This window comes from Tropicimonas sp. TH_r6 (genome assembly GCF_033101155.1).
Taxonomy (GTDB): domain Bacteria; phylum Pseudomonadota; class Alphaproteobacteria; order Rhodobacterales; family Rhodobacteraceae; genus Tropicimonas.
Genome location: NZ_JAWMPX010000032.1, coordinates 1 through 56,384, shown reverse-complemented (window position 1 = coordinate 56,384; position 56,384 = coordinate 1). Strand labels below are relative to the sequence as shown.

Here is a 56,384-nt window from a genome sequence, read left to right as displayed (position 1 = left end):
GCCCCGGCCGGGGTCGCGCGCCTCAGCTCGGCTGTTCCGGCATCGAGAGGGTCATGCATCGGGCGACGGCCGGGCGGCTGGGCCGCCCAGCTTGCGTCGGCTCTCAGCCCAGAACCGCGCGCACCGCCTCGGCCGCCTTGCTTGCGATCTCCTCGGCCTCGGTACGGCTCAGGCAGAGCGGCGGGGCGAAGCCAAGAATGTCGCCCTGCGGCATCGCCCGCGCGATCACACCACGTTCCAGAAGCGCCGCCGCCACACGCGGCCCGACCTTCTCGCTGGCATCGAAGAAACTGCGGCTGTCGCGGTCGGCGACGAATTCCAGCGCGGCAAGCATACCGTCGCCCCGGACCTCGCCGACATGGGCGTGCTCACCAAGCGCCTCCAGCAGGAGGCCACGCAGATATGCGCCGGTGGACCCGGCATTCTCGACCAGCCCGAGGCTGTCGATCAGCTTCAGGTTGGCCACGCCCGCCGCCGCCGAGATCGGGTGCGCCGAATAGGTCCAGCCATGACCGATCGGGCCGTTCTCGTCGGTCCCCTTCTCCAGCACGGACCACATATCTTCGGAAATGATCGACCCCGAGAGCGGCGCATAGGCCGAGGTCAGCCCCTTGGCGATGGTGATGATGTCCGGGCGGATTCCGTAATGGGGCGAGCCGAACATGGTGCCGAGACGCCCGAAGCCGGTCACGACCTCGTCGGCGATCAGCAGGATGTCGTGCTTCTTCAGGATCGGCTGGATGGCGTCCCAATAGCCCGTCGGCGGCGGCACGATCCCGCCCGTTCCGAGGATCGGCTCGCCAATGAAGGCGGCGATCGTGTCAGCGCCCTCGCGCTCGATCAGCGCCTCCAACTCGGCGGCACAATGGGCGACGAAACCCGCCTCATCCTGCGTGGCATCGGCGCGGCGGAAGTAATAGGGCGCTTCGGTGTGGAGCACCTGCGGCAGCGGCAGGTCGAACTTCTTGTGGAATAGCTCCAGCCCGGTCAGCGAGCCGGTCATCAGCCCGGAACCGTGATAGCCGCGCCAGCGGCTGATGATCTTCTTCTTCTCCGGCCGGCCGAGGATGTTGTTGTAATACCAGACCAGCTTGACATTGGTCTCGTTGGCATCCGAGCCGCCAAGGCCGAAATAAACCTTCGACATATGATCGGGCGCGCGGTCGAGGATCATCTTTGACAGCGTGATCGAGGCCTCGGTGCCATGCCCGACATAGGCGTGGTAATAGGCAAGCTCGCGCGCCTGTTCGGCAATCGCCTCGGCGATCTCCGTCCGTCCATAGCCGACATTCACGCAATACAGCCCGGCAAAGGCATCGAGCAGCCGATTGCCGTCCCGGTCCTCGATATGGCAGCCCGACCCGCCGGTCACGATCCGCGACGGCGTCTCGCCGCGCGCATGTTGGGCGAGATGGGTCGAGGGGTGGAAGAAATTCTCCCGGTCCCATTGGGACAACTGGTCATTCGTCAGCATGTCAAACCTCTTTGGTCCTGCCCGGCCCGGATCTGCTGGCTGCGGCCAGCGCCCGGGTGGCGGTTGCAATATCCTGTACGCCTGTTTCTGAGAGGCCACAGACGGTCGTATCGTTGGCAGTTCTCTGTCCAATGCCAGCCGCCCGCGTGGCACGCAACTCCCCCATGGTCTTGCACAGTCAGGTCCGGGTGCAGATGTGAAGATCGGCCGCAGCGCTCCGTTTGAGAACGCCCGTCTACTGTGCAATTCCCGGTGTCAGGCCGATTTGATGTCCGCACAGCCGGGCAAGCAGCGGCGACAGCCCTGAAGGGATCATACCCACCCTGCCGCGTAAAACGGCACGGGGGACGGTATTCTCCGACATATCCGGTCGCAAGGTGCGTCCCCGCATGTCTATGACTTGACAGCGGGAACACGCCTCCCGCTATTCTGGCCACCAGACCACGCTGCCCCTTCGACGGCCCCCCGCGACCCGGTGGTGCGGCTCTCCGCAACAGGATGAACAGGCTCCCGGAGCCCGGAACCGCACCAGCTCGCATCGTCAGGAGGAGCCTCCGCATGACCGCTCAAGACCTTCCCTTCAGCCGCGCCGAATATGCCCGCCGTCTGGAGAAGACCCGCGCCGCGATGTCCGCAGCCGGGCTCGACCTGCTTTTCGTCGAGGACCCGTCCAATATGGCCTGGCTGACCGGTTATGACGGCTGGTCCTTCTATGTCCATCAGGGCGTGCTGGTCTTTCACGACCGAGACCCGCTCTGGTGGGGGCGGCGCATGGATTCCAAGGGCGCGCTGCACACGGTCTGGATGGAGGCCGAGCATGTGCGCGCCTATGCCGACAAATACGTGCAGTCGACCGAGTTCCACCCGATGATGGATCTCGCCGAGATCATCCGCGAGGCGGGCCATGGACGCGGCCGGGTCGGCGTCGAGATGGAGAATTACTACTTCTCGGCCAAGGCCTACATCACGTTGCTGGCCGAGTTGCCGGAGGCGGAGCTGGTCGATGCAACCGCGCTCGTGAATTGGCAGCGCGGGGTGAAATCCGACGAAGAGATCGCCTTCATGCGCAAGGCTGGCGGCATCGCCGAGCGGGTGATGGATGGCGTGATCGAGCGGATCGAGCCGGGGATGCGCAAGAACGAACTGGTGGCGGAGATCCTGCGCGACCAGGTGCTGGGCAATGGCGAGGATTGGGGCGATTACCCGGCCATCGTGCCGCTGGTGCCGAGCGGGCCGGCGGCCTCGGCGGCGCATCTGACCTGGAACGGGGACCCCTTCCGCTCCAACGAAGCGACCTTCTTCGAGCTGGCCGGCTGCTATCGCCGCTACCACGTCCCGCTCTGCCGAACCGTCTCACTCGGCGCGCCGAGCGACGCACTCCTGCACGCCGAAGCGGCGCTGGTCGAGGGGCTGGAGGCCGGGCTGGACGCCGCGCGCGCGGGCAACCGGGCCTGCGACGTGGCCAATGCGCTGGCCGCCCCTCTGGAACGCGCCGGCATCGAGCGCGGCGCCCGCTGCGGCTACCCGATCGGGGTGAGCTACCCACCGGACTGGGGCGAGCGCACCATCTCTTTCCGCGCCGAGGACGAGACCCTCCTCGAGCCGGGCATGAGTTTCCACTTCATGCCGGGGATCTGGATGGAGAATTGGGGGCTGGAGATCACCGAGAGCATCCTGATCCGCCCCGAAGGCCCGGCCGAATGCTTCTGCGACCGACCACGCAAGCTCATCGTGAAGCCGTAGACATGGAGCGGCTCGCCAGCGCCATCGCGATCCTCGACGACCTGATCGCCTTTCCGACGGTCTCCTCGGAGTCCAACCTGGAGATGATCGTCCATCTCGCCTCGCTGCTCTCGGAGGCGGGCGCGCATGTCGACCTCTTCCATGACAGCACCGGGCTCAAGGCCAATCTCTTCGCCACGCTGGGCCCGGAGGGGCCGGGCGGGATCGTGTTGTCGGGCCATACCGATGTCGTCCCCGCCGAGGGGCCGGGCTGGAGCACGGACCCGTTCCGGCTGCGGCAGGAGGATGGCCGGCTCTACGGGCGCGGCAGCTGCGACATGAAAGGCTTCCTCGCCGCCACTCTCGCCTGCCTGCCCGATTTCACCGCCACCGAGCTGCGCCGCCCGCTGCATTTCGCCTTCACCCATGACGAGGAGGTGGGCTGCCTCGGCGCGCAACAGCTCGTCAGGGAGCTTCAGCACCGCGAGATCGCCCCCGCCATGGCGATCATCGGCGAGCCAACCGAGATGCGGATCATCGAGGGGCACAAGGGCTGCAACGAATACACCACCCGCTTCACCGGCACGCAGGGCCATGGCTCGGCGCCGGAGCTGGGCGTGAACGCTGCGGAATATGCCGCGCGGTTCGTGCACCACCTGCTGTCGCTGCGCGACGATCTGAGGGCGCGGGAGCCGTCGGAAAGCCGGTTCGATCCGCCCTGGAGCACGCTCAATATCGGCCAGATCCAGGCCGGCACGGCGCGCAACGTGCTGGCCGGATCGGCGGTCGTCGAATGGGAGACCCGGCCGGTCGTGGCCACCGATGCCGCCTTCATGCGCGACGCCGTGCGGATCTTCTGCGAGGAAGTTCTCCTGCCGGAGATGCGCCGCATCGCGCCCGATGCGTGTATCGAGACCGAGATCATCGGCGAGATCGCCGGGATGGTGCCAATGGCCGCGAACCCCGCGCGCGACCTCGTGGCGGCGCTGACCGGCGAGACGGAGGCCGAGCTTGTCGCCTTCGGCACCGAGGCGGGACTGTTTCAGGCGATGGGCCTGTCGGCGGTGATCTGCGGCCCCGGCTCCATCGCGCAAGCGCACCAGCCCGACGAGTTCCTCGAAGTACCGCAGCTCGCCCGCTGTCTCGACATGCTCTCGGGGCTGGCCCGCCGGTTGCAGAGCCGCTAGACCGGTCTCCTGATGCTGCGGATCTTTCCGATCTGGCTGCCAGGAGAGGAGAGAGCCTTGCGTCCGCCCCGTTGCCATATGCACAGGACATCCCGACCATGCCAGCGCCCGTAACCGGCCCCGTGCTCTTCCTGGACGAGATCCGGGACGGCCAGCTCCATCTCGCCGCGCTCTTTCTCGTGGAGGAAGGCCATCCTTGTCCGCCGATAGAGACCACGGACGGGGTCCACGCTCCCGAACCGCTGGCGGATTACGGCTCCGTCACGGCGCTGCGGGTGCGCTTCACCCTGCCCTGCGCACGGTCTGCGTCCTATCGCTGGAACGGCATCGACCACGACCTGGCCGGCCTGACGGGCGGCGATCTGCGGCTGGCCTATGTCTCCTGCAATGGCGAGGAGGTCGGCGATCTCGAACGCGCCGGCTCCGAGCGCAACATCATGTGGGCGCGGCTGAGCCACGAGCAGGACCGCGCGCCTTTCGCGCTGCTGCTGCATGGCGGCGACCAAGTCTATGCCGACGAGGTGACCAAGGGCCATCCGCTCAGCGAAGGCTGGCCGGAAAAGCTGCCCGTGGACCCGTCGCCCGAAGCGATGGCAGGGCTGCGGGCACATCTTCGGCTGGGCTTCATGGAGCGCTACAGGACGCTGTACAGCGCGCCCGAATTTGCCCGGCTGGCCGCGCGCGTGCCCTCGCTGATGCAATGGGACGATCACGATATCTGCGATGGCTGGGGCTCGCTGCCCGAGGAAACGCTGCAATCGCCCGTTGGGCGTGCCCTGTTCGAGACCGCGCGGGAGGCCTTTCTCGTATTCCAGCAGGCCGCGTGCGATGGCGACCTGCCAGCGCGGTTCACGGATCCGAAAGGGCAACATCTGGGCTGGTCGATCCAGAGCGAGGGGTTGCGCATTCTCGCGCCGGACCTGCGCTCCGAACGCACGCGCCACGCGATCATGGGCACGGGCAGCTGGGAGATGATGGAAGCGCAGGCAGAGATGCCCGCGCCGGGACGAACCCTGCTGATGTCCAGCGTACCGTTGCTCGGGCCGCGCCTGTCCATCCTCGAAAGCGTGATGCTGGCGATCCCCCGAATGCAGAAATACGAGGACGACCTGCGCGACCAGTGGCAGAGCCACGCCCATCGCGAAGAATGGATACGGATGCTCTCGCTTGTCTGCGGCATGGCCGAGGGCTCGGACCGGGATGTCACCGTGCTTTCAGGCGAGATCCACCTCGCCACGCGGGCGATGATGGATCTCGGTCCGCACGGAAAGTTGCACCAGCTCGTCGCCTCCGGCATCTCGCATCGCGCGCCGCCCCGGAGCTGGGCCTTGCTCCTCGGGCTTCTGGCGCGCGCGGGAGAAGACCCGCTGCCGGAGCACCCGATCCGGATCGCGCGCATCCCCGGACAGTCCGGGCGCTACGTGGCCGAGCGCAATTACCTCGTGCTGGAACGGGTGGGCAGCGCCTGGCAGGCGGTCTGGGAGTTCGAGACCAGCGGGCGCAGCGCGCCTCTGCCGCTCGACTAGGCTTCCGTGCCCGGGGTCTCGAGCTGCCGGCGCAACTCCCTGCGCAGCACCTTGCCGACCGAGTTACGTGGCAGGTCCGGGACGAAATGGATATGTTTCGGGATCTTGTAGTGGGTCAGGAAGCGGCGGCTATGGGCAAGGATGTCCTTGGCCGTAAGTGCCGCCGCCTCGGGCACGACGAAGAGGCAGACCGCCTCGCCGGTCTTCGTGTGCGGCATGCCGACCACAGCGCATTCGGCCACTTCCGGCATCTGGCTGATCACATTCTCGATCTCGTTCGGGGCCACGTTGAAGCCTGACACGACCACGAGATCCTTCTTGCGGTCGACGATCCGATAGGTCGCGTCCGCCGAGCGCACGACGACATCGCCGGATTTGAGCCAGCGATCCGGAGTCAGGGTCCGTTCGGTCTCTTCCCGGGCGTTCCAGTAGCCCTGCATGACCTGTGGGCCGCGCACCCAGAGCTCGCCGGGGTCCCCATCTGGCACATCGGCGCCGCTATCGTCGACCACGCGCAGCTCCGTCTCGGCGAAGGCGACACCGATCGAGCCCACGCGCTCCTGCCCGAGGATATTCCCGGTCACACCGGGAGAGGCTTCGGACATGCCATAGGATTCGCTGACAATACATCCGGTCAGCGCCTTCCACTTCGCCGCCGCGTCCTTGGTCAGCGCCGCACCGGCGGCCACGGTGATCTTCAGCTCCGAATAGTCCAGCCCGCGAAAGGCGTCGTGCCCCGTCAGCATGAGGAGCAACGCGTTGATCTGCAAGAAGCCATGCATCCGCTTTCCCCGCAGCGCCCGAACGAAGCCGTCGAGATCGCGCGGGTTGGGGATGAGCAAGGAATGGCAGCCCTTGCTCAGGAAGACGAGGTTATGCGCGGTGAAGGAGAAGATGTGATAGAGCGGCAGCGGCGCGACCCAGATGCTGCCCGGCGCGCCCACCGCCTCGCCGAGATGGGTCTGGACCTGGCCCATATTGGCCACGAGATTGCCATGGCTCAGGATCGCCGCCTTGGCCGGTCCGGTGGTCCCGGCGGTGTATTGGAGCACCGCGATATCCTCGCTGCCGCTGACGTGATCGGCACGCGGGGCGCGTTCCCCGCGCCGCAGCGCCTCCCGAAAGGAGACCTGCCGGGCAAAGCGATAGGGCGGCACCAGCTTCTTCACCCGCTTGACCACCGTGTTGATCAGGGTGCGGCGCAGCGGCGGATGCATGTCCCCGGCTTGCGTGACGATCACCAGCTCGACATCGGTTCCGGGCACGACCCCGGCCGCGACATGCGCCACATTGGCCAACACGACCAGCGCCTTCGCCCCGCTGTCGCGCAGCTGGTGCTCCAGCTCCGGCCCCGTGTAGAGCGGGTTCGTGTTCACGACGATTAAGCCGGCCCGCAGCGCGCCCAGCACGGCAATCGGGCTTTGCAGCAGGTTGGGCAGCTGGATCGCGATCCGATCCCCGGGCTCCAGCCCGGCCTGCCGCAGATAGGCGGCGAAATCAGCCGTCTTGCGCTCCAGGTCCGCGAAGCGCAGCTCGGCGCCGAGGGCCGAGAAGGCAATGCGCGGCCCGAACCGCCCGGTCGCGTGTTTCAACACGTCCGGCACGGAACGGAAACCATGCGGGTTCAGATCGGGCGTAATCTCGGTCAAGAGGTCGTCTCCCTCGGAGGGCTGGGGCGCGCTTCACCAAGCAAGACCGGGGCCAGCCTCGAGGAAAAAACGGTTGTCGCGAAATGCTCTGCGAACGCGGCAAATGTCAACGCGTTCCTGCGCCGTCGCTACGCTTCGCCCGAAGGCTCCGCAGGGGTGCCCGGCGGCTCGCCCCCCAGCGCTCGGCGCAGGCGCCGCGCCAGCCGGAACAGTGTTTCTGCGTCCTCGGCGCCAAGCGCATCGCGAATCCGGTCATCGACCGCGCACCAGACCGCCGATATCGCGTCCAGCTTCGCCAGCCCCTGCGGCGTCAGCTCCAGCACATTGCGTCGCCGCAGGGCCGGGTCCTGCCGACGGGTGATGAAGCCGGCCGCCAGAAGCCGGTCGGTCATCGTGCTCATGCCGGCTGGCGAAATGCCGACGGCAGCGGCAAGCTCGGTCTGGCTGACCGGCGCCATGTGCTTCATCGCCATCAACACCCGCGCCTGACGCGGATGAATGCCCAGAGGCGCCAGCAGCCGACGCTGCTCTTCCTCCACCAGACGGGCGGAATGCGCAATTCCGTGATGATCATGTTCTTTAGGTTGCATGGTAATTATTAATATATTAACGACCCATGGGAGCCAAGCAAAAACGCCTGGCCGACCAGGATCCCAAAGGCACATCCCCACACCCTGCCGAAGGACGACTTGATGAAACATCCCCATTGGAGCCGCGGCGCCCTGGCGCTCTTCCTCGCCTGTGCCGGCACCGCCTTCGCCGCCCCCTACCCGGTTCCCGATACCGGACAGACCGCGTGCTACGGCGCCACAAAGAAGATCCGCTGCCCGGCCCAGGGACAGGCCTTCTCCGGCCAGGACGCCCAGACCCGGGGCCGGCAGATGAGCTACACCGACAATGGAAACGGCACGGTAACAGACAATGTCACCGGCCTGATGTGGATGAAATCGCCTGACCTGAATGGCGACGGCAAGATCCGCGCCAATGACAAGCTGTCCTACAAAAAGGCCGTCTCCCTTGCCCGCACCGCCACGTTTGCCGGCCATGACGACTGGCGCCTGCCGACGATCAAGGAGCTCTACTCGCTAATGAATTTCAGCGGGATCGACCCGAGCGGCGTCAAGACCGCCAACAGCCGCCGCCTCTCCCCTTTCCTCGACGACACGGTGTTCGACTTCGCCTATGGCGACGTGAAATCCGGCGAGCGGTTCATCGACGCGCAGATGGCCTCGAGCGACCTCTATGTCGGCAAGACCAATCCCAACGAGCGGGCCGGCACGCTGTTCGGCGTCAACTTCGCCGATGGCCGGATCAAGGGCTACGGGCTGAAGCTGCATGGCCGCGACAAGACCTTTTATGTCATGCTGGTGCGCGGCCGGACGGGCTATGGCCGGAACGCCTTCTCCGACAATGGCAACGGCACCGTGACCGATGCCACCACCGGGCTGATGTGGAGCAAGGACGATTCCGTCAAACCGCTGAGCTGGCAGGAGGCGCTGGCCTGGGCTGATCAGGCGAATGCGCAGACCTATCTCGGCCATTCGGACTGGCGCCTACCCAATGTCAAGGAGCTACAGATCCTTGTGGATTACAAACGCTCCCCGTCGACCACGGGCAGCGCCGCGATCTCGCCGGTCTTCAAATCGACCGCGATCCGCAATGAGGCCGGCCAGACGGATTTCGGTGCCTACTGGTCCTCGACCACCCATGCCAATATGGGCCGCAAGCCGGGCATCGCCGCGGCCTATGTCAATTTCGGACGGGCGATGGGCTATATGCGCGGCCACTGGGTCGACGTGCATGGCGCTGGCGCTCAGCGTTCCGACCCGAAAGTCGGCAGTGCGGCCGACTATCCCGAGGGCCACGGTCCGCAAGGCGACGCCATCCGGGTGCGGAACTTCGCCCGCCTCGTGCGCGACGCAAGATGAGCAGGCATGCGCCGCCCGGCCTGTCCAGCGGCGCGCCGCTACCGGAACAATCTTGTTGCGACGCCCGAACTTCCGTTACGTTAGCGCCCAAGACAGGCGGCACGCAGAGCGAAACCGCCGACTGCGGTTGGTGTGTGGAATGGAGAGAGTAAAGATGAACCGGCGCATTTCAGGACTTGTCGTAACAGGCTGCATCGCCGCCGCCCCGGCCCTCACTCAGGAGGTCAGTTTCTCGACTGGCCCGGCGACCACCGTGATTGAGGGGCTGATCGAATGTGGTCGCGGCTCCCGCCCGAGCGCCGTCGGCGAGATCACCTCGGAGGATGGCACCCGTCGCATTCTCCCGGCCGAGACCCATTTCCAGACCGCCCCGAAGGCGGCCGATCTCTACAATGCCTGCGCCGGTTTCGAGCCCGCATCGCTGGCGGAGGTCGATCTCGACGGGCTCGAGAATTTCGATGCCGGCGGTTCCGAGGAATTCACGGCCCTGATCTTCGCCGACAACTATTTCGAGCTTTACGCGAACGGCACCCTGCTCGCCGTCGATGCCGTGCCCTTCACACCCTTCAACAGCAGCGTCATCCGCTTCCGGGCGGATCGCCCGGTGAGCCTCGCGGTGCTGGGCGTGGACTGGGAGGAAAACCTTGCCCTCGGCTCCGAGGCCGGACGCGGCTCGCCCTTTTCTCCGGGCGATGCCGGGATCGTCATGCAGATCCGGGACGCCGCTGGTGAAACAGTCGCCATCACCGATGCGAGCTGGCGTGCCCAGACCTTCTACACCAGCCCGATCACGGAACGCGCCTGCCTCGTGGCTGCGGGCCAGACCCGCGACAGCTCGGCCTGCAGCGCCAGCGCCGCCTCGGACGGGACCGGCTTCTCTGCCGCTTTCTGGGACATCCCCGAGGGTTGGATGCAGCCCGGATTCGACGACAGCGCCTGGCCCGCCGCCGTGACCTTTACCAACGAGACGGTCGGCGTGAACAACAAGCCCGCCTATACCAATTTCACCGAGATCTTCGACGCGCCCGGCGCGGATGCGCAATTCATCTGGTCCTCGAATCTCGTGCTCGACAACCTGGTGCTCCTGCGCAAGACCATCGACTGACCCCCCCCTCGTTTTCCCAGTGCAACCCCAATGACCTGAGTGGTATCCTCCATGTTCAACCCCCTGACACTTGCCGTCCTGACCGCAACCACGCTGGCCGCCGGCACAGCCCGGGCCGAAAATGTCGAGATCTACCTCACCGACATGCTGGACAATATCCAGGTCGGCTACTGCCTCGACATTGCGGGAGCCAAGGGTGCCTCGGCCGATCCCGCAGACGGGCTTCAGGGCCATACCTGCTACAGCCCCGGCGGCGAGCTTGGCGTCGACCAGATCTTCGAGACCGGGAAACTCGCCGATGGCATCCTCTATATGCCCGAATTCGACGTCTGCGCCCATGTCGCCTCGGCCGAAGCCGGGGCTGCCATCGCGCTGGCCGCCTGCGACGGCAGCGCGGCGCAAAGCTTCAGCTTCTCTGGCGAGGGCACGATCACACCGGCCTCCGCGTCGGATCTCTGCGTCACCGTCGGCGAGGACACCCGGTCCGGGCGCAGCGACGTAAACCAGATCAAGGCGCTCACGCTGGAAACCTGCGCGGCAGACAAGGCGGCCTACCAGAGCTGGAAGACGCGCAGCTCCGTCGAGTAACGCATTCGGATTATTGAAAAAGGCTGGCCGGGCCCGGACAGGTCCGGCGGCCTGCTCACGCGCTAGACATCCGTCGCGCGCTTGATGTCACCGGTATGCAGGACCGGAGACGCATCGAGATCCTCCGCGTCCAGCATCGCCGCAACGCGTTCGAGATTGGCCACCATCATCGCCTGTTCCCAATCCTCCAGCGCAGAGAAATTCCGCACGAAGCGCTGTTGCAGCGGGTCGGGCGCTTCGGCCAGTGTCTGGCGCCCCTTTGGCGTGATGTGGATATTGGTCTGCCGCCGGTCCAGCGCCGATTTCTCACGCAGCGCCATGCCGTCTCGCACCAGCTTGTCCACCAGCGACGTGACCGTTGCCTGCGAGACCCGCATCCGCTGCGCGATCTCCTTGGCGGTGACCTGACCGGTTTCGGCGATGATCTGCAGGGCGCGGAACTGCACCGCCGTGATCCCGGCAACCTGCTTGAGCTCGCGTCCGAACAGCTCCGTCGCGCGCAGAATGCGGCGCAGGGCAATAAGGCTGCTGTCGAGACGGTCCATGGCGCTCCCGGGTCCTAAGAATACCTAAGCATATTGAGGAGATCCCCGCGGTGCAATCTCGAGTTTACTTCGAAAAGTAAACCAAAACGGCCGCAAATAGCGACGGATTGTTAAGTAAATTTAACAAAAATGCGCAGTTTTCGGAGTTTTTTGCTTAGCCTGTTGAAATGATCGACCCAGTCATGTACTTCGCCAATCGAAGCAACAGGAGACTTTCGACCATGCAGCATCCCCGCGATCTCGTCCGCCCCTCCCTGCCCGCCCTGCGCAGACCACGGGCCGAAGACGGCGCCGCGATCTGGAAGCTCATTCGCGACTGCGCGCCGCTCGACGAGAACTCCATGTATTGCAACCTGCTCCAATGCGATCACTTCGCAGAGACCTGCGTGCTCGCGGAGCTCGATGGTGAGGCCGTCGGTTGGGTCTCGGCCTATGTGATGCCGAACGATCCCGAGACGCTCTTCGTCTGGCAGGTCGCCGTCTCCGAAACGATGCGCGGCGCCGGGCTCGGCGCGCTGATGCTGCAGGCCATCCTCGGCCGCGCGGCCTGTGACGGGGTGCGCCGGCTGCAGACCACGATCACCTGCGAGAACGAGGCCTCCTGGGCGCTCTTCCGCAAATTCGCGCGACTGCAGGACACAACGCTCAACGTACAGCCCTATTTCACCCAGGCGCTGCATTTCGAGAACCGTCAAAAGACGGAAAACCTCGTCACCATCCCGCTGGCGCAGCGCATGGCCAGGGCCGCCTGATGTGGCGCCCGGCCGCCCTCACCTCCCCCATTCCCGAATTTGAAAGAATTTCCATGACCCTGACATCCGCCACCGTCTCGCCGTTCAAACGACGTGAATCCGAAGCGCGCAGCTATTGCCGCGGCTTTGACGCCGTCTTCACCACCGCGCGCGGCTCCGAGCTCACCGATGACACGGGCCGCCGCTATGTCGACTTCCTCGCCGGTTGCTCCTCGCTGAATTACGGCCATAACGACCCGGACATGAAAGCCGCGCTGATGGACCATCTGGAAGCGGACGGCATCACCCACGGGCTCGACATGCATACCGACGCCAAGGGGGCTTTTATCGACGCCTTCGAGACCCATATCCTCGCGCCGCGCGGCATGCCCCACAAGCTGATGTTCACCGGCCCGACCGGCGCCAATGCCGTCGAGGCAGCACTCAAGCTGGCGCGCAAATCGACCGGCCGGCAGAATGTCATCGCCTTCACCAACGGCTTCCACGGCGTGACCCAGGGCGCTCTCGCCGCCACTGGCAACAGCTACCATCGTGGTGGCGCGGGCACGACGCTGAACAACGTCACTCGCCTGCCCTATGACGGTTATATGGGCGACGCTTTCGACACCGCGGACCTGCTTGAGGCGATGCTGGAGGACCGCTCCTCCGGACTCGACGCCCCGGCGGCGATCCTGCTGGAAGCGGTGCAGGGCGAAGGCGGGTTGAACGCCGCGCGTCCCGAGTGGCTGCGGCGCGTGGCCGAACTGGCCCGCGCGCATGGTGCCCTGCTCATCGTCGACGATATTCAGGCCGGCTGCGGTCGCACGGGCGGTTTCTTTTCCTTCGACGGGATGGGGATCAAGCCGGATATCGTGACGCTCGCCAAGTCGATCTCCGGTTATGGCCTGCCGATGGCGCTGGTGCTGGTGCGGCCTGACCATGACGTGATGGGCCCCGCCGAGCATAACGGCACCTTCCGTGGCAACACCCATGCCTTCGTCACCGCGCGGGTGGCGATCGAGAAATTCTGGGCCGATGACGCGCTGGAGCAGGATGCGATCCGTCGCGCCGGGCTGATCGAAGACGGGCTGCAAAACATCGCCGACATGGTCCCCGGCGCACGGCTGAAGGGGCGCGGCATGATGCGCGGCGTCGATGTCGGATCGGGCGAGCTTGCCGGCGAGATCTGCGCCCGCGCCTTCCAGAAAGGCCTGATCATCGAGACCGCAGGGCCGCGCGACGAGGTCGTCAAGATCCTCGCCCCGCTGACCACGCCGGATGCACTGCTGCGCAAGGGGCTCAACATCCTTGTCGATGCCGCGCGCGACGCGACGAGCAATATGCGGATCGCTGCGGAGTAACGGATATGATTATCAGGGATTTCAACGAGATCATCGAGAGCGAGCGGGACCGCGTCGTCTCGGATGCAAAATGGACCAGCGTGCGGATGCTGCTGGCAAGCGACGGGATGGGGTTTTCCTTCCACGTCACCTTCCTCGAAGCTGGCTCCGAGCATGAGTTCGAATACAAGAATCATTTCGAGAGCGTCTATTGCATGCAAGGGACCGGCTCGATCACGGATCTGGCCACCGGCGAGACCCACCCCATCAAGGCTGGCGTGATGTATGCGCTCGACAAGCATGACCGCCATATCCTGCGCGCGGAGGAGGAGCTGGTTATGGCCTGCTGTTTCAATCCGCCGGTGACCGGCACCGAGGTGCACCAGGCAGACGGTTCCTACGCCGCGCCTGAGCAAAAACCGGAGCTGGAAGAGGCCTGATCCATGACACATACGGTCGAAAAGATCGGCGGGACGTCCATGTCCCGCCTCGATGAGCTGCGCGAGACGCTCTTTCTCGAACATGGCACCCCGCGCTACGGGCGCATCTTCGTGGTCTCGGCCTTTGGCGGCATCACGAACCTTCTGCTGGAGCACAAGAAGACCGGCGAGTCCGGTGTCTATGCCCATTTCGCCAATGCCGATGACGACCATGGCTGGCATGACGCACTGACGCGGACCGGTGCGGCGATGGTCGCCGCGCATGAGGCGATCCTCGATGCGCCCGGCGATATCGAGCGCGCCACCGGTTTCGTGCAGGAGCGGATCGAGGGCGCCCGGAACTGCCTGATCGACTTGCAGCGTCTCTGCTCCTACGGGCATTTCCGGCTCAACGCGCATCTGCTTCAGATCCGCGAGTTGCTCTCCGGGCTGGGCGAAGCGCATTCGGCGCTGGTCGCCACGCTGATGCTGCAGCGCGCCGGGGTGAATGCGCGGCTTGTGGATCTTTCGGGCTGGCGCGACGATGCCGAACTGTCGCTGGAAGAGCGGATCAATGTCGCGATGGAAGGCGTTGACCCGGAACAGGAAATGCCCATCGTCACAGGCTATGCCCAGTGCAGCGAAGGCTTGATGCGCGAATTCGATCGCGGCTATTCCGAGGTCACCTTCTCGAAGCTGGCCGCGCTGTCCGGCGCGCGCGAGGCGATCATCCACAAGGAGTTCCACCTCTCCTCTGCCGACCCGAACCTGGTCGGCGCGGCGGCTGTGCGCAAGCTCGGGCACACCAATTACGACGTGGCCGACCAGATGGCCAATCTCGGCATGGAGGCGATCCACCCCTCCGCCGCCAAGACCCTGCGCCAGGCCGGCGTGCCGTTGCGCGTCGCCAACGCGTTCGAGCCGGAGGATGCCGGCACCATCATCGACGACCAGCCCGCCGAGAATGCGGCGGTCGAGATCGTGACCGGGCTGGACATCATCGCGCTGGAGCTGTTCGAGCCGGATATGGTCGGGGTGAAAGGCTATGACGCGGCGATCCTCGACGCGCTCACGCGCCACACTGTGCGCATCGTCTCGAAGCTTTCGAATGCGAACACGATCACCCACTATGTCGACGCTTCGCTCAAGTCGATCCGCCGGGTGGAGAGCGATCTTGCCGCGCTCTATCCGCAAGCCGAAATCTCGGTGCGCAAGCTGGCCCTCGTCTCGGTTGTCGGCCGGGACCTGAACGGGCTTCAGGTGCTGTCGCGCGGCTTGCAGGCCCTCGAGGCGGCCGAGATCGCCCCCCACGGCGCCTGCCAGGGCCCGCGCAATGTCGACACGCAGTTCATCCTCGACCGGACCGATCGCTCGGAGGCCATCCGCAGCCTGCACGCGGCCTTCGTCGAGGCGCAGGACGCGGGCTTCGCGCTGGTCGCCTGAACGCCGAACGCCGGCAAAAGACAAAAAAAATGCGCGCCCTCCTTTCCGGAGGGCGCGCATTTTTCGGTGCGGAAGCTCCCAGTCCCTACCCGTCCTCGGGCTCCGATATCAGCACATCACGCTCCGCCATCAACCCCTTCACGATGGCCACGCACATCAGCAGCAGCACGAGGCTGAAGGGCAGCCCGGTCGAGATCACCATCGCCTGCAGCGCCGACAACCCGCCGCCAAGCAGCAGCACGATCGCCACCGCGCCCTCGAAAGTACACCAGAAAACCCGCTGGCCCACCGGCGCGTCGACCTTGCCGCCAGCGGTGATCGTGTCGATCACCAAGCTGCCGGAATCCGACGAAGTTACGAAGAAGACGATCACCAGCACGATCCCGAGGGTCGAGGTGATTGCGGAGAGCGGCAGACCTTCCAGCATCGCGAAGAGCGAGATGGGCGGGTTGTAGCTGTCGATCACCTGCGCCTTGACCGCGCTGCCCGCCGGGTCTGACAGGACCTGATCGATTGCCGCGCCGCCGAAAACCGCCATCCAGAGCACGCAGACGAGGCTGGGGATGATCAGCACGCAGATCACGAATTCGCGCACCGTGCGGCCACGGCTGACCCGGGCGATGAACATGCCGACAAAGGGCGACCAACTCACCCACCACGCCCAGTAGAAGGAGGTCCAACCATCGAGGAAGCCGATATCCTCGCGCCCGACCGGGTTCGAGAGCGCGAAGATCTCGCGCGCATAGGTGCTCAGCCCGGCGAAGAAATCGGCGAGGATCACCCCTGTAGGTCCGACCAGCAGCACGAAGAGCAGCAGCAGCGCGGCCAGCACCATGTTGATCTCGGAGAGCACCTTCACGCCGCCATCAAGGCCACGCAGCACCGAGACCAGCGCCACGGCTGTGATGACGGTGATCAGGATGACCTGGACATTGATGCTGTTGGGAAGACCGAAGACATGCTCCAGCCCGGCATTGGCCTGCTGCGCGCCGAAGCCCAGAGAGGTCGCAAGGCCGAACAGCGTGGCGAAGACCGCGAGCGTGTCGATGATATGGCCGGTCCAGCCCCAGACGCGCTCGCCGAAGATCGGGTAGAAGGCGGAGCGGATGGTCAGGGGCAGGCCCTTGTTGAAGCTGAACAGCGCCAGCGCCAGCGCCACCACCGCGTAGATCGCCCAGGGGTGCAGGCCCCAGTGATAGATCGTCGCCGCGAGCCCCATGCGCTTGGCCGCCTCGACATTCTCCGGGATGATCGTACCATCCTCGGCGAAGGGAGACGGCACCCCGAGCGGCTCGGAGATGGCCATGTGATAGACCGGCTCGAGCACGCCGAAGAACATCAGGCCGATCCCCATACCGGCGGCAAACAGCATCGCGAACCAGCCAATATAGGTGTAGTCCGGCACCGCGTCCTTGCCGCCAAGCCGCACGCTGCCCCAGGGGCTGACGACCAGAAACAGGCAGAAGACGACAAAGAAATTGGCAGAGATGAGGAAGAACCAGTCGAAGGTGCTGGTCAACCAGGGTCGGAGCGCCCCGAAGGCGGCGGCGGCCTGCTCCTGGAAAACCAGCGCATAGAAGACGAAGGCGACGATGGTCAGCCCCGAGATCAGGAAGACCGGGTTGTGGACGTCGAAGCCGAAGGGCCCGAGCGAGCCTTCGACATTGTCCTGACCGATTTCGAAATCGGTCTCGATGATCTCCGTTTGGCCTTCCGGGTCGGGAATGCCCTGGTCTGTGGGGGCGTCGCTCATGCCTGATCTCCAGGTTGTTTGTGGTTCAGTTGCGTACGACCATCACGGTGGCCTTGGCGAGTTTGGCAATGGTACCGCCATCGGAGGGCAGAAGGTGATCCAGCACATTCGGGACATGCGCCTCCATCACGATGAGATCCGCCTCAAGCTCTTCCGTCGCGCGCAGCAAGCACGCGTCAAGCTCGACCCTCGGGTCATGGCTGATGATCGTATGATACCCGGTCGAAATTCCCGACCGGACAGCCTGGGCGGCGGCGAATTCCGCCAGGTTGCGCGTGTATTCCTCGGGCGTGTGACCGGTCGGGCCGGGGGCCGTGCCGGTCACCCCGGCATAGATGACCGGTATATCGAAATGGCGGGCAAGCTCGGCGGCACAGTCGAGCGACCGGCTCAGTTTGGCCTGATGGGCCAGGTCGACCGGAACCATGATCTTCGAGAACATCTTTTCCCCCTCGTGCTATGAGGCGCAGGCGCAAGACGCCTGTTGGCCGGCAGAAGCGCCCGACCGATTCAAGCCTAACAGCTTTGACGCGAAAAGCAAAAATACGACATGCACCCCGCCCCGGCTGCCCCGGCTTCCCCGCCCTGACCTGCTCTGCGTCGCGTCAGCTAACCGGCGGGTCCCGGACCCGGCCTGCGCCCCCCGTCTAGAAACGCGACGGGAATGCCCGGATATCCGCAAGGTTGAGCTCCCGGCTCGCGCGGCCGAAAAATCCCCGGCCAGCCCACCGCACACCTGCCGGGCCATTGATGCCCACCGCCCGTTCAGGGCCCGCAGCACCGGCGCCAGGTTCGTCAACGCGACGCATTCCGCCCGCCCCCGCCTTCCCTATACTCGCGTTCCGAAACGCATGGGCGCCCATTGTCGCCGGACCGCCCCCCTGCATATCGAGACGCCGCAGATCGGCGGCACCGGCTGAGGAACCGCACTCATGAGCAAGACCTATCGCATCGCCGCCATCCCGGGGGACGGCATCGGCAAGGAAGTCCTCCCCGTCGGGCAAAAGGTCATCGACCTGATCGCACCACGCCATGGCTTCAGCGTCGACTGGACCGGGTTCGACTGGTCCTGCGAGAGATATCACCAGACCGGACGCATGATGCCCGAGGACGGAATCGAGCAGATGAAGGCCTTCGACGCCATCTATCTGGGCGCGGTCGGCTATCCCGGCGTGCCGGATCACGTCTCTCTTTGGGGTCTGTTGATCCCGCTGCGCCGCGAGCTTGACCAATATGCCAATATCCGCCCCGTCCGCCTGTTGCGCGGGATCACGCCGCCGCTGGCGGGACGCGGCCCGGAGGATATCGACTTCATCGTCGTGCGGGAGAATGTCGAGGGCGAGTATTCCGAGATCGGCGGGCGGGTCTATCGCGGCACGGATCAGGAGGCCGCGGTGCAGGAGACCATCTTTACCCGCCGCGGTTGCGACCGGATCATGGACTATGCTTTCGAGCTGGCCTCGAAACGCGCGGCGAAACAGGTGACCTCGGCAACGAAATCCAACGGCATCATCCACACCATGCCCTTCTGGGACGAGCGCTTCGCCGCCGCCGCCGCGCGCCATGCCGGCATCGAGACCAACCAGTTCCATATCGACATCCTGACCGCGCATTTCGTGCTGCATCCGGACTGGTTCGACGTGGTCGTGGCCTCCAACCTCTTCGGCGATATCCTCTCCGATCTCGGCCCCGCCATCGCTGGCTCCATCGGCATCGCGCCTTCGGCCAATATCAACCCCGAGGGCACCTACCCCTCCATGTTCGAACCGGTCCATGGCTCGGCGCCCGATATCGCCGGCACCGGCGTGGCCAACCCGGTTGCCGCCGTCTGGAGCGCCGCGATGATGCTGGAGCACCTGGGCCAGCCGGAGGCCGCCATCGAGATCGAGCGCGCCATCGAGGTCTCGCTGGAACGGGAGGAGACCAGGACACGCGATCTGGGAGGCACCGCCGACACGGCGGCTTCCGAGGCTGCGATCCTTTCCGCGCTGACCTGAGAACGGGCCCGGCACCGCCGAACGGGCAGAACAACGCTGCGGCGCAGCGCCATGCGGCGTGTTGCGCCCTTCGCTTTCCGGTCCGAACGATGAATGATAGGCCCAAGCAAGCATACGAACCAAAAATGAGCGCCCATGCCCTATGACATCCTGACCCTTCGTCGATTTCTCCTGCAGGAATACCGGACACACGGGGTCGAGAAGGACCTCGTCTTCCTGCTGGAAGATATCGCCACCGCCTGTCGCGAGATCTCCTTCGCGACCCGCAACGGGGCGTTTTCCGGCCAGCTGGGCGCGACGGACTCCACCAATGTCCAGGGCGAGACGCAGAAGCAGCTCGATGTCTTCGCCAATGACCAGTTCATCAGCCATATCCGGAACTGTAGCCGCGTCGTCGCGCTGGTCTCCGAGGAGCTCGACGAGGTCATCTGGCTCAAGCGCACCGCAACGGCCGGCGATTACATCGTCTATTTCGACCCGCTGGACGGCTCCTCCAATCTCGACGTGAACCTGTCGGTCGGCTCGATCTTCTCCATCGCGCATCTGCCCGGACGGGTTCAGGTCGGCGACGACAAGGCGCTGCTGCGCGCCGGAACAGATCAGGTCTGCGCGGGCTACTCGATCTATGGCCCCGCCACATCGCTGGTGATCACGCTTGGCAATGGCGTGCATGAGTTTGCCAACCACCTCGGCACCGGCGAGTTCCGCGTCGTCTCGGCCAATATGCACGTGCCCGAGGACAGCAACGAATTCGCCATCAACTGCTCGCGCTATGCCGATTGGGATACGCCGGTGCGCACCTATGTCGAGGAATGCATCGCCGGGACAGAGGGTCCGCGCGGCAAGCGGTTCAACATGCGCTGGACCGGCTCGATGGTGGTCGATATCCACCGGATCCTGACCCGCGGCGGGGTGTTTCTTTACCCGGATGACCGGGACAACCGCGACAAGGGCGGCAAGCTGCGGCTGATGTATGAGGCCAACCCGATGGGCTTCCTGATCGAACAGGCCGGCGGGCTCGCTTCGACCGGGCGCGGACGGATCCTGGAAATCCCGCCGACATCGGTCCACCAGCGGGCCTCCGTCATCCTTGGCTCGAAAAACGAGGTCGAGCGGATCGAGGCGCATTACCGGGACTTCGACGCGGCGGGCGGTATCGAGGCCGAAAAGAAAGCCGCGGAAGCGGAGGCGAGCTAACCCTCGCCCGGCGGCGCCTTGGTAAATTCCGCCACCAGGCGCCGCAACCCGTCATCCTTCAACCGCAGGAGCGCCCCTTCAGGCGAGACCCAGAGGCGGCTGCGATGGCTTTCCTCCCAGTCGCGCATTTCGAGCTGCCGCGTGACCTTCATCGGATAGAGCGCGACGCGGCAGGTCGCGCCCCATTTCGCGATCTCGAAATGCCCGATGGGATCCGGCCCGATCTCGCCGAAAATCCCGGCCTCCTCCTCGGCCTCTTTTCCAGCCGAGGCGCGGGCGCTGTATCCAGGTTCGTGAATCCCCTTCGGCACGACCCAGTGATTGCGCTTGCTCGACCCGATCAGCAGGATCTCGATCCCATCCGCGCCCGGACGATAGGGCAGCACCGCCGACTGGCTGTAGTAATAGGCAGGCCGGTCGCGCCATTCGCGCTCAGTCGGACCATCGAAGGGGAATTTCTCCGGCAGGTCTTCCGGGCGAACGGTCTCCAGCAGTCGCGCGGAGCCCCTCGTCAGATCCGAAATGGCGTCCGGAAGCGCGAGGCGGAAGAGGCTTCCCGTTCCGGCCTCGGGCGCGCGTCTGCCAAACAGGGTCGCCAGAAGCGCGCGCATCGCCTTGCCATCCAACACCAGCATCACGCGGTCATCCTCGGTCGCACAGCCGCCCAGCAGGCCGGCAACGTCTTTCGCTGATCCCTTTCCGAGACTGGCCGCGCGCTCCAGCCCCCGCGCCCCGAGCCCGGCCGCCTTGAGCGCCTTTTGCGCCGTAACGAATGCGCGTTCCGAGGGCGCCGCGATGACCCGGCCGGGGAGATGCCCCTGCCCCGCGAGCCAGGTGCCGATGCGCTGCGCCTGACGCTTGCCGCCATCGCGCAGCGGGCGCGCGCGCTGCGGCCCATGCCAGTTCCGCACGCCCTTGCCGGACTGCAACAGCAGCAATTCCCGTGTCACGGTCCTATCTCCCGTTCAGGCGCATAAGAAGCGCTGTTCCATAAGACCTACCGCACGGGACCACACCCGACCATGGGGTCCTTGCTGGCACCGGTCGACACAGGCGCGTGCACCGGGAGGCGCGGACCGGTGCGGCGCACGCGACGCTCATCTCGCCCGAAACACGATTCGACATTGCGAGCCACCCGCCGCTCTGCCACCCTTGCCACACCGGGCGGCAAAAACTGTCATGAAACTGTCCCCTTGCCGCTCCATAACCATGTGAAACCGCCCATGACCCGCTTTCTCGACACCATTCGCCCAACCGTCCGGGCCGTGATCTTGCGGCAGGGAAAGCTCCTGGTGCAGGTGAAACAGAAACCCGGCATGCCCGTCACCCTGACGCTGCCGGGGGGCAAGCAGGAGCCGGGAGAGACGATGCAGGACGCCGTGACACGGGAATGCTTCGAGGAGGTTGGCGCCGAGGTCACGGTCGGACCGCTGCTGCACGTGGCCGAGGTCTTCAAACCGAAGGGAGAGGGCGTGAGCCACCGGGTCGAGATGCTCTTCGCCTGCGAGATCCCAGCCGATTACACCGCGCGCCTCGGCCCCCACCCCGACCGGTCGCAGATCGACACGATCTGGGCCTGTCCCACCGAGGAGGCCGGCCACTTCCGCCCCGCCTTCGCCCCGCACCTGACCGACCCGGACACGCCGCTCTACCTGGGGGTCTTCGATGGCTAAACTGCCGCGGGCGATCGAGGAGAACCTGCATTTCCTCTGCGCCGAGCTTGACGGGCAACTGGCCGGCCTTCAGGATTATTTCGAGGCGCCCGAGACCGGCACCGCGCAGAAGGTGATCCTGCGCGCGGGCTACACGGACAACCTGCGCGCGCGCGTGTTAGCCGCCAGCCGGCGGGGGCTTTCGGGAAAGAAGCTTGGCAATGGACAGCGGCTCGTGCTGCAGAGCGCGGACATGGCCGGGCGCAATCTCGACCTGATCGGCCGGCTGGCGCGGCGCAGCCTGCTCCATGCCGAGGATGTCCGGATCAAGGAGTTGCTGCGCCCCGACGCCTATCCCAAGGTTATCAAGCAGGTGCGCTCCGGCGTCTCCCTTGTCATGCCCGCGATCCGGGCCAGCGAGAGCGGACAGGCGATCCGGATCGGCCAGACCAAGGCCAAGCTGGACGATCTCTATGACCGCCTCTTCCAGACCTATACGCGCGACATGCGCAAATCCAAGCACACCGAAGACCTCGCCAACTGCCTGCTGGCCGCCAATGAAATCCGCCGCATGGGCGACGCGCTGCAGGGCGTGAGCGAGGCGCTGCTCTCGGCCAGCATCGGCCAGCCGGTGCAGTTCGAGCGCTATTTCACCCTGCGCAGCGTGCTCTCGGGCACGGATGTGCTGGAAGAGGATCTCGAACTGGAGCCAATGGCCGAGACCCGCTCCGGCAGCGCCATCTCGGCGGTACGCGCGCGCGACAGCGAGGAGGGTGCGGTGGATGCAGTCTTCAAGGATGGCGCGCTGGAGAAGGTCCGCGAAGAACGGGCCGGTGTGAAGAACTGGCACTCGGTCTATCCCGGCCTCGCGCCGAAGATCCTCTCCTACAAGAAGCGCGGCCAATCCGCGGCGTTGCTGATCGAACACCTGCCCGGCCACACATTCGAACATATCCTGCTCAACGAAGGCGATGCGCTGCTGCGCGACGCGCAGAAGGCGCTCAGCAAGACCCTGCGCGACATCTGGAAGAGCACGCGCACCGAGGATCCCGCCGAGATGGCCTCGATGCGTCAGCTCGCGCGGCGGATGGCGGATGTGCGTCGCATCCATCCGGAGTTCGGCCCCGGCAAGACGCGGATAGGCGGGCTGGAGATCGACGGTTTCGACAAGCTCGTCGCCCGGGCGGGCGCCCGAGAGGCCGCCCTGCCCGCTCCCTACTCGGTCCATATCCACGGCGATTTCAACCTCGACAACGTGATCTACGATCCGGTTGAAAAGCGCATCCGCTTCATCGACCTGCACCGCTCGCGCTACATGGACTACGTGCAGGATATCTCCGTCTTCATGGTGTCGACCTACCGCCTCCAGGTGCAGGATGGCCCCGTTCGGCAGCGCATCGCCGACCTGGCCTGCGATATTCACGCCATGGCGGCGAAATTCGCCCGTGCGCAGAAGGACGGAACCTTCGAATACCGCCTGTCGCTGGGGCTGGCCCGCTCCTTCGCCAGCTCGACGCGCTTCATCCATGACAAGGCGCATGCGCGACGCATGTTCCTGCGCGCCCGGTTCCTGCTCGAAACGGCGCTGGCCTGTCCGCCGGGGCGGGAGACGCGTTTCAAATTGCCCATCAGGGAGTTGTTCAGTGACTGAACCGAAGATCGGGGTCGTGGGGATCCCGGGGAAGTGGTCGACCGAGGCGCTGGCCGATGCCATCGAGGCGCGCACCGGCTTCCGGCTGGTGATCGATATGGGCCGCGTGGTGATGGACCTCGCCAGCGGCGTTTTGCTCTACGAGGGCACGGACCTGACCACGCTGGACGGGCTGGTGATCAAGAAGATCTCCGAGACCTATTCTCCGCATGTGTTGGACCGGCTGGAGATGCTGCGTCTGGCCGAGGCGAAAGGTGTGAAGGTCTTCTCCCGCCCCGAAGCGGTGCTGCGGCTGATCGACCGGCTGGCCTGCACGGTCTCGCTCGCCGCCGCTGGCATCCCGATGCCACAGACGCGGGTCACGGAGGACAAGGAAGCCGCGCTACAGGCCGCGCAGGATTTCGGCACCGCCGTCTTCAAGCCGCTCTACTCGACCAAGGCGCGCGGCATGACGCTGATCGCGGGTGATGATCCCGCCGCGCCAGCACAGATCGCCAGTTTCGCGGCCGAGCACCCGGTCATGTATATCCAGCAGAAGATCGACCTCTCCGGGCAGGATCTCGGCATGGTCTTTCTCAGCGGCAACTACATGTGCACCTATGCCCGCGTCTCGCAGAGTGACACCTGGAACACGACCATCCATTCGGGCGGAAAATATGCCGGTTTCGAACCGGAGCCGGAGCTGATCGATATGGCGCGCCGCGCGCAGGCGCCGTTCGGATTGGACTTCACCACCGTTGATGTCGCCCTGACCGGAGATGGGCCGATCGTCTTCGAGGTCTCTGCCTTTGGTGGCTTCCGGGGCGTGAAGGAGGGCTGCGGACTAGACGCCGCCGCCGCGCTGACCGAGCATGTGATCAAGCGGGTCGCCCCATGAGCCTGACCTGCGTGAAAGACGCCCTGAAGAAGCTTGATTTCTCTACTCTTTCCACGATCAAGCCGCTCTACCTCCAAGTCGGCCCTCTACGAGCGCGGATCGATTGCCTGGACCCACTGCGCGCCGAGCTGGAGACCTATTTCGAGGATGCCTTGGCTGGTCCCGGCCCCGTGGACAGCCATGTCGAGGTGCTGGACGGTCAGGCGCTCACCCCCGCGCCTGACTGGATCGACTGGGCGCGCGAGCCGGGCAAGACCGGCCGCAAGGACGCGATCTTCGACCTCGCGGACGGGCGGCTCGTGCACAAGGTCCGCACCGGCGTCACCTTCCTGCAATCGCCCGAGCGCGCCGTCGCCTTTGGCCCCTGCGCGACGCATCCCAACCAGGTTATCAATTTCGTCAACACGCAGTTCCTCAATATCTGTCAGCGTGGAGGCTGGCAGATCTGCCACGCGGCTGCGTTGACGAATGGCAGCACCGGGCTGGCCATTGCCGGGCTCTCGGGGGGCGGGAAATCGACCGCCGTGCTGCGAATGATGGAGCTGGACGGCACGGCGTATGTCTCCAATGACCGGCTGCTGCTGCGCGCCGGCCAGCCGCCCACAGCGCTTGGCATCCCGAAACTGCCGCGCATCAACCCCGGTACGATCCTGCACAATCCGCGGCTTGCGCCGATGCTGGGCGAGGCCCGCCGCGCCGAACTGGCCGCTCTGCCGCAAGATGCGCTTTGGAAACTGGAGGAGAAGCATGACCTCTCCATTTCCCGCATCTATGGCCCAGGTCGCGTGCAGTTCGAGACCGGACTGACCCATTTTTGGGTCCTCAACTGGTCCCGCGACAGCGAAGCTCCCACCAAGCTGCGCCGTGTGGAAATCGCCACCCGCCCGGACCTTCTCGGCGCGATCATGAAAAGCCCCGGCCCCTTCTACCGCAAATCCGATGGGAGTTTCCTGACCGACAGCGAGCACCCGGAACCGGCGGGTTACCTTGCCGCGCTTGTCGGCATCGAGATCTTCGAGGTGAGCGGCGGAATCGATTTCGGCGCGCTTTTCGCCGAAGGCCAGGCACTGTTCGGGGGCTGAGGATGGCGCATCATATCGCCCTGATCCGCCACGGCGCCTATCACCAACGCGCGAATGTCCCGAGCGCGCTTCAGCCCTTTCCGCTGACGAAGGGCGGCAAGACACAGGCACGTGCCTGTGGCGCCGAGATCGCGAAGATCCTCCGGGAAACCGGACTGGAGCTTGACCCTGTCCTATATTCCTCCTGCCAGCTCCGCGCCTGGCAGACAGCTAAAATAGCACGTGAAGTTCTTTCCGAAACCGGCTGTAAAATAACAAAAATTACCCAGAAACCAGCACTCTCCGAACGCGCCCTCGGCAGTGCCGCCAACCTGAGCGTGGCCGAGATCGAGGCTGTACTCACAGAGGATCCGCGCTTCGAGACACCGCCCGCGGGCTGGAAGTCCGACAGCGACTATTGCTTGCCCCTGCAAGGCGCAGAGAGCCTGATGCAAGCCGGTGCCCGGGTCGCGGAGCAGCTGCGCGGCATCGCCGAGACCGGGCGGGATGGCTGGCTGACCCTCGTCTTTGGTCATGGCGCGTCCTTCCGTCATGCCGCCCATCATCTCGGCCTGCTCGCCCGCGAGGAAATTGCACGGCTGAGCATGTATCACGCCCGGCCGTTACGCCTCTGTTACACGGACGACGGAAAATGGACCCGGTCGGGCGGGGCGTGGAAACAGCGCCGCCGCGACGAGACCGCCATGGACTAACAGCGAGCAAGGGCAACGTGACCACGCTTTCAAACTGGACCTCAACCGCCCCTCTGCCCCTGACATGCACCGATCCGACGGGTCCGCGCGAGATCGAGCCCTGGCCGGTCGCAGCCCTCCATTCCGGCGCCGGCACCGCCGCAGCGCTTGGCGATGTGATCGCCAGCCTGAAATCTGCTCGCGCCCATGGCCCCTGGCAATGGCCAGAGCGCCCGGTCGTCTTTCTCTCCGACACTCATGCCGATTTCGAGAGCTTCCTGCGCTCGCTCGCCACCGCCGGCGCGATCCATCGGCACGGGTCCGGCCCCCGCGATTTCCGCCTGACAGGTTTTGGCGAACGCGCACAGATCGTCATCGGCGGCGACTGCCTCGACAAGGGGCCGAGCAATCTCGACATGCTCGACGCGCTGGCAGCCTTGCTGGCGCTGAAGCCCGACACGCATCTTCTGGCTGGCAACCACGACCTGCGCCTGCGCCTCGCCATTCTCGGCATGACCGGCCCGCGCGGCCCCCTGACCGAGCATCTCTTCCTGCGCATGGGCCGCAAGCTCCTGCCGCTTCTGCGCGAGATCTGGGAGCGCGACTTGGCGGGCGGACCGGGCCTTGCCGGCATCCCCGACAACGCCGCCTGCCGCCGCCTCCTGATCCCCGGCGAGGACTGGTTCGAGACATTTCCCAGAGAGGCCGGCCGCTATCTCGCACCGTCTGCCATCGCCAAGGAAATCCGACGCCTGCGCGAGAAACGCCGCAGTTTCGAGGCTGATCTGGAGGCTGCCGGGCTGGCCCTTCGGCACGTCGTCGCAGCCGGGATTCGCTGCCGCAAGCTCTTCCTCGAACCGGAGGGCGAATATGGCTGGTTCTATGCCCGCATGGAGGCCGCCTGCCGCATCGGCTCGCTGCTCTTCGTTCATGCCGGGATCGATGACGAGATTTGCACACTGCTGGCACGCGAGGGTGTGGCAGCGGTCAATGCTCGCTATCGGCACGAGGAACAGGCCCATCCGCTCGGCTTCTATTTTGGCTCCGTGGCCAATCTCGCGCGCACCAAGTATCGCGAGAGCGACCGCCCGCTCAGCCCTGCCGGCGTGGCGGCCCTGCATGGGATCGGGGTGAAAATGGTCGTGCATGGCCATGTCAACAACCATGCGGGCCAGCGCCTGCTCGCCCGCGGTGGCCTGCTGCATCTTCAGGGTGATGTCACGCTCGACCGCGCTTCCCGCCTCCGCGAGGGCTTGCGGGGGATCGGCGCGGGTGCGACGCTGGTGCTGCCGAGCGGGGACGTGCTCGGGCTCAGCTCGGATTACCCGCGCGCCAAGCATTTCAACCCGGCCGGACGGCCCTGGGAGCACGCAGACGCATGAAGACAGACGGTGACTTTCGCCATGAATCGTTGCAATCGCGCAAGACGATCAAGGCTTTCCTCGAAGCCGTTACCAAGGGCGTCGGCAAGGGTCAGTTGACGCTGAGCGATGCGGAAAACGAAATCACGCTCGATCCCGACGGCCTGCTCACGTTGCGGGTGCGCGGCAGCCGCTCGGGCAGCGACTGCCGGCTGGACCTCCGAATCACATGGAGCGACGACAGCGCCACTCCGGAGGAGAAGTCCGCGCCGAAGGTCTCCTGAAGGCCTTTAGGCGGACTGAGCGAACCTTCGTGGCGGATACAACTCGCGGACCGGGAACCGTTCCGGCGCCTGCCCGCGGGATGGCGCTGGCATGGCGGCTTCGCCTTGCCTCCGTGCCCTTCAGCGATCCGCTCCCGGCTCTGTTCAGACCGCCGCCAAGAGCAGGATCTCCGCGAGCGCCTATTCCGACACCGCAGCCAGTAGCGCCGCATTGCCGCCCGACGCGGTCGTGTCCACGCAAAGATGACGCTCCAGGTGGAAGGCGGAGGCCGGCTCGGCGCCCGTCAGCAGCGGCAGGATCGGGCCGTCGCGCCCTGCCAGCGCCTGTCGCATCGCGCGCCCTGTCTCCGCGTCGCCCCACCACAGCACCGCGCCGAACCCGCCGAGCGCGCCAAGCGCATCCGGGGCCAGCGCGCCATTGACCGGCACAGCGCTGGCACCGGCGGCCCGGACCTGCATCGCTTGCTCGGCGACGGCGGCCGCGCCGGGGCCAAGGCACAGGACGGGTCCGCGCGGCAAGGTGGTCAGGCGATTCAACTCCCCCGTGGGCCCTGGAAGCTCCTCGCGGGAGAGCGGTGCCTCGGGCACTTGCGCGGCGCCGATCCCGGCCTGCACCTCTCCGGGCATTGCTGTTCCGCCGAACGCTTCAACAGCAATCTCGGGCGGCGCGCTTCGGGCGAATTTCGGCAGATAGTCGGGGCCACCCGCCTTCGGGCCTGTGCCGGAAAGCCCTTCACCGCCGAAAGGTTGCGATCCGACAACAGCGCCGATCTGGTTGCGGTTGACATAGAGATTGCCCGCCCGCACCCGGTCGACCACCGATTGCACCCGGTCGTCGATCCGGCTGTGCAGTCCGAAGGTCAGCCCGTAGCCGGTGGCATTGATCCGTTCGATGACATCGTCCAACTCGGAGGCCTTGAAGGTCGCGACATGCAGGACCGGCCCGAAGATCTCGCGCCCCAGATCGGTGATGTCGCCGACGCGGATCACGGCGGGAGCGCAGAACCGCCCGCCCGACGGCGCCTTCAGCCGGAAGATCAGCCGGCCCTCGGCTTCGGCCTTGGCCACATGGGCGTCGATCCCGGTCTGCGCCTCGGCGTCGATCACAGGGCCGATATCCGTGGCAAGCTCCCAGGGCTGTCCGAGACGCAGGCATTGCATCGCACCCGTGAGCATCTTCAGCAGCCCCTCCGCGATATCCTCCTGCACGTAAAGACAGCGCAGCGCCGAGCAGCGCTGGCCCGCACTCTGGAAGGCGGAGGCGAGGATGTCCCGCACGGCCTGTTCGGGCAGCGCCGTGGAATCGACGATCATCGCGTTGAGCCCGCCCGTCTCGGCGATTAGCGGCGCGCCGGGGGCAAGGCTCACTGCCATGGAGCGGTGGATGAGCTGGGCGGTGTCTGTGCCGCCGGTGAAACAGATGCCGTCGATGCGCGGATCGGCGGTCAGCGCGGCGCCGACTGTCTCGCCGCGTCCGGGCAGAAGCTGCAGCGCGCTGCCCGGAACACCCGCTTGATGCAGCAGGCGGATCGCCGCGGCGGCGATAAGCGGGGTCTGTTCGGCGGGCTTGGCGATGACAGCGTTGCCGGCCGCAAGCGCTGCCGAGAGCTGGCCGGTGAAGATGGCGAGCGGGAAGTTCCACGGGCTGATGCAGGCGAAGGTGCCGCGCGCAGGCTGGTTCAGGACATCGATCTGCGAGGCGTAATACCGCAGGAAATCAACCGCTTCGCGCAGCTCTCCCACGGCGTCCAACAGCGTCTTTCCGGCCTCTCGCGCGGCCAGAGCGAAGAACAGGCCGAAATTCTCCTCGTAAAGATTGGCCGCCCGGCGCAGCGTCGCCGCTCGTTCCAGCGGAGACGCGTCCCAGGCTTTGGCGGCAGCCAGGGCGGCCTCGATGGTGGCGGCATCCGCCTCCACGACCGTGCCAACCACGTCGTCCGGGTCGGCCGGGTTCAGGATCTCCAGCCCCTCGCCGGTATATTCCTGCCCGGCCACAATCGGACCGGCGACACAGCCTGTGGCGCGATGCGGATCACGGGCGGCGTCGATTGCGGCAAGATCGTCAGGGTCGGTGATGTCCCAGCCGCGGGCATTCTTGCGCCCCGTCCCGAAGATTTCAGCGGGCGGGATGACGGCGGTGGAGCGGGCCAGCGCGGCCTCCGCCTCGGCGAACGGGTCCCGCGCGACCACGGTTGCGGGCACCTCCTCATCGACGATCTGGTTCACGAAGGAGGAGTTGGCGCCGTTCTCCAACAGGCGCCGGACGAGATAGGCCAGCAGGTCGCGATGCGCGCCGACCGGGGCATAGATCCGGCAGGCTGTCCCGGCGCGGTCCTTCACGATCTGGTGCAACCGCTCGCCCATGCCATGCAGGCGCTGAAATTCATAGGTCTGTGTATCGGCGCCCATATGCAGGATCGCCTCGACGGAGTGGGCGTTGTGCGTGGCGAATTGCGGATAGACCCGATCCGTGGCGGCGAGCAGCTTGCGGGCGCAGGCAATGTAGCTCACATCGGAGAGCGGCTTGCGGGTAAAGACCGGGAAGCCTTCGAGCCCGAGCACTTGCGCGCGCTTGATCTCTGCATCCCAGTAAGCGCCCTTGACCAGCCGCAGCGTGAACCGGCGGTCCAGATCCTCGGCCAGCGCGACAACCCAGTCGATTGCGACCGTCGCGCGGGGTCCATAGGCCTGCACCACCGTGCCGAACCCGTCCCAGCCGGCAAGGCGCGGATCGCGCGCCACCGCTTCGAACACGTCGAGGGTCAGCTCCAGCCGGTCGGCCTCCTCGGCGTCGATATTGAGGCCCATATTGGCGTGTTTGCAGGCGAGCGCGAGATCCTTGATTCGCGGCACCAACTCGCGCATGACCCGCGCGCGCTGGCCGACCTCGAAGCGGGGGTGCAGGGCCGAGAGCTTGACCGAGATGCCGGGATTGGCACGGATGTCGTCGCCCTTCGCGGCCGGGGCGATGGCGGCAATGGCGTCCAGATAGGAGCGGTGATAGCGCAGCGCGTCGGCCTCGGTGCGCGCGGCCTCGCCGAGCATGTCATAGGAATAGGCATAGCCCTTGGCTTCCATCTTCGCAGCGCGTTTGAGCGCCGATCCGATGCTTTCGCCCAGCACGAACTGGTTGCCCATCTGTTTCATCGCCTGCCCGACGGCCGTTCGGATCACCGGCTCGCCCAACCGCCGCACAGCGCCACGCAGGACACCGGCCATCCCGGTCTGTTCGTCGTCAAGCACCTTGCCCGTCAGCAGCAGCGCCCATGTCGAGGCGTTGACCAGCGAGGAAGAGGAGGCGCCGATATGGGTGTTCCAGGCGGAGGGGGCGATCTTGTCCTCGATCAACGCGTCGATCGTGGCGGCGTCCGGGACGCGCAGCAGCGCCTCGGCAAGGCACATCAGCGCGATGCCCTCATCGGTCGAAAGACCGTATTGAGCGAGGAACATTTCCATCAGGCCCGGATCGTCCGAGTTGCGGATTGCCGCGACCAGCGTTGCGCCGGCGGCGCAGATCGCGGCGCGGTCCGCCTCGGAAAGGGCTGCCATCTCGGTCAGTTCGGCAAGCCGGGCGGTCTCATCGGGGAGAGTCAGGGCACGCAGGCGTGCGCGGGCGATTTTAAGCGTCTCGGTCATGTCGTTTGCCTGTCGGAGATGGGGAGTCTCTTTCAGTCTACAGAGTCATCTTCGGGCGAATTGGCCTTCTTTTCGTAAACAGCAGACGATATGACTGAAATTGTACTATCTTGCAGGAAAGTTGCCGTCCATGCCCAGAAACCCCGCGCCGCTCGACTCCTTCGACAAGGCCATTCTTGAGGCGCTCTCCACCGAAGGACGCCTTCCCGTGACCGACCTCGCGCGACGGATCGGCCTCTCGAAATCCCCTGTTCAGGCGCGCCTGAAGCGGCTGGAAGCGGAGGGGTACATTCTCGGCTACCAAGCGCTGCTGGACCCGATCCGGCTCGGCCGCGCCCATGTGGCCTTTGTCGAGCTGCGGCTGTCGGAGACCAGCGAGAAGGCGCTCTCGGAGTTCAACCGCGTGGTCAAGACAATCCCGGAAATCGAACAATGCCACATGATCGCGGGCAATTTCGACTACCTGCTGAAGGTGCGAACCGCCGATATTGGCAGCTACCGCCAAGTGCTCGCCGAACGGCTCTCGGCCCTGCCCCATGTCGCCTCGACCTCGACCTATGTCGCCATGGAGGCGGTCAAGGAAGGGCGTTTCTGACTCTGGCGACGGCAGCGGCCCCAACTGACGCCCGGCCCGACCCTGGTCTCACGCGGAGCAGCTCGCCCCACCCAGCACGCAAAACTTCGCGCAATGCGGATGGTTGAGCGCGACCTCGCCCTCCGCCTCCTCCAGCGTCTCGCCAAGCTCGAACCCCGGCTCATAGGCCAGCAGGGTACAGGCCAGCACAGCCGGCCGCTCTGCCCCGCGCCGCTTGACGACCATCCGCGACGAGGAACACATCACCGAGCTCGGCGACTTGTCGAGGATCCCCCAGCACGCCGTCGTGATCTCCGGCACCTCGGCCGCCATGTCCATCTCCGGAAAGAGAACCGTTTGCGCGGGCTCCGTCGCGTCGATCTCGAACCGATGCGCCGCGAAGAACTCCGCGAATCCAACCCGCGCCGCCGCATCGCTTTCGCCCCAGCAGGTCCGCCCGGCCACGGCCATGCGGAAACCGCCATCGCGCAGCCATTCCATGCCTTCCAGGGTGCGCGCGAAACTGCCCGCGCCGCGTTCCTCGTCATGCCGTGCGGCACTCCAGTGATCGACCGAGATCCGCAGTGTGAGCTTGTCACCATAGGCGTCGCGCAGGGACTCGAGCCCGGACCGGACCGAGGGCCGCATCATCGGCCGCATCGCGTTGGTCAGGATCAGAACCTCGTAGCCGCGCGCAAGACAGCGCCGCGCCATCTCGACCATCTCGGGGTTCATGAAGGGTTCGCCACCGGTGAATCCGATTTCGCGCACGCCCCAGGCGCGCGTCTCAAGTTGATCGAGATAGTCGCTCACCTCGTCGGCGCTGATATAAACCAGCGCGTCATTCTCTGGTGAGCTTTCGATATAGCAGTTCGCGCAGGTGATGTTGCACAACGTCCCGGTGTTGAACCACAGCGTCTGCGGATCGCTCAGCGCCACACGCGCTCGCGCGGCCCCGTCCGCCGTCACATGCGGATCGAGGAACTTCCCCACATTCGCCCTGCCATGATCCTTCATCCGTCTCTCCCGTACCACTCCCGGTTTCCCCAACTGCTAAACCCTGATAACAGGAACGAAAAGAGCGCATGCCAGCACTGACAGGGTTGTGAACCCCTTGGAATGGGGTCTTGTTTGCGCTAACGGTTCGTGTGTTCGAAGCGCAGCCTCGTTGGATCGCCCCGGGGCGCGCGTTGCAGGAGAGGCAAAATGGTAGCACGTATCATCCCGGTGGAGCCCTTCGACCTGGTGATTTTCGGCGGCACCGGCGATCTCGCCCGGCGCAAGATCCTGCCCGGTCTCTTCCGGCGGCTGGCCGATGGGCAGATGCCCTGGGAGGCCCGGTTGATCGGAGCGGCGCGGTCGGATGTGGATGATGACGGCTACCGGGCGATGGTGCTCGAAAGCCTTGAGGAGTTCTTGCCCTCCTCGGCACTCAAGCCGCGAATCGTGGAGCAGTTTCTCTCCATGCTCTCCTTTGTGCAGATCGATGCGACAGGCGACGATGGCTGGCCGGAGCTGAAGGAGAAGATGCGCGATGACGTGGTCCACGCCTTCTATTTCTCCGTCGCGCCCTCGCTGTTCGGTCCAATTGCGGAGCGGCTGAAGGAGCGGGGCATTGCCGATGGGCAGGCGCGGATCGTGGTCGAGAAGCCTTTCGGGCATGATCTGGACAGCGCCCGCGCGCTCAATGAGAGCCTCGCCGCCCATTTCGACGAGGCGCAGATCTACCGGATCGACCATTATCTCGGCAAGGAGACGGTACAGAACCTGATGGCCGTGCGCTTCGGCAACATGCTGTTCGAGCCGCTCTGGAACAGCCAGTATGTCGACCATATCCAGATCACCGTGGCCGAAACGGTCGGCGTCGGCGGGCGGGGCGAGTATTATGACGGCATCGGCGCGATGCGGGACATGGTGCAGAACCACCTGTTGCAGCTCGTCTGCCTGATCGCGATGGAGCCGCCCTCGCGCTACGATCATGACGCGGTGCGCGACGAGAAACTCAAGGTGATCCGCGCGCTGGAGCCGATGGAGCCGGACGACATCGTGCGCGGACAGTATTCCGCCGGTTCGGGCGGTCCGTCCTACCTCGAAGATGTGGGCGATCCGCGCTCGCGGACCGAGTGTTTCCTCGCCATGCGCCTCAGCGTGTCGAACTGGCGATGGGCCGGCACGCCCTTCTATATCCGCACGGGCAAGCGGCTGAAGGCGCGGGCGTCTGAAATCGCCATTGTCTTCAAGGACGCGCCGCATTCGATCTTCGATGTGCCGCGCGGCCGGCATTCGAACATCCTGTCGATCCGGCTGCAGCCCAATGAGGGCATGCAGCTTGGCGTGACGATCAAGGAGCCCGGCCCCGGCGGCATGCGGCTGATCGACGTGCCGCTGGACATGACCTTCGCCGAGGCGCTCGGCGAGGAGCACAGCGCCATACCAGATGCCTATGAACGGCTGATCATGGACGTGATCCGTGGCAACCAGACCCTCTTCATGCGTGGTGACGAGGTCGAGGCCGCCTGGGCCTGGACCGATCCGGTCATTGCAGGATGGGAAGCGCGCGGGCATATTCCATCGCCATACGACCAGGGCTCTTCGGGGCCAGACGACGCGCTGATGCTGCTGCATCGCGACGGCAGAAGATGGAGGGAGATCCGCCCATGAATTTCGTCGAGTACCCTGACCGGGAGCTGATGATGATCGGCCTGGCCGACAGGCTGTCCAGCGAGCTGAAGAACACGCTGCTGACACAGCCGCGGGCGACCTTCTGCGTGCCCGGCGGCACGACGCCGGGGCCGGTCTTCGACTCGCTTTCGGCTTCCGCGCTGGACTGGAGCCGGGTCAATATCGTTCCGACCGATGAACGCTGGGTGACCGAGGACGCGCCGCGCTCCAACACGCGGCTGCTGAAGGACCGGCTGCTGGTGAACAATGCCGAGGCCGCCTATCTGCAGCGCATCCGCGGCGAGACCGACACGCCGGAGGAGGCCGTTGACGCGATGATCGCAGAGGTTCGCCTCGTGCTGCCGATCACCGTTCTGCTGCTGGGGATGGGCAATGACTATCATATTGCCTCGCTCTTCCCCGATGCCGACCGTATCGAGGAGGCGATTGCCCCGAACGCCCCGGTGCTGATGGCGATGCGCACCCCCACGGCGCCCGAGCCGCGCGTCACCCTGACCGCGCCGGCGCTCCAGAACGCGCTGCACACGCATATCCTCATCACCGGCCCCGAGAAGCGGGCGGCGCTGGAGCGGGCGCGCAACTTGTCGCCTCGTGAAGCGCCGGTGAAGCTCGTATTGAATGACGCAACCGTTCATTGGGCAGAATAGAGGTCCCACGATGTGGAATGAGCTGAAAGCCTATCGGGCCGGCATTGAAAACCGGTCCATTCTCTCGTTGTTCGACGCCGATTCCGGGCGCGCGGGCACGTTTTCCGCCAGCTTCGGCGACATGCTCTTCGATTTCTCGAAGACCAATATCGATGCGACAGCCCTTGGCCTGCTGGTCAAGCTCGCCGAAGGGGCCGATCTCGCCGCCAAGCGCGACGCGATGTTCGCCGGCGCGACGATCAACGAGACCGAGGGGCGCGCCGTGCTGCACACTGCGCTGCGCAATCTCGATGGCGCCCCGGTTGTGGTCGATGGGCAGGATGTGATGCCCGAGGTTCTGGCCACGCTGGACCGCATGGAGGCCTTCTGCGAACAGGTTCGCTCCGGGCTCTTCACCGGCCAGGGCGGCAAGATCACCGATGTGGTCAATATCGGCATTGGCGGCTCCGATCTCGGCCCCGTCATGGCGATGCAGGCACTCATGCCTTACGCGGACGGCCCGAACTGCCATTTCGTCTCCAATGTGGACGGGGCGCATGTGGCCAACGTGCTGCGGCCGCTGAACCCGGAAACCACGCTGGTGATCGTCGCCTCCAAGACCTTCACCACCATCGAGACCATGACCAACGCGCAGACCGCGCGGGCCTGGATGAGCGAAGAGGTCTCCGACCCGGCGGCGCAATTCGCAGCCCTCTCCTCGGCCACGGACAAGACCGGCGCCTTCGGCATCGACGCCTCCCGCGTCTTCGGCTTCGAGGACTGGGTCGGCGGGCGCTACTCGATGTGGGGCCCGATTGGCCTCTCTGTCATGCTTGCCATTGGAGGCCCCGCCTTCCGCGCCTTCCTGCGTGGCGCGCAATCGATGGACACCCATTTCAAGGCGGCACCGCTGGCCGAGAACCTGCCGGTCCTGCTGGCGCTGGTCGGCATCTGGCACCACCAGGTCTGCGGCTACCCGTCCCGCGCCGTGCTTCCCTATGAGCAGCGCCTGCTGCGCCTGCCGGCCTATCTCCAGCAGCTCGAAATGGAGAGCAATGGCAAGCGCGTCTCGATGGATGGCGCCGATCTCGAAGAGGTCTCCGGCCCCATCGTCTGGGGCGAACCCGGCACCAATGGTCAGCACGCCTTTTACCAGCTGATCCACCAGGGCACGGGCGTCGTGCCGTGCGAGTTCATGGTCGGCGCGCAAGGGCATGAGGCGGATCTCGCCCATATGCACCGCCTGCTGGTCGCCAATTGCCTTGCGCAATCCGAGGCGCTGATGCGCGGCCGCTCGCTCGAAGAAGCGACCGCGATCATGGCGGCCAAGGGGCTCGAAGGTGCGGAACTGGACCGTCAGGCACGCCACCGCGTCTTCCCCGGCAACCGGCCGTCCACGACCTTGGTCTACCCGCTGCTGACCCCGGAAGTGCTCGGCCAGATCGTGGCGCTTTACGAGCACCGCGTCTTTGTCGAGGGTGTCATCCTCGGCATCAACAGCTTCGATCAATGGGGCGTCGAGCTTGGCAAGGAACTGGCCACCGCGCTTGGCCCGGTCGTTGCCGGCGAGAAGAGCGCCGAGGGCAAAGACGGCTCCACCGCACAGCTCGTCGAGGTGATCCGCAAGCATGGCGGCTGAACTCGGCTGACCACGGTTTTTCAAGACATCAGAGCCCCCCGCCCGAAGTCGTGGCGGGGGGCTTTTTCGTCCGTCGGACATTCGACCGTGGTGCGGTCTGCGGGCGACGGAGGCGGGAAATACGGACATGGGCGACCGGATCCCCTGTCCGTATCCAGTTGCACGCCCAGAATGCAGGAAGGCCGGGACGTTTCCGCCCCGGCCTTCCGAAATTCCAGTGTGATCGCGGCTCAGCCGCCGAAATCATCCAGCATGATGTCTTCGCGATCCACGCCGAGCTCCAGCAGCATGTTGGTCACCGAGGAGTTCATGATCGGCGGGCCGCACATGTAGAATTCGCAATCCTCGGGTGCCGGGTGGTCCTTGAGATACTCGTCATAGAGCACGTTGTGGATGAAGCCGGTATAGCCGTCCCAGTCATCTTCCGGCAGCGCATCCGAGAGTGCGACATGCCATTCGAAATTCGGAAACTCGGCTGCCAGCTCATCAAAGTCCTCGACGAAGAACATCTCGCGCTTCGAGCGGGCACCGTACCAGAAGCTGATCTTGCGATCCTTGTTCTTCAGGCGCTTGAGCTGATCGAAGATGTGGCTTCGCATCGGCGCCATGCCGGCGCCACCGCCGATGAAGACCATCTCCTTTTTGGTGTCCCGGGCGAAGAACTCGCCAAACGGACCGGAGATTGTGACCTTGTCGCCCGGTTTTAGGTTGAAGATGTAGCTTGACATCTTCCCCGGAGGGATCCCTTGCGTGCCCGGTGGCGGCGAGGCCACGCGGACATTGAGCATGATCATGCCACGCTCTTCAGGGTAGTTCGCCATGGAATACGCCCGTTCGACCGGCTCTTCGCAGACCGACTCGTATTGCCACAGATTGAACTTGTCCCAATCCTCGCGATATTCCTCTTCGACATCGAATTCGGAATAGGTCAGCTCATGGGCCGGGGCCTCGATCTGGATATAGCCGCCGGCGCGGAAATTGACGTCCTCGCCCTCGGGCAGGTCGAGAATGAGCGCCTTGATGAAGGTCGCCACGTTCTCGTTGGAGCGGACGGTGCATTCCCATTTCTTGACGCCGAACACCTCCTCGGCGACCTCGACTTCCATATCCTGCTTCACGGCGACCTGGCAGGAGAGACGATCCCCGGCCGCGGCCTCGCGCTTGGTGATATGGCTTTTCTCGGTCGGCAGGATCGAGCCGCCGCCCGAATGGACGCGGACCCGGCATTGCGCGCAGGTGCCGCCGCCGCCGCAGGCGGAGGGCACGAAGAGCTTCTCGGAGGCAAGCGTCTGCAGAAGCTTTCCGCCAGCGGGGACGTGGATGGTTTTCTCGCCATTGATGGTGATCGCCACGTCGCCCTGTGCCACCAGCTTGGAGCGGGCGACCATGATGAGCGACACCAGCGCGATCACGATCAGGGTGAAGAGCGCAACGCCCAGGATGAAAGTGGTCATCTCTGCGCCTCCCTCAGAGTTTCACGCCGCTGAAGGACATGAAGCCCATGGCCATCAGGCCCGCGGTGATGAAGGTGATGCCGAGCCCCTGGAGCCCGTCGGGGATGTCGGAATATTTGAGCTTCTCGCGCACACCGGCCATCGCGGTGATGGCAAGCGCCCAGCCGAAGCCGGAGGAGAGGCCGTAGGTGACGCTCTCTGCGAAATTGTAGTCGCGCTCAACCATGAAGAGCGAGCCACCGAGGATGGCGCAGTTCACGGTGATGAGCGGCAGAAAGATCCCGAGCGCGTTGTAGAGCGGCGGGAAATACTTATCGAGCACCATCTCGAGGATCTGCACCATGGCGGCGATGACGCCGATATAGGAGATCAGGCCGAGGAAGGTCAGGTCGACATCGCCAAAACCCGCCCAGTCGAGCGCGCCGGGCTTCAACAACCCGTTCAGGATCAGGTTGTTGGCGGGCACGGTGATGGTTTGCACCACCATCACCGAGATGCCGAGACCGAGTGCTGTCGCCACGTTCTTCGACACGGCAATGAAGGTACACATGCCGAGGAAGAAGGAGAGCGCGAGGTTCTCGACGAAGATCGCCTTCACGGCAAGGGAGAGTAGCCCTTCCATCAGTGCGCCTCCTCAATGTGCTGGATCTGGAACTCACGCTCTTCGACCTGCTCCGGCTTCCAGCTGCGGAAGGCCCAGATGATCAGCCCGATAATGAAGAACGCAGACGGCGGCAGCAGCAGCATGCCGTTGGGCACGTACCAACCGCCATTGTTGACTGTCGGCAGCACGGTGATGCCGAACAGCGTTCCGGCGCCGAAAAGCTCGCGGAAGAAGCCGACCAGCATCAGGATGAGACCGTAGCCCAGCCCGTTGCCGATGCCGTCGATGAAGCTGTCGATCGGCGGATTCTTCATGGCGAAGGCTTCCGCGCGGCCCATCACAATGCAGTTGGTGATGATCAGGCCGACGAACACCGAGAGCGTCTTGGAGATGTCGTAGAGATAGGCCTTGAGGACCTGATCCACGAGGATCACGAGGCTGGCGATGATGACCATCTGAACGATGATCCGGATCGAGCTGGGGATATGGTTGCGCAGCATCGAGATGAACATCGAGGCAAAGGCGGTCACGAAGGTCACGGCCAGCGCCATGACGAAGGAAACCGAGAGCGACGAGGTCACCGCGAGGGCGGAGCAGATGCCCAGCACCTGCAGCGTGATCGGGTTGTTGTCGACCAGCGGGTCGACCAGATAGGTGCGTCTTGTCTGCGCCATGTCAGAGGTCTCCCGACTTGAGGTTGTCGAGGTAGGGCGCAAAGCCGTCCTCGCCCATCCAGAACTTGACCAGGTTGTCGACGCCGACCGAGGTCAGCGTGGCGCCGGCCAGCGCGTCGATATGGTGCGATTGCATGTCGGCTGAGGGCACGCCTTTGGCGACGGTGATCTTCAGATCGCCGCTCTCGTCCCGCAGCGCCTTGCCCGGCCACATGGCTTTCCAGCGCGGGTTGTCGACCTCGGCACCGAGACCGGGGGTCTCGGCATGGTCATAGAACTGGAGACCGAAGATCGAGTTCCCGTCCTCTTCCAGCGCGATGAAGCCGTAGAGCGTCGACCAGAGGCCGTAGCCGCTGATCGGCAGGATCACCTTGTCCAGATCGCCAGCCTCGTCCTTGAGCAGGTAGACCACCGAATAGTCGGACTGGCGGCCGAGCCCGGCCGGGTCCTCGCTCAGCGAATGGCTGAGGTCAGGGTCGGAGACCGCGGCGCGGTCGTCGAAGGTGGCAGCGTCGAACTGGTCCGTATAGGTGCCACTCGCAAGCTCCACCACGCGCGGCTCGAACCGGGCGAAGGCCTCGGGAACGTTGATCCCGTCCTCGTAGAGCCCGGCGACTTGCAGGATGTTCTTCTGCTTGTCGATAAGCTTGTTGGCCTCCTGCGTGGGTCGCAGGCTCACGGCGGCGGCCGAGACGACCATCGAACAGAAGAGACAGAGGGCAACGGCGACGAAGACAGTCTTGGGGACCGAATCCGTTGGCAGCGCCTTCCAGCGAGCGAGGAACCCGCCCTGGTTGTTATCGGCTTCAGGCATTGCGCTTTGCCCTCCGGGCGATGTTGGCCCGCACGACGAACCAGTCGATCAGCGGGGCGAAGATATTGGCAAACAGGATCGCGAGCATCATGCCTTCGGGGAAGGCCGGGTTCACGACACGGATCATCACGACCATGAAACCGATCAGCGCGCCATACCAGTAGCGCCCCATATTGGTATGCGAGGCGGTAACCGGCTCGGTGACCATGAAGGCGAGACCGAAGGCGTAGCCGCCCAGAACGATATGCCACCAGAAGGGCATGGCGAACATCGGGTTGGTGTCCGACCCGATCACGTTGAGCAGGGTCGAGAAGGCGATGGTGCCGGCGAGGCAACCGACCACGAGACGCCAGTTGGCGATTTTCGTGATCAGCAGGAAGGCCAGGCCGATCATGCACATGACAACCGAAGTCTCGCCGAAAGAGCCCTGCATATTGCCCCAGAGGGCGGAGGCAAAGGAGATGTCATGGGCGGCAAGACCCTGCACGCCCTCGGCGGCCGTGATGCCGAGCGCCGTGGCGCCGGAGAAGCCGTCCACCGGGGTCCAGATCGAGTCGCCCGACATCTGCGCGGGGTAGGCGAAATAGAGGAAGGCACGGGCGACAAGCGCCGGGTTGAGGAAGTTTTTCCCTGTCCCGCCAAAGACTTCCTTGCCGATCACCACACCGAAGGAGATCCCGAGCGTAACCTGCCAGAGCGGCGTCGAGGCCGGAACGATCAACACGTAGAGGATCGAGGTGACGAAGAAGCCCTCATTGACCTCATGACCGCGGATGATGGCGAAGAGGATCTCCCAGAAGAGACCGACGATCATCGTGACCGCGTAGATCGGCAGGAAATAGAGGAAGCCGTGGAACATGCTCGACAGGATGCTGTCGGGGTTCAGCCCGAAGCCGAGCCATTGCATGACCCCGATGCGCCAACCGGTATGGGCCTCCTCGCCAAGGGCGGCGAGCGCCACGTTGGCGCCGTGGCCGGTGTTCCACATGCCGAAAAAGAGGCAGGGCATCGCGGCCAGGAAGACGTAGATCATGATGCGCTTCATGTCCGTGTAGGAGCGGGCATGGGGCGCGACGGTCGAGACCGTCTTGGGCGAATAGAAGAAAGACTCCACCGCTTCGTAGAGCGGGTACCATTTCTGGAGTTTTCCGCCCTTCTCGAAATTCGGCTCGATCTTGTCGAAGATGCTACGCATGAACTTCATCGCTCAGCCCTCCTTCTCGATCTTTTCAAGGCTGTCGCGCAGGGCGAGCCCGTATTCATATTTGGCGGGACAGGCAAAGGTGCACAGCGCGAGGTCTTCCTCGTCCAGCTCCAGCGCCCCGAGCGCCTGGGCGCTGTCGGTATCCATCACCAGCAGCGACCGCAGCAGCTGCGTCGGCAGGAAGTCCTGCGGCATCAGCTCCTCGAAGATGCCGATCGGCACCATGGCGCGGCGTCCACCATGCAGGTTCGATCCCATGGGGAACTTCGTTGCCCGGTTGAGGGCCGAGGCCAGCACCGGCAGGAAACCGTACTGGTCGCGGCGCGGCGCGATCCAGGACATGAAGGTCTGCTTGCGGTCCTCGTCGATCAGCGTCACGGCGCGGGCGTAGCGGCCGAGATAGTCGAACGCTCCGCCATCGGTCATCCGCCCCGTCAGGACCGAGCCGGAAATGGCGCGCAGCGGGCCGTCGCCCGCGACCTCGCCCTCGATCAGATCGGAGAGCGACGCGCCGAGATTGGTGCGAATCAGACGCGGCGTCGCAGCGCGCGGACCGGAGAGCGAAATCACCACGGAAGTGTCGAGCTTGCCCGTCAGCATCAGCGTGCCAATGGCGAGGATATCGCCGTAGGAGATCGTCCAGGCCATCTCCTCGCCCGTGGGCGGCTCGAGATAGTGCATATGCGTGCCGGCGAGGCCGGCCGGGTGCGGCCCGTCAAAGGTCGCGACCTCGACACCGGCGATGTCGCCGCCCGGAATGCCCGCGCCGGGCGCGTGGCAGAGCCAGGTCCGACCCTCGGTGAGCTGCGACACCGCCTTGAGGCCAGCGGCAAAGGCCTCCGGCTTCTCGGCGATGATCACGGCCGGGTCGGCGGCCAGCGGCTCGCTGTCCATCGCGGTGACGTAGATCGTGGCGGGACGGCTGTCCGCAGCCGGGATCTTGGAATATGGCCGTGTACGGAACGCCGTCCAAAGCCCCGATTTCAGGAGCTTTTCAGCGATTACACCTGCGCTGCCATCCGCCGCGAGCGGACCGAAATCCACCCCGTCATCGAAGGCGTTCTCGACATCGATCACCACGCTTTGCAGCACCCGCCGCGCGCCACGGTTGATCGCCCGCACCCGTCCTGAGGCAGGCGCGGTGAAGACCACGTCCGGCGAGTCCTTGTGGCTGAAGAGCGGCTGTCCCCGTTGGACAGTCTCGCCCTCGGCAACAAGCATCTTCGGTTTGAGGCCGAGAGAATCGGCCCCGATCACCGCGACCGAGCCGATAGCCGGCCCGTCGTGGATCGTCTGGTCCGGTGCGCCGGTGATGGGCAGGTCCAGACCTCTCTTGAAGGAAAATTCGGGCATGTATTCCGCTGCGATATCCGTTCCGGTTCGATCGTTTCTCCGATCTGCAGCAGACACTAACCGGACCTCAAGTCAGGGTCACGGTATGCATTTGCATGCAGATGTTCCCGCCTCTCTTAAGGTGCCGGACGCTGCAGCACAACATTTCGACAGAGCGCCGATTGTCTCAGGCGGAATCTAGTTTGAGCGAGCCCGAGAGACAATTCGAAACCGCTCCGACTCGCGCGGAGTTTATAGCGTAGCAGGGCGCGACGCGCGCTTGCAGAAAATGCTGTCCAAATGCCGCGCCGGGCATCGACACGTCGCTGCAAAGTACCGGCGCCCCTGCCCTCGCGTTGACAGACCGCCCCGAATGGTGCCAGACCCACCGCGACCAGTTTCAACGCGGACCTATCCCATGCGCGCCACCTATCTGCTCCCTCTCACCCTCCTGCTCACCGGCTGCTTCGGGGAGGAAAAGGGCGAAACCTATCGCTTCTCCGGCGAGACAATGGGGACGACCTATAATGTCGTCGCCGTCGATGTTCCGTCCGAGATCACCGAGACCCAGATTTCCGTCGCCATCGAAGAGGCGCTGCGGATGGTCGACGGGGCGATGTCCAACTGGAACAAGGCTTCGGAGGTTTCGACATTCAACGCGCTGGACTCAACGGAACCATTTGAGATTTCAGCGGAATTCGCCCATGTGATGGAAGGTGCAAACGAGGTCCACGCGCTCTCGAAGGGCCGCTTCGATGTCACGCTCTTCCCGTTGATCGAGCTCTGGGGCTTCGGCGCCAAGAAGCCCGGCGACCCGATCCCCTCCGATGAGGAGATCGCGGCTGCGCTGGAGCATGTCGGACAGGCCGACCTGGTCAAGCTCGACGGAACCAGCCTCTCCAAGCTCGACACCGCAGTCTCGGTCAATCTCTCCGCCATCGCCAAGGGCTACGGCAATGACGCCATCGCCGAGCAGCTCAAGGGATTCGGCATCGAGAACTATCTCGTCGAAATCGGCGGCGACCTCGTCTCGGCCGGCATGAATGACAAGGGCGAGGCCTGGAAGATCGGCATCGAGACCCCGGATGCGGGGTCGAGCGCGGTCGAAATGGTGTTGCCGGTCTCAAATCTCGGCATGGCGACCTCGGGCGACTACCGGAACTTCTTCGAGCAGGATGGCGTGCGCTATTCGCACCTGATCGACCCGACCACTGGCCGCCCGGTCACCCACCGCGCGACCTCGGTCACGGTGCTGGCCGAAAACGGCATGATGGCGGATGCGCTGGCAACGGCGATGATGGTGCTGGGCGAGGAAGAGGGAATGGCGATCGCGCAGGCCAAGGATCTCGCGGTCTATTTCATCTCCCGCGCCGAGGCGGATGCCGATCAGGAATACGTGAAACACGCCAGCCCAGCCTTTGAAAAGCTGCGCAAGGCGGAGTAATCTCGTGCAGTCGCAGCTGAGGAAAAGATGATGGCTACATTCGTGCTCGCATTCCTGCTCCTGACCGGGATCGTCCTGGCCATGGCCATCGGCGTTATCCTCGTCGGCCAGAAAATGCGGATCAAGGGAAGCTGCGGCGGGCTGAACGCCATTGCGGGCGCGGATAAATGCGTTGTCTGCCAGAAGGATGTCGATCCGGACTCGCCGCTGCGCGACAAGATCCAGTGCAAGCGGGCCCGCAGGATCGTCGAGGAGATGGAGACGCCCTGAGGCGCATCTCTTTCGGAGCGCAGCGCGGCGTCAGAACTCCATCGGAATCAGGGCCAGGGCAAGGAAGGCCGCGAGCGCCGGCACCCCGTAGGCCCAGGCTTTGCGCTGCCAGTTCGGCCCCTGCGCTTTCCAGGTCTGGCGAAAGCCACGGCCGCTGAGGACCAGCAACACAAAGAGAGCGGTGGCGATCAGCGGTGTGAGGGTCAGGCTATCGGGCATGGGCCGTTCCTCGCATAGCCGCGCACACGATACCAGAGCCGCGCGCGGCGTTTCGGCGATTCAGCTCTGTGCGCCGCGAAAGTGTCGGCTCCGGCGTTGCCCCTCTGCCAGGCGAGTGCTCAAGACACCCCGGCGGCCTCGATCTGGTCGCGCGAAAGCGTCACGAGCGACTCGTGGCTCGGTTCGGAGAGCAGGACCGCCCCTTTTTCCGTTATCCGGGCCGCGAAGGCGCGGCTGGCCTGATCAGCGACGATCATCGCCACAAGACCGGGGCCGCCCTCGGACGCCTCGGCAATTGCATGGACGGAGATGCAGGTCGCGCTGGCCGGCTGCGGCAGCGCCTCGAGCAGCGCATGGATCGCGGCCGGCGCCCGGAGCGCCTTGCAGATCCGAGAGGCCGTCTTGACGCGTTCCATCGAAACATGGGCGAGGCGACGACCGGTCGAGTGAGGATGATGGAGAAGGAAATCATCCAGCCTGTCCGTCCGCAGGCCGGAAAGGCCCGGGCAATCGCCGGAGTTGGGGACGGCTTCGTAGAGGGAGAAGCCTTGCGCTTCGCGCAATCCGATCCGCAAGCCGGAGATCGTCTGGAGCGGCCGGCCCCGGGACGCATCCCCCCCCGGCCCCACTTCCAACTGAACGCATGGGCCATGATGGACAACCGGGTCGGGGCGCGATTGCGAGGCCGCAGCCATGCCGAATCCGAGTCGGGCGGGATCGCTCAAGGCTCGCGCGATGGCCGCAAGGGAGGCGGACTTGTGGCGGACCGCCTGCGTGGGCGTCGAATGCGCGAGGGCGCGAAGGCTCGGACTCCAGTCCGCCTCCGCCACCGGTTTCAGCACAGGTTGCAGCGCAGTCCAGCGCCCGAGCGCGGTGGAAAGCCCTTTCGAAAGTTCCAGAGCGCGAAATGGCGCGTCCAGCGCAACAAGCGCCGGCTCATCCTCGGTCAGGTCCTCTGCATCCTCGGGGTTGAGCGCCACCCAGGTCTGCATCTGGTCGAACAGCGCAAGATGGGCGTCGGCTCCGCTGGACTGCAACGCCTGCCCAATATCGGCGAGACTGAGGGAAAGATCCTGCTCGGCTGCTGCAATAAAGCCGGAGTGACCGGCCGAAATCACCTGGCGCCGATAGTGCTCGGCCTGAAAGAGCTGCCGCACGGCCAGGGGCACATCGTCCGCACCCGGAATTGCCCCGCCGGTCAATTCAAGGGTCGCGCTATAGATTTCCGCAACGAGAGCACCGGGATCCTTTTCCAGCCGCTGCAGAACGGACCGGCGGACAGGAACTCGCACCTGCCCCTGCTGCTTGCCGAAGGGCTTGAGCGGCTCCACGATGGGGTCCTGCCTAGAGCGGTTCTCTTGGGTGAAGAAATTACGAAGCATTCCGCCCTCGGCTGTAATACACCACTCATTTGCCCTTAGGTCAGCGTCAAAAAAATGGCAAAAACGGGGACAATCTCAGGAACTGACCTGACGAAAGGACAGGCCCTTGCGGGTTTCGTCCGAGCGCGGGCCTTCCGGGGCCATTGTCCGGGCTCTCCTGAGGCGGCACCGGGGGGAATGACGGGGCGGATCCGAGCACGTTTCAGCGACAAATGCCCAATATTCCCAAAGGAATACTGCACTCAAGGCAGCGCGCTCGGACGCCACAGGCTAGCGCCGTTTCAAGAGCGACATTGGCCTGACGGACTGCGTTTCTTTCGAGGCAACGCCGTTCGGTACCCACGCCTGCGTCATGCAAGCTCGGCGCTCCCGGCAATGTACGGCATTGAAGAAACCGGCAGTGACCCGAAGGGGCGTGCAGCGCGCCGCCCGCCCCCTATCGGTTCCCAGGTCCCCTGCGGATTACTCCTGCGGGATCACCCGCAGGGACAGTTCACGCAGCTGTTCGTTGCTCGGCGCCGACGGCGCGTCCATCATCAGGTCTTCGGCCCGCTGGTTCATCGGGAAGAGCATGACCTCGCGGATATTGGACTGATCAGCGAGCAGCATGACGATCCGGTCGATCCCCGCCGCGCAGCCACCGTGGGGCGGGGCACCGAAACGGAAGGCATTGACCATGCCGCCGAAGCGCTTGGTCACTTCTTCCTTCGGGTAGCCGGCCAGTTCGAACGCCTTGAACATGATCTCCGGCTTGTGGTTCCGGATCGCGCCCGAGAGAATCTCGTAGCCGTTGCAGGCAAGGTCGTACTGGTAGCCCAGCACGGCAAGCGGGTCGCCTTCCAGCGCTTCCAGCCCGCCCTGCGGCATCGAGAACGGGTTATGCTCGAAATCAATCGTGCCGGTTTCCTCGTCCTTCTCGTAGATCGGGAAATCGACAATCCAGGCGAAGGCGAAACGTTCGGTATCCGTGAGCTTCAGCTCCGTGCCGATCACATCGCGGGCCTTGCCGGCGACCTTCTCGAAGACGGAGGGCTTGCCGCCAAGGAAGAAGGCCGCGTCGCCCACGGCGAGGCCGAGTTGCTGGCGGATGGCTTCGGTGCGTTCGGGGCCGATATTCTTGGCCAGCGGGCCGGCGGCTTCCATGCCCTGCCCTTGGTCGCGCCAGAAGATATAGCCCATCCCCGGCAGGCCTTCCTGTTGGGCGAACTTGTTCATCCGGTCGCAGAACTTGCGCGATCCGCCCGTCGGCGCGGGGATGGCGCGGATCTGGGTGCCGTCCTGTTCCAGCAGTTTGGCAAAGATCGCGAAGCCGGAGCCGCGGAAATGCTCGGAGACGTCCTGCATCTTGATCGGGTTGCGCAGGTCCGGTTTGTCGGTGCCGTACCAAAGCGCCGAGTCGCGATAGGAGATCTGCGGCCAGTCGGCGGCGGCGTCGACCTTGCGGCCCCCACCGAACTCCTCGAAGACACCGGCAAGCACCGGCGCAACCACGTCGAACACGTCCTGCTGGCTGACGAAGGACATCTCCAGGTCGAGCTGGTAAAAATCGGTCGGCGAGCGGTCAGCGCGCGGGTCCTCGTCGCGGAAACAGGGCGCGATCTGGAAATACTTGTCGAAACCGGCAACCATCATCAGCTGCTTGAACTGCTGCGGGGCCTGCGGCAGCGCGTAGAACTTGCCCGGATGCAGGCGGGACGGCACGAGAAAGTCGCGCGCGCCTTCAGGGCTCGACGCGGTGATGATCGGCGTCTGGTACTCACGGAAATCCTGCGCCCACATGCGCTTGCGCATCGAGGCCACGACATCGGAGCGCAGCTTCATGCTCTCCTGCATCTGCTCGCGGCGCAGATCGAGATAGCGATAGCGAAGGCGCGTCTCTTCCGGGTATTCCTGGTCGCCAAAGACCATCAACGGCAGCTCTTCAGCGGCGCCGAGCACTTCCATGTCGCGGATAAAGACCTCGACCTCGCCGGTGGGCAGCTTGGGATTGATCAGGTCGTCGGCCCGCGCCATCACATTGCCGTCGATCCGGATACAGTACTCGGAGCGCAGCTTCTCGACCTCGTTGAAGACGGGGCTGTCGGGGTCGCAGAGGACCTGCGTCATCCCGTAGTGATCGCGCAGGTCGATGAAAAGGATGCCGCCGTGATCCCGGATCCGATGGACCCAACCGGAGAGTCGGACGGTTTCGCCCACGTTTTCGCGGGTCAGGTCGGCGCAGGTCATGCTGCGGAAGGCGTGCATATCGGGGCCCTTTCGGCGGGAGTTCGATGGTTCGGGCCGATACACCGCGCGCGGGGCGGGATGTCAAGCCGGACGGGCGGATTCCGGCGATGATACGGGCGCAGGTCGCAGCGATGTCCCACGCGGGCGAAGCCCGCGCCACGCCCGACGGGAGGAGCGCATCTGCGATGCGTCGACGACGGGAGGGACGCCCCCGACGCTCGCGAGCCTGCGGGAAAGGGACGCAAAAGCTTGCGATCCGGTCAACCAGTCCGGTGTCGATCTCAGGGAAGCTGTCTTCCGACATACGCCGTGCCCGGATCCGTGGGGACATCGAGAGGACGGAATCCCAGTGTTGCGTAGAAATGCAGGGCTCGGGTGTTCAGTGGCTGGACACCAAGATGGATGCCCTGTGCTCCGCGAGCGGCCAATGCCTCGAACAGGGCGCTCATCAATTGGCGCCCTGCCCCTTTTCCCTGCATGCGGGGCAGAAGGTCGATATGGCCGTGGGCAGGCCAGTCCTCGCGCAATGCGGCCGGCGACGGCCTGGGGCGATGGATCCAGCTGCGCAACCAGTCGCTGGGCCTTTTCCAGCTTGCCTCATCCGCGCCGGGATCCGGCAGCTCTGCCCTGTGCCGGGGAAACCACTCAGCTGCGGCCCAGGCATCGAAGGCGACGCTGTCGGGGACACCAAGAACATATCCCGCCACCCCGTCATCGTCCTCGACGACCAGCGAAACACCGGGTTCGAAATGGACATAGGGCTCCGCGAAGACGAGCGAGAGCAGCTCCGGAGCATCCTCCTTGTCGCGCGCGTCTCCTCCGGCATCAGCCGTGGCGATGCAGATCTCGCGCATCTCCGGCAGGTCGGCAAGGCAAGCGGGGCGAATGTGGAGTTGCGTGGCGGGCATGAGACTTCCTGAGATGCGATGACACGGGCGCAACGGCGCGCGCGGACTCGTATCGATCTAGCAGTCCACCGGGACAGGTTGAACCTGCCGTACCGACGCATTCGATGGGACTTGAGTTGTCGCTTTTGCACCCAACGTTTTCTTCTGGATCAGCGGGCCTCCCGCCGGTCCCCTGTGCGCGCGGAGCGCGCGTCGGGAGACGGTTGGGGGTGGCCCGCCTTCGGCGGGTCCGGGGCCGGCTCTACTTGAGGATCGGTGGCGCGTCGGGATCCATGCCCGGTGGCGTGATCTCGGTCACGTCCGGTTTCGGCGGCTCCGGCAGTTCGAAGCGCAGGCCGACGCGGGCAAGGCTGGCCGAGAGCGGGTCGGTGGCCGCAAAGAAAGCGACATCCATTTCGCCCGCTTCCAGGCCCGAAAAGGTCAGCGCTTCGCTCGCCGCATTCGCCAATGCCCCTTCCGCGCCCGGAACGGCATCGACAAAAGCCAGCAGATGCGTCTGGCGGCCACTCTGGTAGCGCACCCCGACGAGATAAACCATCTTTGCCAGCCCGGCGGCCGTGGCGAGCTTGGTGTCAAGCCCCGCGAGCAGAATCTCGGGGATGTTCCCCGGAGCGGTCACCTCTTCGGGACGCTCTTCGGCCTCCTGCGGGCCGTGCTCAAGGGTTTCGGCAAGCCAATCCACCGCTTCTTTCGGCAGGATGATCTCCCCACCCTCGACACCGAGATTGACACCGAGGCCGATCCCCTGCCCTGCCAGCAGTTTCACAGCCTGCCGGCCCGAGAGCGCCGCGTATGGCGCCGGTTTGCCGAGAAAATCACCAAGCCGGAGTTCGCGGTCAAAGACCAGCACCACCGGACCGTCCTCCAGCGAGAAGAGCTCCGGCGCGATGCTGTCGCCCTCCGCCTCCTTCGCCAGCAGCAGGAACAATTCGGAATCGGCCAGGCGCTCGTAAAAGCGCAGTCGCGTTGCGCCATCCTCGGGCGCGGCCTGCATGGCGGCATGGGCTTCGTCCAGGGGCGTTGTCTCGTCGGTCATTCCATCACCTCTTTCACCCGCGCGCGCAGGACGGGCAGCACATCAGTCTCGAACCATGGGTTCTTCTTCAGCCACGCCGTATTGCGCCAGGACGGGTGAGGCAAGGGGAAGCAGGCGGGCGCGAAGTCGCGCCAGGCCGCGACAGTGCGTGTGACGCCACCCTGAGCGTCTCGTCCGAGATGGTATTTCTGCGCATATCCACCGATGAGCAGAGTCAGCCGGAACGGCCCAGCATGCTCCAGCGCGGCCGCCCGCCAGGTCTCCGCACAGATCCGGGGCGGCGGCAGGTCAGTGCCCTTGGCATAGCCCGGGAAACAGAACCCCATCGGGATGATCGCCACCCGGTCACGGTCGTAGAAATCGTCCCTGTCGAGGCCCAGCCAGTCGCGCAGCCGGTCCCCGGATGGGTCGTGGAACGGGATGCCCGCCTCATGGACCCGGGCGCCCGGCGCCTGCCCCGCGATCAGTATCCGCGCGCCCGGGCGGAACCAGACCACAGGGCGCGGCATATGTGCCGTCTCCGTGGCAGCGAATCGCTCCGTACAAAGGCGGCACGCGGCAATGCGTCCCGGAAGCTCTGGACTATCCTCATTCATGAAGGACAGACTATAACATGTTCCCTTTCCTTGCAAAATTTAGATCTTGCTATATTTCTAATATTATAGAAATATAGAGGCATGACAGATCACTCCCCCTGCCCCATCCCGCTGGAAATTGCGGCTTCGACTTTCGCCGCGCTCGGGTCGGAACAACGCCTCGGCGTGTTGCGCAGTCTCGTGCGCGCCGGCCCCGATGGGCTCTCCATCGGCCTGCTCGGCGAGCGCTGCGGCGTGACCGGGTCCACTCTCACCCATCACGTCCGAATCCTGACCCAGGCAGGGCTGGTCCACCAGACGAAAAAGGGGCGCAGCGTGATCTGCGCCGCCGTCGCCTATGGCGAGATCAAGGCCCTTTCCGATTTCCTCCTCTCCGAGTGTTGCGCCGATTGCGCGGCACCTGTCGAAGGCCATGACCATGACTGACACGACCCAATCCTCTTCCCGCCGGCCCGACTTCTGGCGGCGCGTCGATAAAGTCTGGCTGCTGATCGCCGCCATTCCAGCCGCGGTCGCCCTGCTCGACCCGCCGCAGGCCTGGCCGACGGTCGAATTTGCCCTGGGCGCCCTCGGTCATACAGCGCCCTTCATCCTCTTCGCCGTCCTCGCCGTGGCGCTCCTGAAGGCGACCGGCGCCGAGACCCTGCTCGCGCGGGCCTTCGAGGGGCGCGAAGTCCGCATGATCCTCCTCGCCGCCGGCGCTGGCGGGCTCTCGCCCTTCTGCTCCTGCGAGGTCATCCCCTTCATCGCCGCGATGCTGGCCCTCGGTGCACCGCTCTCGGCAGTCATGGCCTTCTGGCTCGCCTCGCCGCTGATGGATCCGGCCATGTTCCTGATCACCTCCGGCACGCTTGGCTGGGAATTTGCTGTCGCAAAGACCGTCTCGGCAGTGGCGCTCGGCCTTCTTGGCGGCTTCGGTGTGCGCCTCCTCGCCAATTCCCCCGTCTTCACCGACCCGCTGCGGGAGAAGCCGCAAATCGGTGGCTGCTGTGGTGCTCAGAGACCCTTTTCCGGCAAGCCGGTCTGGAAATTCTGGCCCGACCCTGCGCGCCGCGCCGCCTTCTGGGGCTCGGTTCGCGAGAATGGCCCTTTCCTCTTCAAATGGCTGCTGTTGGCCTATCTGCTCGAAGCCTTGATGCTGGAATACGTCCCCGCTGACGCCATAGCGCAGCTCCTGGGTGGCGAGGGCATCCGCCCGGTCTTCCTGGGAGCAATCGTCGGCGCCCCGGCCTATCTCAACGGCTACGCCGCCGTTCCGCTGATCGACGCCTTGCTGCAACAGGGAATGGCGCCAGGCGCGGCGATGTCCTTCGCCATCGCCGGCGGCGTGAGCTGCATCCCGGCCGCCGTTGCGGTCTGGGCACTGGTCAAACCGCGGGTCTTTGCCGGCTATATCGGCTTCGCCATGCTCGGCGCGCTGCTCGCGGGGCTCGGCTGGGGCGCCATCGCCTGAACGCGCCCCGCGAACCAACCGAGGCACGACGCAACAATGCGGCCAAATCGGTCGCATTGGCCGCATTTTGTCAACGACCTTGTAGAGCGCGCGGCCACAAAGCCATAATACAGCCCCAATACCCACCCATAGTTAACCGGAGTGAAACGCTATCTCTCCGATGGTAGCGGGTGGGACGATGCCGAGATCGGTTAATGATCGAATTTGACAATGTAAGTAAATCTTTCTGGACGGGCACGCAGCGCAAGGTGATCCTTGATCGCGCGAACCTGCGCGTCGAGGTCGGGCGTTCGCTCGGCATTCTCGCGCCCAACGGGGCCGGAAAGACGACGATCATCAACATGATGGCAGGGCTGGAGAAGCCCGACGAAGGCGAGATCCGCCGGTCCAGCAAGGTCTCCTTCCCGCTCGGTTTCATGGGGGGCGTTGTCAACCGCCACACGGCCACAGAGAACGCCCGCTACATTGCCCGGCTCTACGGGCTGGACCCCGATTACGTCGAAGCCTTCTCACGCTGGATGTGCGGGCTGGAGGAGTATTTCGACATGCCCGTGGGAACCTATTCCACCGGCATGCGCGCACGTTTCTGCTTCTCGCTTATGCTGGCGCTGGATTTCGACATTTACCTGATCGACGAGGGCATGCCGAACTCGACGGATGTCGAGTTCAACAAAAAGGCAGGTTCGATCCTTCGCGAACGCCTGACAAAAACAACCGTGGTGATAGTGTCACACCAGCCCACAACGCTGGAAAAATTTGCCCGAAGCGCCGCGGTGCTTCGCGGCGGAAGATTCCACATGTTCGACACCCTGGAAGAGGCGCGGCAGCTTTATGACTACCAAGGCTAGGAAATATCGCCTCAAAAGGGGCCAGCCCCTTGCGGATGCGGTCGCGCCTGCGGAAGCGGCGCCGGTCGAAACAGCAAAGGTGGATGCGGCCGAACCGTCGGCCGCGAAACCGCAGGCTCAAACCGGCGAACTTTCCTCGGCGGCGGAAGTCGCCTCGGAGACAGAGATCGCGGCAATTCGCAAGGAAGGCCTGACGGGCCGGCAATTGCGCATGGCACGGCGCGCGGCGCAGAAGCACGGGCTTGCCCCGACATCGGATTTCGACGCAGTACGCCTGCTTCGCTCCAGGGGCATCGACCCGTTCCGTCGTGCCCCTATGCTGGAGCTGGTCTCCAACCAGCAGGACAGCCCCTCTGGCGAGCAGATCCAGTTGCCACAGACCATGGTGCGCTCGGCCGCGCCGGCCACACAGGCCCTTGCGTCGACCCAGACGCAGGTCGAGATCCCTTCGAACCAGGCCGACGAGATCTTCCGCATCCAGCGCGACATCGCTGCCCGCCGGCGCCGCAAGACGATGCTGCTGCTGGCGCGCCTCGCCGTCTTCGTCCTGCTGCCGACGTTGATGGCTGGCTGGTATTTCGGCGTCATCGCCACGTCGACCTATGCGACCAAGTCCGAATTCGTCATCCAGCAGGCCGATTCCGCCGGCGCTACCGGGCTTGGCGGGCTGTTCCAGGGCACCGGGCTTGCCGTACAGCAGGACAGTACGACGGTGCAGTCCTACCTTCAGTCGCGCGACGCGATGATGCGGCTTGACGCGGACAAGGGGTTCAAGGCGCATTTCAGCCAGGACTGGATCGACCCGATCCAGCGCCTGCAACCGGACGCGTCCAACGAGGACGCCTACAGGCTCTATCAGCGCAATGTGAAAGTTGGTTTCGATCCGACCGAGGGCATTTTGAAAATGGAAGTCATCGCGGCCGAACCACGGGTCAGCCAGGACTTCGCCGAGGCCTTGATCGGCTATGCCGAGGAGCAGGTGGACAACCTGACGCAGCGGCTGCGCGAAGACCAGATGGCAGGCGCGATGGAGAGCTATGAAGGCGCCGAACAAAAGGTGCGCGATGCCCAACAGCAGGTGTTGGACCTCCAGGAAGAGCTCGGCGTTCTGGACCCGGTGACCGAGACCGGTGCAATCATGAACCAGATCTCCAACTTCGAGCTGCAACTCTATGAAAAACAGCTCCAGCTCGAGCAGCTGAAGGCCAATGCGCGGCCCAATCTCGCCCGTGTCAGCGGCGTGCAAGGGGATATCACGCGGCTGGAAGCGCTGATTGACAACTTGCGCAGCTCGATGACCGAAAGCGGCACGGGCGAGGCCTCGTTGGCGCGGATCTCCGGCCAACTCCGGATTGCCGAGGCGGAGCTGACCACCCGTCAGCTCCTGTTGCAGCAGGCCGCCCAACAGCTCGAAATGGCGCGGATCGAGGCCAACCGGCAGGTTCGCTACATGGCCATCGGCGTGCGCCCCGTGGCGCCGGACGAACCGACCTATCCGCGCGCCTTCGAGAATACACTGCTGGCATTCCTGATCTTTGCGGGTATCTATCTGATGGTATCGCTGACCGCTTCGGTTCTGCGCGAACAGATATCATCCTGACGGAGGCTCCCATGATCGACGTGAAAGTCGGCGACCTGGTGATCGGCAACAATCGCCCGCTCACCGTTATTGCCGGACCGTGCCAACTGGAAACGCTCGACCACGCGCTGATGATCGCCTCGACGCTCGCCTCCGCCTGCTCCGAGGCCGGGCTCGGCTTCGTCTTCAAGGCCTCCTATGACAAGGCCAACCGGACTTCTCTCTCCGGCAAGCGCGGACCGGGAATGGAAGCCGGCCTCGAGATCCTTGCCGAAGTCCGCGCACGCACCGGCTGTCCGACCCTCACCGATATCCACACCCCCGAGCAATGCGCGCCCGCCGCCGAAGCGGTCGACATTCTCCAAGTTCCAGCCTTCCTCTGCCGTCAGACAGATCTTCTTCTGGCTGCGGGCGAAACCGGCGCTGCGGTCAACATCAAGAAGGGCCAGTTCCTCGCTCCCTGGGACATGACCAACGTCGCCGAGAAAGTCGCCTCGACCGGCAACAGCCGCATCCTGCTAACAGAGCGCGGCAATTCCTTTGGATACAACACGCTCGTTGCGGATATGCGCAGCCTGCCGCAGATGGCATCGACCGGCTACCCTGTCGTTATGGACGCGACCCATGCAGTGCAGCAGCCCGGCGGTCTCGGCGGGGCCAGCGGCGGACAACGCGAGTTCGCCCCGGTGATGGCCCGCGCGGCCACAGCCTTGGGAATTGCGGCGGTTTTTGTCGAAACCCATGAGCAGCCGGACGCGGCCCCGTCGGACGGACCGAACATGATCCCGCTTCGAGAAATGCCGGAATTGCTGGGGATTCTCGCTTCTATCGACCGAATTGCGAAGGCCAGCCCCATTCGGCTTCAGACCGATCGGAAAAAGTGAAGTTTTTTGTCGGGAGGGTCTTGCGGCACCCAGCAGCAGGAAGTATCAACCGCTCCGCTGCTGGGGTGTAGCCAAGTGGTAAGGCAGCGGTTTTTGGTACCGTGTATCGTAGGTTCGA

51 protein-coding genes are annotated in these 56,384 nt (G+C 64.9%); 30 read left to right on the top strand and 21 right to left on the bottom strand.

Features of this window, described 5'->3' with window-relative positions:
- Positions 1–103: 103 nt before the first annotated feature.
- Positions 104–1,474 carry an aspartate aminotransferase family protein gene (locus tag R3X27_RS21880; protein WP_317711030.1) on the bottom strand — a complete coding sequence of 457 codons (1,371 nt, stop codon included), beginning with the start codon at positions 1,472–1,474 and terminating at the stop codon, positions 104–106.
- A 558-nt stretch (positions 1,475–2,032) separates the two neighbouring features.
- On the opposite strand from R3X27_RS21880, the gene R3X27_RS21875 reads away from it, so the two are divergent.
- From R3X27_RS21875 to R3X27_RS21865, 3 genes are all read left to right on the top strand, one after another.
- Complete coding sequence (locus tag R3X27_RS21875) at positions 2,033–3,217, top strand: M24 family metallopeptidase (protein ID WP_317711029.1); 1,185 nt, start codon at positions 2,033–2,035, stop codon at positions 3,215–3,217.
- A 2-nt stretch (positions 3,218–3,219) separates the two neighbouring features.
- Positions 3,220–4,383 (top strand): acetylornithine deacetylase, encoded by a 1,164-nt coding sequence (argE, locus tag R3X27_RS21870; protein WP_317711031.1) that lies wholly within the window; start codon positions 3,220–3,222, stop codon positions 4,381–4,383.
- Between the two features lie 98 nt (positions 4,384–4,481).
- A complete protein-coding gene (locus R3X27_RS21865) occupies positions 4,482–5,909 on the top strand; it encodes an alkaline phosphatase D family protein (RefSeq protein WP_317711028.1) in 1,428 nt (475 codons plus the stop codon).
- Here the strand turns inward: R3X27_RS21865 and R3X27_RS21860 are convergent.
- Entirely contained in the window at positions 5,906–7,558 is a 1,653-nt protein-coding gene (locus R3X27_RS21860) for an AMP-binding protein (protein WP_317711027.1), read from the bottom strand. The genes R3X27_RS21865 and R3X27_RS21860 overlap by 4 nt on opposite strands.
- Positions 7,559–7,686: 128 nt before the next feature.
- Positions 7,687–8,148 (bottom strand): MarR family winged helix-turn-helix transcriptional regulator, encoded by a 462-nt coding sequence (locus tag R3X27_RS21855; protein ID WP_317711026.1) that lies wholly within the window; start codon positions 8,146–8,148, stop codon positions 7,687–7,689.
- Between the two features lie 102 nt (positions 8,149–8,250).
- Between R3X27_RS21855 and R3X27_RS21850 the strand changes: the two genes are divergently transcribed.
- The 3 genes from R3X27_RS21850 (at position 8,251) to R3X27_RS21840 (ending at position 11,179) form a co-directional block, all read left to right on the top strand.
- Complete coding sequence (locus R3X27_RS21850; protein WP_317711025.1) at positions 8,251–9,486, top strand: DUF1566 domain-containing protein; 1,236 nt, start codon at positions 8,251–8,253, stop codon at positions 9,484–9,486.
- A gap of 154 nt (positions 9,487–9,640) precedes the next feature.
- Positions 9,641–10,591 (top strand): hypothetical protein, encoded by a 951-nt coding sequence (locus R3X27_RS21845; RefSeq protein WP_317711024.1) that lies wholly within the window; start codon positions 9,641–9,643, stop codon positions 10,589–10,591.
- 51 nt (positions 10,592–10,642) lie between these two features.
- The gene (locus tag R3X27_RS21840; protein ID WP_317711023.1) at positions 10,643–11,179 is read left to right on the top strand and encodes a ricin-type beta-trefoil lectin domain protein; all 537 of its coding nucleotides are present in this window, start codon (positions 10,643–10,645) and stop codon (positions 11,177–11,179) included.
- A 62-nt stretch (positions 11,180–11,241) separates the two neighbouring features.
- On the opposite strand, the gene R3X27_RS21835 is transcribed toward R3X27_RS21840, so the two are convergent.
- A complete protein-coding gene (locus R3X27_RS21835) occupies positions 11,242–11,724 on the bottom strand; it encodes a MarR family transcriptional regulator (RefSeq protein WP_317711022.1) in 483 nt (160 codons plus the stop codon).
- A 221-nt stretch (positions 11,725–11,945) separates the two neighbouring features.
- Here R3X27_RS21835 and ectA point away from each other — a divergent pair, with 221 nt between their 5' ends.
- From ectA to R3X27_RS21815, 4 genes are read left to right on the top strand one after another with little or no spacing between them, the layout of a single operon-like run.
- A complete protein-coding gene (gene ectA, locus R3X27_RS21830) occupies positions 11,946–12,476 on the top strand; it encodes a diaminobutyrate acetyltransferase (RefSeq protein ID WP_317711021.1) in 531 nt (176 codons plus the stop codon).
- A 53-nt stretch (positions 12,477–12,529) separates the two neighbouring features.
- Positions 12,530–13,816, top strand: coding sequence for a diaminobutyrate--2-oxoglutarate transaminase (gene ectB / locus R3X27_RS21825; RefSeq protein WP_317711020.1), 1,287 nt, complete (start codon positions 12,530–12,532; stop codon positions 13,814–13,816).
- A 5-nt stretch (positions 13,817–13,821) separates the two neighbouring features.
- Positions 13,822–14,235: an ectoine synthase gene (locus tag R3X27_RS21820; RefSeq protein ID WP_317711019.1), complete on the top strand. Its 414-nt coding sequence runs from the start codon at positions 13,822–13,824 to the stop codon at positions 14,233–14,235.
- 3 nt (positions 14,236–14,238) lie between these two features.
- Entirely contained in the window at positions 14,239–15,657 is a 1,419-nt protein-coding gene (locus tag R3X27_RS21815) for an aspartate kinase (protein ID WP_317711018.1), read from the top strand.
- Between the two features lie 85 nt (positions 15,658–15,742).
- On the opposite strand, the gene R3X27_RS21810 is transcribed toward R3X27_RS21815, so the two are convergent.
- Entirely contained in the window at positions 15,743–17,410 is a 1,668-nt protein-coding gene (locus R3X27_RS21810) for a BCCT family transporter (RefSeq protein ID WP_317711017.1), read from the bottom strand.
- 25 nt (positions 17,411–17,435) lie between these two features.
- Positions 17,436–17,852, bottom strand: a complete 417-nt coding sequence (locus R3X27_RS21805) for a universal stress protein (RefSeq protein ID WP_317711016.1) — start codon at positions 17,850–17,852, stop codon at positions 17,436–17,438.
- Positions 17,853–18,342: 490 nt separating this feature from the next.
- On the opposite strand from R3X27_RS21805, the gene R3X27_RS21800 reads away from it, so the two are divergent.
- Both R3X27_RS21800 and R3X27_RS21795 read left to right on the top strand, forming a co-directional pair.
- Positions 18,343–19,407 carry a tartrate dehydrogenase gene (locus tag R3X27_RS21800; protein ID WP_317711015.1) on the top strand — a complete coding sequence of 355 codons (1,065 nt, stop codon included), beginning with the start codon at positions 18,343–18,345 and terminating at the stop codon, positions 19,405–19,407.
- Positions 19,408–19,542: 135 nt separating this feature from the next.
- Entirely contained in the window at positions 19,543–20,604 is a 1,062-nt protein-coding gene (locus R3X27_RS21795; protein ID WP_317711014.1) for a class 1 fructose-bisphosphatase, read from the top strand.
- Here R3X27_RS21795 and R3X27_RS21790 read toward each other — a convergent pair.
- Positions 20,601–21,554, bottom strand: coding sequence for an NUDIX domain-containing protein (locus R3X27_RS21790; protein WP_317711013.1), 954 nt, complete (start codon positions 21,552–21,554; stop codon positions 20,601–20,603). The two genes, R3X27_RS21795 and R3X27_RS21790, sit on opposite strands and share 4 nt — an antisense overlap.
- A gap of 273 nt (positions 21,555–21,827) precedes the next feature.
- Between R3X27_RS21790 and R3X27_RS21785 the strand changes: the two genes are divergently transcribed.
- From R3X27_RS21785 to R3X27_RS21755, 7 genes are read left to right on the top strand one after another with little or no spacing between them, the layout of a single operon-like run.
- A complete protein-coding gene (locus R3X27_RS21785) occupies positions 21,828–22,277 on the top strand; it encodes an NUDIX domain-containing protein (RefSeq protein ID WP_317711012.1) in 450 nt (149 codons plus the stop codon).
- Positions 22,270–23,907: an aminoglycoside phosphotransferase family protein gene (locus R3X27_RS21780; RefSeq protein ID WP_317711011.1), complete on the top strand. Its 1,638-nt coding sequence runs from the start codon at positions 22,270–22,272 to the stop codon at positions 23,905–23,907. Before R3X27_RS21785 ends, R3X27_RS21780 begins: the two co-directional genes overlap by 8 nt.
- A complete protein-coding gene (locus R3X27_RS21775) occupies positions 23,900–24,784 on the top strand; it encodes a GAK system ATP-grasp enzyme (RefSeq protein WP_317711010.1) in 885 nt (294 codons plus the stop codon). Before R3X27_RS21780 ends, R3X27_RS21775 begins: the two co-directional genes overlap by 8 nt.
- Positions 24,781–25,866 carry an HprK-related kinase B gene (locus tag R3X27_RS21770; protein WP_317711009.1) on the top strand — a complete coding sequence of 362 codons (1,086 nt, stop codon included), beginning with the start codon at positions 24,781–24,783 and terminating at the stop codon, positions 25,864–25,866. The genes R3X27_RS21775 and R3X27_RS21770 overlap by 4 nt, the downstream gene beginning before the upstream one ends.
- Before the next feature lie 2 nt (positions 25,867–25,868).
- Positions 25,869–26,558 (top strand): histidine phosphatase family protein, encoded by a 690-nt coding sequence (locus tag R3X27_RS21765; protein WP_317711008.1) that lies wholly within the window; start codon positions 25,869–25,871, stop codon positions 26,556–26,558.
- 17 nt (positions 26,559–26,575) lie between these two features.
- The gene (locus tag R3X27_RS21760; protein ID WP_317711007.1) at positions 26,576–27,919 is read left to right on the top strand and encodes a metallophosphoesterase; all 1,344 of its coding nucleotides are present in this window, start codon (positions 26,576–26,578) and stop codon (positions 27,917–27,919) included.
- On the top strand, positions 27,916–28,182 hold the full coding sequence (locus R3X27_RS21755; RefSeq protein ID WP_317711006.1) for an amphi-Trp domain-containing protein: 267 nt from the start codon (positions 27,916–27,918) through the stop codon (positions 28,180–28,182). The genes R3X27_RS21760 and R3X27_RS21755 overlap by 4 nt, the downstream gene beginning before the upstream one ends.
- Positions 28,183–28,362: 180 nt before the next feature.
- On the opposite strand, the gene putA is transcribed toward R3X27_RS21755, so the two are convergent.
- Complete coding sequence (gene putA, locus R3X27_RS21750) at positions 28,363–31,818, bottom strand: bifunctional proline dehydrogenase/L-glutamate gamma-semialdehyde dehydrogenase PutA (protein WP_317711005.1); 3,456 nt, start codon at positions 31,816–31,818, stop codon at positions 28,363–28,365.
- A 130-nt stretch (positions 31,819–31,948) separates the two neighbouring features.
- Here putA and R3X27_RS21745 point away from each other — a divergent pair, with 130 nt between their 5' ends.
- Positions 31,949–32,413 carry an Lrp/AsnC family transcriptional regulator gene (locus tag R3X27_RS21745; protein WP_317711004.1) on the top strand — a complete coding sequence of 155 codons (465 nt, stop codon included), beginning with the start codon at positions 31,949–31,951 and terminating at the stop codon, positions 32,411–32,413.
- A gap of 48 nt (positions 32,414–32,461) precedes the next feature.
- Here R3X27_RS21745 and R3X27_RS21740 read toward each other — a convergent pair whose 3' ends face one another.
- Positions 32,462–33,409 (bottom strand): radical SAM protein, encoded by a 948-nt coding sequence (locus R3X27_RS21740; RefSeq protein ID WP_317711003.1) that lies wholly within the window; start codon positions 33,407–33,409, stop codon positions 32,462–32,464.
- Between the two features lie 189 nt (positions 33,410–33,598).
- Here R3X27_RS21740 and zwf point away from each other — a divergent pair, with 189 nt between their 5' ends.
- From zwf to pgi, 3 genes are read left to right on the top strand one after another with little or no spacing between them, the layout of a single operon-like run.
- Positions 33,599–35,053 carry a glucose-6-phosphate dehydrogenase gene (gene zwf, locus R3X27_RS21735; RefSeq protein WP_317711002.1) on the top strand — a complete coding sequence of 485 codons (1,455 nt, stop codon included), beginning with the start codon at positions 33,599–33,601 and terminating at the stop codon, positions 35,051–35,053.
- Positions 35,050–35,721, top strand: coding sequence for a 6-phosphogluconolactonase (gene pgl, locus R3X27_RS21730; protein ID WP_317711001.1), 672 nt, complete (start codon positions 35,050–35,052; stop codon positions 35,719–35,721). Before zwf ends, pgl begins: the two co-directional genes overlap by 4 nt.
- Positions 35,722–35,731: 10 nt before the next feature.
- Positions 35,732–37,339, top strand: coding sequence for a glucose-6-phosphate isomerase (gene pgi, locus R3X27_RS21725; RefSeq protein WP_317711000.1), 1,608 nt, complete (start codon positions 35,732–35,734; stop codon positions 37,337–37,339).
- 230 nt (positions 37,340–37,569) lie between these two features.
- On the opposite strand, the gene nqrF is transcribed toward pgi, so the two are convergent.
- Genes nqrF through R3X27_RS21695 form a run of 6 tightly spaced genes read right to left on the bottom strand, consistent with a single transcriptional unit; the run spans position 37,570 to position 43,442 of the window.
- On the bottom strand, positions 37,570–38,793 hold the full coding sequence (nqrF, locus tag R3X27_RS21720; RefSeq protein ID WP_317710999.1) for an NADH:ubiquinone reductase (Na(+)-transporting) subunit F: 1,224 nt from the start codon (positions 38,791–38,793) through the stop codon (positions 37,570–37,572).
- Positions 38,794–38,806: 13 nt separating this feature from the next.
- On the bottom strand, positions 38,807–39,415 hold the full coding sequence (gene nqrE, locus R3X27_RS21715; RefSeq protein WP_093161744.1) for an NADH:ubiquinone reductase (Na(+)-transporting) subunit E: 609 nt from the start codon (positions 39,413–39,415) through the stop codon (positions 38,807–38,809).
- Positions 39,415–40,071, bottom strand: coding sequence for an NADH:ubiquinone reductase (Na(+)-transporting) subunit D (locus tag R3X27_RS21710; protein WP_317710998.1), 657 nt, complete (start codon positions 40,069–40,071; stop codon positions 39,415–39,417). The genes nqrE and R3X27_RS21710 overlap by 1 nt, the downstream gene beginning before the upstream one ends.
- A 1-nt stretch (position 40,072) precedes the next feature.
- Positions 40,073–40,885: a Na(+)-translocating NADH-quinone reductase subunit C gene (locus tag R3X27_RS21705; protein WP_317710997.1), complete on the bottom strand. Its 813-nt coding sequence runs from the start codon at positions 40,883–40,885 to the stop codon at positions 40,073–40,075.
- Entirely contained in the window at positions 40,878–42,089 is a 1,212-nt protein-coding gene (locus R3X27_RS21700; RefSeq protein ID WP_317710996.1) for an NADH:ubiquinone reductase (Na(+)-transporting) subunit B, read from the bottom strand. Before R3X27_RS21700 ends, R3X27_RS21705 begins: the two co-directional genes overlap by 8 nt.
- 3 nt (positions 42,090–42,092) lie before the next feature.
- Positions 42,093–43,442: a Na(+)-translocating NADH-quinone reductase subunit A gene (locus tag R3X27_RS21695; RefSeq protein ID WP_317710995.1), complete on the bottom strand. Its 1,350-nt coding sequence runs from the start codon at positions 43,440–43,442 to the stop codon at positions 42,093–42,095.
- Between the two features lie 397 nt (positions 43,443–43,839).
- Here R3X27_RS21695 and R3X27_RS21690 point away from each other — a divergent pair, with 397 nt between their 5' ends.
- Positions 43,840–44,865, top strand: a complete 1,026-nt coding sequence (locus R3X27_RS21690) for an FAD:protein FMN transferase (RefSeq protein WP_317710994.1) — start codon at positions 43,840–43,842, stop codon at positions 44,863–44,865.
- Positions 44,866–44,895: 30 nt separating this feature from the next.
- Positions 44,896–45,135, top strand: a complete 240-nt coding sequence (gene nqrM, locus R3X27_RS21685) for a (Na+)-NQR maturation NqrM (RefSeq protein WP_317710993.1) — start codon at positions 44,896–44,898, stop codon at positions 45,133–45,135.
- A 30-nt stretch (positions 45,136–45,165) separates the two neighbouring features.
- Here nqrM and R3X27_RS21680 read toward each other — a convergent pair whose 3' ends face one another.
- The 6 genes from R3X27_RS21680 to R3X27_RS21655 all read right to left on the bottom strand — a co-directional run bounded on the left by R3X27_RS21680 (position 45,166) and on the right by R3X27_RS21655 (position 51,502).
- Positions 45,166–45,354, bottom strand: a complete 189-nt coding sequence (locus tag R3X27_RS21680) for a hypothetical protein (protein ID WP_317710992.1) — start codon at positions 45,352–45,354, stop codon at positions 45,166–45,168.
- 119 nt (positions 45,355–45,473) lie between these two features.
- Complete coding sequence (locus R3X27_RS21675) at positions 45,474–46,685, bottom strand: hypothetical protein (RefSeq protein ID WP_317710991.1); 1,212 nt, start codon at positions 46,683–46,685, stop codon at positions 45,474–45,476.
- A 513-nt stretch (positions 46,686–47,198) separates the two neighbouring features.
- Entirely contained in the window at positions 47,199–48,980 is a 1,782-nt protein-coding gene (aspS, locus tag R3X27_RS21670) for an aspartate--tRNA ligase (RefSeq protein ID WP_317710990.1), read from the bottom strand.
- 263 nt (positions 48,981–49,243) lie between these two features.
- Positions 49,244–49,870 carry a GNAT family N-acetyltransferase gene (locus R3X27_RS21665; protein WP_317710989.1) on the bottom strand — a complete coding sequence of 209 codons (627 nt, stop codon included), beginning with the start codon at positions 49,868–49,870 and terminating at the stop codon, positions 49,244–49,246.
- 241 nt (positions 49,871–50,111) lie between these two features.
- Positions 50,112–50,906, bottom strand: a complete 795-nt coding sequence (locus R3X27_RS21660; protein WP_317710988.1) for an SseB family protein — start codon at positions 50,904–50,906, stop codon at positions 50,112–50,114.
- Positions 50,903–51,502, bottom strand: a complete 600-nt coding sequence (locus tag R3X27_RS21655; RefSeq protein WP_317710987.1) for a uracil-DNA glycosylase family protein — start codon at positions 51,500–51,502, stop codon at positions 50,903–50,905. Before R3X27_RS21655 ends, R3X27_RS21660 begins: the two co-directional genes overlap by 4 nt.
- 81 nt (positions 51,503–51,583) lie before the next feature.
- On the opposite strand from R3X27_RS21655, the gene R3X27_RS21650 reads away from it, so the two are divergent.
- The 5 genes from R3X27_RS21650 to kdsA all read left to right on the top strand — a co-directional run bounded on the left by R3X27_RS21650 (position 51,584) and on the right by kdsA (position 56,266).
- Entirely contained in the window at positions 51,584–51,928 is a 345-nt protein-coding gene (locus tag R3X27_RS21650) for an ArsR/SmtB family transcription factor (RefSeq protein ID WP_317710986.1), read from the top strand.
- On the top strand, positions 51,921–52,955 hold the full coding sequence (locus R3X27_RS21645) for a permease (protein ID WP_317710985.1): 1,035 nt from the start codon (positions 51,921–51,923) through the stop codon (positions 52,953–52,955). The genes R3X27_RS21650 and R3X27_RS21645 overlap by 8 nt, the downstream gene beginning before the upstream one ends.
- A 194-nt stretch (positions 52,956–53,149) precedes the next feature.
- The gene (locus tag R3X27_RS21640; RefSeq protein ID WP_317710984.1) at positions 53,150–53,803 is read left to right on the top strand and encodes an ABC transporter ATP-binding protein; all 654 of its coding nucleotides are present in this window, start codon (positions 53,150–53,152) and stop codon (positions 53,801–53,803) included.
- Positions 53,787–55,403 (top strand): capsule biosynthesis protein, encoded by a 1,617-nt coding sequence (locus R3X27_RS21635; RefSeq protein WP_317710983.1) that lies wholly within the window; start codon positions 53,787–53,789, stop codon positions 55,401–55,403. Before R3X27_RS21640 ends, R3X27_RS21635 begins: the two co-directional genes overlap by 17 nt.
- A gap of 11 nt (positions 55,404–55,414) precedes the next feature.
- The gene (gene kdsA / locus R3X27_RS21630; RefSeq protein ID WP_317710982.1) at positions 55,415–56,266 is read left to right on the top strand and encodes a 3-deoxy-8-phosphooctulonate synthase; all 852 of its coding nucleotides are present in this window, start codon (positions 55,415–55,417) and stop codon (positions 56,264–56,266) included.
- The last annotated feature ends 118 nt before the right edge of the window (positions 56,267–56,384 follow it).

What these genes read in the sequence shown, in the direction of transcription:
- R3X27_RS21880 (WP_317711030.1), bottom strand. Translation starts at nt 1,474, where the DNA reads ATGCTGACGAATGACCAGTTGTCCCAATGGGACCGGGAGAATTTCTTC.
- R3X27_RS21875 (WP_317711029.1), top strand. Translation starts at nt 2,033, where the DNA reads ATGACCGCTCAAGACCTTCCCTTCAGCCGCGCCGAATATGCCCGCCGT.
- argE (WP_317711031.1), top strand. Translation starts at nt 3,220, where the DNA reads ATGGAGCGGCTCGCCAGCGCCATCGCGATCCTCGACGACCTGATCGCC.
- R3X27_RS21865 (WP_317711028.1), top strand. Translation starts at nt 4,482, where the DNA reads ATGCCAGCGCCCGTAACCGGCCCCGTGCTCTTCCTGGACGAGATCCGG.
- R3X27_RS21855 (WP_317711026.1), bottom strand. Translation starts at nt 8,148, where the DNA reads ATGCAACCTAAAGAACATGATCATCACGGAATTGCGCATTCCGCCCGT.
- R3X27_RS21850 (WP_317711025.1), top strand. Translation starts at nt 8,251, where the DNA reads ATGAAACATCCCCATTGGAGCCGCGGCGCCCTGGCGCTCTTCCTCGCC.
- R3X27_RS21845 (WP_317711024.1), top strand. Translation starts at nt 9,641, where the DNA reads ATGAACCGGCGCATTTCAGGACTTGTCGTAACAGGCTGCATCGCCGCC.
- R3X27_RS21840 (WP_317711023.1), top strand. Translation starts at nt 10,643, where the DNA reads ATGTTCAACCCCCTGACACTTGCCGTCCTGACCGCAACCACGCTGGCC.
- R3X27_RS21835 (WP_317711022.1), bottom strand. Translation starts at nt 11,724, where the DNA reads ATGGACCGTCTCGACAGCAGCCTTATTGCCCTGCGCCGCATTCTGCGC.
- ectA (WP_317711021.1), top strand. Translation starts at nt 11,946, where the DNA reads ATGCAGCATCCCCGCGATCTCGTCCGCCCCTCCCTGCCCGCCCTGCGC.
- ectB (WP_317711020.1), top strand. Translation starts at nt 12,530, where the DNA reads ATGACCCTGACATCCGCCACCGTCTCGCCGTTCAAACGACGTGAATCC.
- R3X27_RS21820 (WP_317711019.1), top strand. Translation starts at nt 13,822, where the DNA reads ATGATTATCAGGGATTTCAACGAGATCATCGAGAGCGAGCGGGACCGC.
- R3X27_RS21815 (WP_317711018.1), top strand. Translation starts at nt 14,239, where the DNA reads ATGACACATACGGTCGAAAAGATCGGCGGGACGTCCATGTCCCGCCTC.
- R3X27_RS21810 (WP_317711017.1), bottom strand. Translation starts at nt 17,410, where the DNA reads ATGAGCGACGCCCCCACAGACCAGGGCATTCCCGACCCGGAAGGCCAA.
- R3X27_RS21805 (WP_317711016.1), bottom strand. Translation starts at nt 17,852, where the DNA reads ATGTTCTCGAAGATCATGGTTCCGGTCGACCTGGCCCATCAGGCCAAA.
- R3X27_RS21800 (WP_317711015.1), top strand. Translation starts at nt 18,343, where the DNA reads ATGAGCAAGACCTATCGCATCGCCGCCATCCCGGGGGACGGCATCGGC.
- R3X27_RS21795 (WP_317711014.1), top strand. Translation starts at nt 19,543, where the DNA reads ATGCCCTATGACATCCTGACCCTTCGTCGATTTCTCCTGCAGGAATAC.
- R3X27_RS21785 (WP_317711012.1), top strand. Translation starts at nt 21,828, where the DNA reads ATGACCCGCTTTCTCGACACCATTCGCCCAACCGTCCGGGCCGTGATC.
- R3X27_RS21780 (WP_317711011.1), top strand. Translation starts at nt 22,270, where the DNA reads ATGGCTAAACTGCCGCGGGCGATCGAGGAGAACCTGCATTTCCTCTGC.
- R3X27_RS21770 (WP_317711009.1), top strand. Translation starts at nt 24,781, where the DNA reads ATGAGCCTGACCTGCGTGAAAGACGCCCTGAAGAAGCTTGATTTCTCT.
- R3X27_RS21765 (WP_317711008.1), top strand. Translation starts at nt 25,869, where the DNA reads ATGGCGCATCATATCGCCCTGATCCGCCACGGCGCCTATCACCAACGC.
- R3X27_RS21755 (WP_317711006.1), top strand. Translation starts at nt 27,916, where the DNA reads ATGAAGACAGACGGTGACTTTCGCCATGAATCGTTGCAATCGCGCAAG.
- putA (WP_317711005.1), bottom strand. Translation starts at nt 31,818, where the DNA reads ATGACCGAGACGCTTAAAATCGCCCGCGCACGCCTGCGTGCCCTGACT.
- R3X27_RS21745 (WP_317711004.1), top strand. Translation starts at nt 31,949, where the DNA reads ATGCCCAGAAACCCCGCGCCGCTCGACTCCTTCGACAAGGCCATTCTT.
- R3X27_RS21740 (WP_317711003.1), bottom strand. Translation starts at nt 33,409, where the DNA reads ATGAAGGATCATGGCAGGGCGAATGTGGGGAAGTTCCTCGATCCGCAT.
- zwf (WP_317711002.1), top strand. Translation starts at nt 33,599, where the DNA reads ATGGTAGCACGTATCATCCCGGTGGAGCCCTTCGACCTGGTGATTTTC.
- pgl (WP_317711001.1), top strand. Translation starts at nt 35,050, where the DNA reads ATGAATTTCGTCGAGTACCCTGACCGGGAGCTGATGATGATCGGCCTG.
- pgi (WP_317711000.1), top strand. Translation starts at nt 35,732, where the DNA reads ATGTGGAATGAGCTGAAAGCCTATCGGGCCGGCATTGAAAACCGGTCC.
- nqrF (WP_317710999.1), bottom strand. Translation starts at nt 38,793, where the DNA reads ATGACCACTTTCATCCTGGGCGTTGCGCTCTTCACCCTGATCGTGATC.
- nqrE (WP_093161744.1), bottom strand. Translation starts at nt 39,415, where the DNA reads ATGGAAGGGCTACTCTCCCTTGCCGTGAAGGCGATCTTCGTCGAGAAC.
- R3X27_RS21710 (WP_317710998.1), bottom strand. Translation starts at nt 40,071, where the DNA reads ATGGCGCAGACAAGACGCACCTATCTGGTCGACCCGCTGGTCGACAAC.
- R3X27_RS21705 (WP_317710997.1), bottom strand. Translation starts at nt 40,885, where the DNA reads ATGCCTGAAGCCGATAACAACCAGGGCGGGTTCCTCGCTCGCTGGAAG.
- R3X27_RS21700 (WP_317710996.1), bottom strand. Translation starts at nt 42,089, where the DNA reads ATGAAGTTCATGCGTAGCATCTTCGACAAGATCGAGCCGAATTTCGAG.
- R3X27_RS21695 (WP_317710995.1), bottom strand. Translation starts at nt 43,442, where the DNA reads ATGCCCGAATTTTCCTTCAAGAGAGGTCTGGACCTGCCCATCACCGGC.
- R3X27_RS21690 (WP_317710994.1), top strand. Translation starts at nt 43,840, where the DNA reads ATGCGCGCCACCTATCTGCTCCCTCTCACCCTCCTGCTCACCGGCTGC.
- nqrM (WP_317710993.1), top strand. Translation starts at nt 44,896, where the DNA reads ATGGCTACATTCGTGCTCGCATTCCTGCTCCTGACCGGGATCGTCCTG.
- R3X27_RS21680 (WP_317710992.1), bottom strand. Translation starts at nt 45,354, where the DNA reads ATGCCCGATAGCCTGACCCTCACACCGCTGATCGCCACCGCTCTCTTT.
- aspS (WP_317710990.1), bottom strand. Translation starts at nt 48,980, where the DNA reads ATGCACGCCTTCCGCAGCATGACCTGCGCCGACCTGACCCGCGAAAAC.
- R3X27_RS21665 (WP_317710989.1), bottom strand. Translation starts at nt 49,870, where the DNA reads ATGCCCGCCACGCAACTCCACATTCGCCCCGCTTGCCTTGCCGACCTG.
- R3X27_RS21660 (WP_317710988.1), bottom strand. Translation starts at nt 50,906, where the DNA reads ATGACCGACGAGACAACGCCCCTGGACGAAGCCCATGCCGCCATGCAG.
- R3X27_RS21655 (WP_317710987.1), bottom strand. Translation starts at nt 51,502, where the DNA reads ATGAATGAGGATAGTCCAGAGCTTCCGGGACGCATTGCCGCGTGCCGC.
- R3X27_RS21650 (WP_317710986.1), top strand. Translation starts at nt 51,584, where the DNA reads ATGACAGATCACTCCCCCTGCCCCATCCCGCTGGAAATTGCGGCTTCG.
- R3X27_RS21645 (WP_317710985.1), top strand. Translation starts at nt 51,921, where the DNA reads ATGACTGACACGACCCAATCCTCTTCCCGCCGGCCCGACTTCTGGCGG.
- R3X27_RS21640 (WP_317710984.1), top strand. Translation starts at nt 53,150, where the DNA reads ATGATCGAATTTGACAATGTAAGTAAATCTTTCTGGACGGGCACGCAG.
- R3X27_RS21635 (WP_317710983.1), top strand. Translation starts at nt 53,787, where the DNA reads ATGACTACCAAGGCTAGGAAATATCGCCTCAAAAGGGGCCAGCCCCTT.
- kdsA (WP_317710982.1), top strand. Translation starts at nt 55,415, where the DNA reads ATGATCGACGTGAAAGTCGGCGACCTGGTGATCGGCAACAATCGCCCG.